General features: G+C 73.5%; 32 protein-coding genes. 6 read left to right on the forward strand and 26 right to left on the reverse strand.

Annotation, left to right across the window (positions count from 1 at the left end):
* The 6 genes from PV342_RS36900 to eccB all read right to left on the reverse strand — a co-directional run.
* A partial coding sequence (locus PV342_RS36900; RefSeq protein WP_500320522.1) for a hypothetical protein occupies positions 1-1098 on the reverse strand: 1098 nt, incomplete at its 3' end.
* Between the two features lie 91 nt (positions 1099-1189).
* Positions 1190-1507 carry a hypothetical protein gene (locus PV342_RS36905; protein WP_400808534.1) on the reverse strand — a complete coding sequence of 106 codons (318 nt, stop codon included), beginning with the start codon at positions 1505-1507 and terminating at the stop codon, positions 1190-1192.
* Positions 1508-1529: 22 nt separating this feature from the next.
* Complete coding sequence (mycP, locus tag PV342_RS36910; protein ID WP_500320523.1) at positions 1530-2795, reverse strand: type VII secretion-associated serine protease mycosin; 1266 nt, start codon at positions 2793-2795, stop codon at positions 1530-1532.
* Between the two features lie 115 nt (positions 2796-2910).
* On the reverse strand, positions 2911-3201 hold the full coding sequence (locus PV342_RS36915) for a WXG100 family type VII secretion target (RefSeq protein WP_018562629.1): 291 nt from the start codon (positions 3199-3201) through the stop codon (positions 2911-2913).
* 74 nt (positions 3202-3275) lie between these two features.
* Positions 3276-3602: a WXG100 family type VII secretion target gene (locus PV342_RS36920; RefSeq protein ID WP_026251651.1), complete on the reverse strand. Its 327-nt coding sequence runs from the start codon at positions 3600-3602 to the stop codon at positions 3276-3278.
* Between the two features lie 229 nt (positions 3603-3831).
* A complete protein-coding gene (gene eccB, locus PV342_RS36925; RefSeq protein ID WP_400808527.1) occupies positions 3832-5364 on the reverse strand; it encodes a type VII secretion protein EccB in 1533 nt (510 codons plus the stop codon).
* Positions 5365-5630: 266 nt separating this feature from the next.
* On the opposite strand from eccB, the gene eccE reads away from it, so the two are divergent.
* The 3 genes from eccE to PV342_RS36940 all read left to right on the forward strand — a co-directional run bounded on the left by eccE (position 5631) and on the right by PV342_RS36940 (position 10651).
* Complete coding sequence (gene eccE / locus PV342_RS36930; protein WP_500320524.1) at positions 5631-6968, forward strand: type VII secretion protein EccE; 1338 nt, start codon at positions 5631-5633, stop codon at positions 6966-6968.
* A complete protein-coding gene (locus PV342_RS36935; protein ID WP_386994718.1) occupies positions 6968-7813 on the forward strand; it encodes a hypothetical protein in 846 nt (281 codons plus the stop codon). Before eccE ends, PV342_RS36935 begins: the two co-directional genes overlap by 1 nt.
* Positions 7814-8131: 318 nt before the next feature.
* Positions 8132-10651 carry an SCO5717 family growth-regulating ATPase gene (locus tag PV342_RS36940; protein ID WP_500320525.1) on the forward strand — a complete coding sequence of 840 codons (2520 nt, stop codon included), beginning with the start codon at positions 8132-8134 and terminating at the stop codon, positions 10649-10651.
* Between the two features lie 74 nt (positions 10652-10725).
* Here the strand turns inward: PV342_RS36940 and PV342_RS36945 are convergent, their stop codons facing one another.
* The 9 genes from PV342_RS36945 to rimP form a co-directional block, all read right to left on the reverse strand.
* Positions 10726-11682 carry a bifunctional riboflavin kinase/FAD synthetase gene (locus PV342_RS36945; RefSeq protein ID WP_037732878.1) on the reverse strand — a complete coding sequence of 319 codons (957 nt, stop codon included), beginning with the start codon at positions 11680-11682 and terminating at the stop codon, positions 10726-10728.
* Between the two features lie 180 nt (positions 11683-11862).
* Positions 11863-15498 (reverse strand): serine protease, encoded by a 3636-nt coding sequence (locus PV342_RS36950; protein WP_500320527.1) that lies wholly within the window; start codon positions 15496-15498, stop codon positions 11863-11865.
* Between the two features lie 942 nt (positions 15499-16440).
* Positions 16441-17322: a tRNA pseudouridine(55) synthase TruB gene (gene truB / locus PV342_RS36955; protein ID WP_500320529.1), complete on the reverse strand. Its 882-nt coding sequence runs from the start codon at positions 17320-17322 to the stop codon at positions 16441-16443.
* Positions 17319-17792, reverse strand: coding sequence for a 30S ribosome-binding factor RbfA (gene rbfA, locus PV342_RS36960; protein ID WP_400808515.1), 474 nt, complete (start codon positions 17790-17792; stop codon positions 17319-17321). Before rbfA ends, truB begins: the two co-directional genes overlap by 4 nt.
* A 42-nt stretch (positions 17793-17834) precedes the next feature.
* Positions 17835-18128, reverse strand: coding sequence for a DUF503 domain-containing protein (locus PV342_RS36965; protein WP_018562639.1), 294 nt, complete (start codon positions 18126-18128; stop codon positions 17835-17837).
* A 144-nt stretch (positions 18129-18272) separates the two neighbouring features.
* A complete protein-coding gene (gene infB / locus PV342_RS36970) occupies positions 18273-21410 on the reverse strand; it encodes a translation initiation factor IF-2 (RefSeq protein ID WP_500320531.1) in 3138 nt (1045 codons plus the stop codon).
* Positions 21411-21564: 154 nt separating this feature from the next.
* A complete protein-coding gene (locus tag PV342_RS36975) occupies positions 21565-21846 on the reverse strand; it encodes a YlxR family protein (protein WP_089228831.1) in 282 nt (93 codons plus the stop codon).
* A 78-nt stretch (positions 21847-21924) separates the two neighbouring features.
* On the reverse strand, positions 21925-22911 hold the full coding sequence (gene nusA / locus PV342_RS36980; RefSeq protein WP_386994703.1) for a transcription termination factor NusA: 987 nt from the start codon (positions 22909-22911) through the stop codon (positions 21925-21927).
* Positions 22912-22913: 2 nt separating this feature from the next.
* A complete protein-coding gene (gene rimP / locus PV342_RS36985) occupies positions 22914-23438 on the reverse strand; it encodes a ribosome maturation factor RimP (protein ID WP_386994701.1) in 525 nt (174 codons plus the stop codon).
* A 148-nt stretch (positions 23439-23586) separates the two neighbouring features.
* Here rimP and PV342_RS36990 point away from each other — a divergent pair, with 148 nt between their 5' ends.
* Genes PV342_RS36990 through PV342_RS37000 form a run of 3 tightly spaced genes read left to right on the forward strand, consistent with a single transcriptional unit; the run spans position 23587 to position 25549 of the window.
* Complete coding sequence (locus tag PV342_RS36990) at positions 23587-24135, forward strand: hypothetical protein (protein ID WP_500320534.1); 549 nt, start codon at positions 23587-23589, stop codon at positions 24133-24135.
* An 8-nt stretch (positions 24136-24143) separates the two neighbouring features.
* The gene (locus tag PV342_RS36995; RefSeq protein ID WP_400808508.1) at positions 24144-24590 is read left to right on the forward strand and encodes a ferritin-like domain-containing protein; all 447 of its coding nucleotides are present in this window, start codon (positions 24144-24146) and stop codon (positions 24588-24590) included.
* A 23-nt stretch (positions 24591-24613) separates the two neighbouring features.
* Positions 24614-25549: an aminoglycoside phosphotransferase family protein gene (locus PV342_RS37000; RefSeq protein WP_386994697.1), complete on the forward strand. Its 936-nt coding sequence runs from the start codon at positions 24614-24616 to the stop codon at positions 25547-25549.
* Positions 25550-26547: 998 nt separating this feature from the next.
* Here PV342_RS37000 and PV342_RS37005 read toward each other — a convergent pair.
* The 11 genes from PV342_RS37005 to PV342_RS37055 all read right to left on the reverse strand — a co-directional run bounded on the left by PV342_RS37005 (position 26548) and on the right by PV342_RS37055 (position 43557).
* Positions 26548-28236 carry a proline--tRNA ligase gene (locus PV342_RS37005; protein WP_500320537.1) on the reverse strand — a complete coding sequence of 563 codons (1689 nt, stop codon included), beginning with the start codon at positions 28234-28236 and terminating at the stop codon, positions 26548-26550.
* 70 nt (positions 28237-28306) lie between these two features.
* Complete coding sequence (locus tag PV342_RS37010; RefSeq protein WP_500320539.1) at positions 28307-28840, reverse strand: GNAT family N-acetyltransferase; 534 nt, start codon at positions 28838-28840, stop codon at positions 28307-28309.
* Positions 28841-28854: 14 nt separating this feature from the next.
* Positions 28855-29700 carry a GNAT family N-acetyltransferase gene (locus PV342_RS37015; protein WP_361014521.1) on the reverse strand — a complete coding sequence of 282 codons (846 nt, stop codon included), beginning with the start codon at positions 29698-29700 and terminating at the stop codon, positions 28855-28857.
* A gap of 132 nt (positions 29701-29832) precedes the next feature.
* Positions 29833-30987 carry a flavodoxin-dependent (E)-4-hydroxy-3-methylbut-2-enyl-diphosphate synthase gene (gene ispG, locus PV342_RS37020; protein WP_396347457.1) on the reverse strand — a complete coding sequence of 385 codons (1155 nt, stop codon included), beginning with the start codon at positions 30985-30987 and terminating at the stop codon, positions 29833-29835.
* 101 nt (positions 30988-31088) lie between these two features.
* Entirely contained in the window at positions 31089-32414 is a 1326-nt protein-coding gene (locus tag PV342_RS37025) for a M50 family metallopeptidase (RefSeq protein WP_329185446.1), read from the reverse strand.
* Positions 32411-33691, reverse strand: a complete 1281-nt coding sequence (gene dxr, locus PV342_RS37030) for a 1-deoxy-D-xylulose-5-phosphate reductoisomerase (protein ID WP_500320542.1) — start codon at positions 33689-33691, stop codon at positions 32411-32413. Before dxr ends, PV342_RS37025 begins: the two co-directional genes overlap by 4 nt.
* Positions 33692-33780: 89 nt before the next feature.
* A complete protein-coding gene (locus tag PV342_RS37035) occupies positions 33781-35718 on the reverse strand; it encodes an acyl-CoA dehydrogenase family protein (RefSeq protein ID WP_500320544.1) in 1938 nt (645 codons plus the stop codon).
* Positions 35719-35839: 121 nt separating this feature from the next.
* Positions 35840-38032, reverse strand: coding sequence for a M48 family metalloprotease (locus PV342_RS37040; protein WP_500320546.1), 2193 nt, complete (start codon positions 38030-38032; stop codon positions 35840-35842).
* Between the two features lie 148 nt (positions 38033-38180).
* A complete protein-coding gene (locus PV342_RS37045; RefSeq protein WP_500320548.1) occupies positions 38181-39626 on the reverse strand; it encodes an aldehyde dehydrogenase family protein in 1446 nt (481 codons plus the stop codon).
* 90 nt (positions 39627-39716) lie between these two features.
* On the reverse strand, positions 39717-41261 hold the full coding sequence (locus tag PV342_RS37050; protein ID WP_400802515.1) for a PucR family transcriptional regulator: 1545 nt from the start codon (positions 41259-41261) through the stop codon (positions 39717-39719).
* Positions 41262-41430: 169 nt separating this feature from the next.
* A complete protein-coding gene (locus tag PV342_RS37055; RefSeq protein WP_500320550.1) occupies positions 41431-43557 on the reverse strand; it encodes an ATP-binding protein in 2127 nt (708 codons plus the stop codon).
* Positions 43558-43565: the final 8 nt, after the last annotated feature.

A 43565-nucleotide genomic window follows, 5' to 3' on the forward strand; every position in this document is an offset into this window, starting at 1 on the left:
GCCCGCACCCGCGCCCGCACCGCCGGCGCCCGGCATCCCGCCGCGCCCCGCCGCACCGGCGCGCGCACCGGCTCCGGCGGATCCACCGCGGGCTCCCGCACCACCCCGAGCTCCGAGACCGGCACCGGCCACTCCGCCGGGGAGTCCGCCGGCCGCCCCACCGGCACCGCCACCGACCGTGCCTCCCGTTCCCACACCCCCGCCACCGGCGCCGGCCGTCCCCCCGCCGGTGCCCGTCGCCGCGCCAGGAGGAGCCACGATCCCGTCGATCGCCGTGCCGACCTGAGGCTTCGTACTGGCGGCCGGCTTCGGGAGGCCGCCGGTGATGCCCGTGTCACGCGGAGACTTCACGTTCGAGGAGGGCTTGGCCGTCCCACCGGTAGTCCCCGTCACGCTGTTGCGGGAGCTCGGCTTCGGGCGTTCGACCGAACGTGACGGAGTGGTGGGAACGACGACAGGGACTGGGGGTTGCCCAACCGGCGTCGGAGGGTAATCCTCCGGATCGTCGATCCGATTGTTCCACTGGCCCATGCTCTTGGACTGCGCAGTGTAGGTGAGGGCCAGCGTCTCCATCCGGGCCGCCATTTTCAACTGGGCTTCCTTGCCCGCCGAGAGACTGCCCTCATGGTTGTCCAGGGCGCTCTGTGCACCCCGGTTGTCGCGGATTTCCCGCTGCCAGTCCTCGTTGCGGTCGAAGCCGTCGGTGAGCTTGTCACCCATGCTCGCGAGCGTGCTCGGCTTCTCCATACTGTCGACCTCCGCCTTGACAGGCCGCAGCACATTGGCGGCGCTCTGCATCGCGGTGGAGGTGTAGTGGGCGTAGGTCGCCGTGTTGTCGATCTGCTTGCTGATCTTCTTCGCCTTGGTCGCGAACCCCTCTGCGGCGGCCCCCTCCCAGTGCTGGAGGATGTGGTCGACGGCCTTGTCGAAGACCGCCTTGACGCTGCCGTCGCCCTTCACCAGCATGTCGTGGACGCGTCCCCAGGCGTGGGCCACGCTCTCCACGGTGTCCGGGTTGGCGTTGGCGAGCATGGCCTTCATCTCGTCCATGTTCTTGCCCGTGGCGAAGGGCGTCTTCACCTCGCCGGCGAAGCACATCTTCTCCGCCTCGCGGTACTCGTAGGACAGCTCGTCACCCATCGTTCACAACCCCCTCGTGGATCACATTCGGTTCGTCGGGACACGCTGCTCAGCCGCCGGACATGCCCGTCTGGGTGTCGTATTCGGCGTTCGAGTAATGGCCGTGCGCCTTCTTGGTGTTCTTGCCGAAATCGTCCATGACCCCGTGCACGACATGGATGATGTCCTCGAGGTAGCGCTTCATCGCGTCGTGGGCGTCGGTCAGCTCCTTCGCCTCGACGAACTCGGCGGAGCCCAGTGCGCCCGGGGGCAGAAACGTCTGGTTCACCGCGCAGGACTTCGCGCTGCCCATGCTGCTGAGCACGCCGTTGAGCTTGGTGATCGTGTCCTCAAGCTCACTCAGATCGACCTTGTACTGGTCACTCATCGTGTCGCTTCCCCGTTCCTACTCATGTGGTGATCCCTCGCTTGCGACGCCAGTCGCCCAGCACCACGCCGCCGCCCACGAGCAGCGCGACACCGCCGGCGGCGCCGCCGACCGTGTAGACGGCGTAGCGCTCGGTGCGTTCCTTGGGGCTCTCGCCGAGGATGACGGTCGCCGCCTCGATCTTCTCGTGGGCCCCGGCGTTGACCACGGGGTCCGGCGTCGGGGCGTCCTTCGGGGTGGTGGCGTCGTCGTTGACGGCGGCCACGGGGTCGATGACGCCCCAGCCGACGAAGTCGTCGCGGCCCGGCTTGCTGCGGTCCGCGGTCTGCTCGATCTGGGTGATGACCTGGCGGTACGTCCAGTCGGGGTGCTTGGCCCGGACGAGGGCGGCGACGCCGGCGACGTACGGCGCGGAGAAGCTGGTGCCCTGGTCGATGCAGTGGCCGCCGTAGGGGACGGTGGAGACCATGTCGACGCCGGGGGCGGCGACGCCCACGAAGGGTCCGGGCTGCGAGAAGTTGGCGCGGGCGTTGTCGCGGTCGGAGGCGCCCACCGCGAGGACGCCGTCGTAGGAGGCGGGGTAGGTCAGCTTGACCTCGCCGCTCGCGCCGTCGTTGCCGGCGGAGGCGACGATCAGGGCGTCGCGGTCCTTGGCGTACTCGACGGCCTGCTCCAGCGCGGAGTCGGGCGGCATCGCCGAGGCGGTGTCCTGCGAGATGTTGATGACCTTGGCGCCCTTGTTCACGGCGTGCCTGATCGCCTCGGCCATGGTCCTGACCGTACCGCCGCCCTGGTTGTCGTTCTGGCGGATGGCGAGGATCGACGCGCGCGGGGCGATGCCGACGAATCCGGTGTCCCTGGCGGGCCGGGCGGCGATGATGCCGGCGACCTTGGTGCCGTGGCCGACCAGGTCCTTGGTGCCGTCGCCCTTGTCGTCGATCAGGTCCTTGCCGGCGCCGAACTTGATGGCGGTGGCGAGTTGCCGGTTGCCCTTGTCGACGCCCGTGTCGATGACGGCGACGACCACCCCGAGGCCCTGGGTGTCCTTCCACAACTGGTCCAGGACGATGCGCTGCAGCGACCAGGGCCTGCCCTTGATCACGTCGGACGGGAACGAGCACTGGGTGTCGTCGATCTGGAACCACTCGTTGTCGCCGTCGTCGGCGAGGACCGTGCGTACGTCACCCACGGCCGGTGCGTGGGGGACACCGGAGGCCGGCAGGCCGAAGGCGGCGAGCGCCGCTGCTGCGGCGATTGCGGCGTGGCGCCCCACGGCGTGCGATCCCACTGGTGTTCCGTCCTCCCGTTGTGTGCGGTTCGTGGTCAAACCGCCGACGAGGGCGAGCACGTACGTCTCCCGTACACGCCCGCCCTCTTCACGTCCTACGCGGCCAGGCGCGCGGTCAGCCCCAGATCTGCCGGTTCTTGTTCTCGGTGGCCTGGTAGTTCTGCGCGGCCGTGTCGAGGGCACGGGCGATGGCCTCCAGCGTCTGGTGCATGGACGCGGCGCGCTGGTCCCACTCGGTCTGCTTGGCGCGGTAGGCCTCCTGCGCGGAGCCCTCCCACGTCGTCGCGATCTTCTTCACGCCGGCCTCGAGGTCGTCCAGCTGGCGCTTGATGTTGTTGGCCGTCGTCCGCACGTCGGTCGCGGCCTGGGAGATGGTCTGGAAGTTGACCAGGATCTGCCCGGACATGTGATGTCTCCTCAGATGTTGGATTCGGACGCGTGATCCGGCCGGCGCGGCGTCAGGTCACCGCGCGGGGACGGTCATCCGAACGGGTTGCCACCCTGCGCCGAGATGCCCTGGATGGACGCGCGCTGCTCCTCTTCCGAGGCGGAGTAGTTCTTGGTGCTCGCGTCCACGGCTTCCTTGATGTCGCCCAGGATCTGGTTGATCTTGTTGGCGTCCTGGTTCACCTGCGACTGCAGGTTGTTGTACGCCGTGGCGGCGGAACCCTTCCACCCGGAGGTGATCGTGTCGATCACGGTCTGGAGGCGGCGGATCTCGCCCTGGATCGAGGAGTTGACCGTGGAGATGCGGTTGCTGAACGCAACCATCTCCTCCTCGGTCATGGTGAACTGCTGTCCAGCCATGTGTCGCGTCCCCCATGAGACGTAGAAGATCGGATTCGACGTACATCGGAAGATGTCGCCGCTCTTCAACTCTAGCCAATAGCAGTGACAAGGCGAACAGATACCCGGTTCCGTATCGGGATCCTGACCTTCATCACCAAACCCTCACGGTGCCACGGGTGTTGATGGCTTGGCCAATGGATTGTCCAATACTCAATCAATACCCGTGAACGTCCGCGGAAATACCTGTTCAGGAGCCCTGAGCCTGCTTCGCCGCGTTCACGTCGAGCGTCGGCCCGCTCGCGAGAAGGTCCGACCAGATCCGCGGTACCGGCACCGGGGAGTTCTTCGCGTAGCCGAGCTTGGTCTGCACGACGCCGACCGCGTCGTCCTGCTTCGCGGCGCCGCCGCTGTCGCTGTCGCCGGTCGTCGGCACCGAGTAGCGCAGGCCGGTGTCGGTGACCAGGAAGATGGACCCGATGCGCTTGTCGGTACCGTCGTACGCCTTGTAGAAGATGCCGCTACCTGGCGAGACGTAGGTGTTCGTACCGCTCTGCGCCACGTCCCGGGGGAACTTCTTCCCTGCCCACATGGTCATCGCCGGCATCTTGGTGAGCTTGTCGTCGACGCCGCTGTACACGCTGCAGGCGACCCTGCGGCCGTCCTTCTCGTCCTGGGTGTTGGCCTGCGTGACCGCCTTCTCGGGCCAGCCGAGCTCGTCCATGAAGGTCTCGCTCGCCCGGGCCGAGGTGACTTCGCCCACGTTGACGGAGACCGGCTCCGGCGACCCGCTGTACAGGGACCTCGCCTGAGTGCTGTTCAGCAGCAGTTTCGCCATGAAGTCGGTGACGCGGACGACCCGGTCCCGCTGCACCACGTACTGGTCGTCGTTGGCCTTCAGCACCAGGCCGACCTTGGCGTGCTCGGGGCTCAGGCCCGGGGCGGTGGACGCCTCGCCCATGCCGTCGACCGTCGGGAAGGTGATGCCGGCGCCCGGCACGTTGTTCAGGGTCGACAGGAAGTCGGCGTCGACCTTCTGCGGCTGGGCGGAGGCGCCGAAGATGACCTGGCGCAGGGTGTTGACCAAGTCCTTCTGCTGCTTCCAGCCGGGGCCGCCGAGCAGGTAGGTGAAGCCCCGGTCCGTCACCAGGTACTGGGCGCCGCCCGGCACCTCGATGTACATGGCCTCGTCGTCGCGGAGCCGGTTCCCGCCCCCGACGAGGGCCGCCTCCTTGGGCTTCTGCTGGTTGACGACGAGCACCGCCCGCTGCGCCGAACGGTCCGTGCCGCCGCCCGGGGTCTCGCACAGCGCCCACGTCTTGGGCTTGCCCGCGTCGGCCTGACCGGGCAGCCGGTCCGGGGCGTAGGGGATGCCGATGGTGGTGCCCAGCGTCATCCCGCTGTTGTCGAGCACCGACTCCTTGACCTTGATGACCTCGAACTTCTCGGGGTCGAGGAGCAGTCGGGCGGAGGCGAGGTTGAGCACGGGGTGCAGCTGGGCCTCGCCGTTGGTCTTCAGCACGACATAACGCGTGGTGGACTCGTCGCCGACGATGACCTTCTGGGCCGGGGTGTCCCAGCCCTTGGGCGCGGCGGGCTTCAATATGCCCCAGAATCCGAAGCCGACGACGACCAGCAGGCCCACGACGAGGCTCGGGGCGACGGTCTTCAGCGGACGCGGGGCGGCCTCCTCCGAACCGTGCGGGGAGGGCTGGAGGAACGCGGCCACCGTGCGCCTGCGCGCGAACGAGTAGGCGTTCAGCTCATCCCGACGTGTCGCCATCCCTGCGTCAACTCCCCGTATGTCGCTGCTTGTCGTGGCGCTCCCCGGGCCCGTCCGTCCGCTGCGGTGACGGCTGTGGCGAAGGGGACCCCTACTATGCCGTGTGACGATCGCACCGTACGGTACGGGGTAGCGCGATCGGCCCGCCAGCGGCGCCCTGAGCGTCCCGCGCCGGCCGGGCGAGCGGACGCGAGCGAGCGCCGGCCGGCGCGGGACGCCGCCCACGCGGCACAGGTACCGGCAGTAGCAGAAGGGTTGTACGGGGGATGACCACCGCGACCAGGTCCCGGCGCAGTCCGGGCGACGAGCCAGCGCAGCAGCACACCGGGCCCCCCGGGGACACCCCGGGCGGCGCCCCCGCGGCACGGGTCGGGGCCGCGGCGCCGGTGATGACCCGCAGGCCCGGGAGCATAGGCCCGGTGCGGGTGCAGCAGCTCGTACTGATCGAGCTGGCACTCGCACTGCTGCTGGGCGGATGGCTGATCCACCAGGTGGTCGGGCCGGTCGTGGCCGCGGTCGTCGCCGTGCCGCTCGTGCTGTTCGGCCTGCTGCGCCGGCGCGGCCGCCCGATGCCGGACTGGATGTCCGCCGCCCGGGCGCTGAAGGCCCGTCAGCGGCGCAACGCCGTCGGCGTCCCGCAGGGGACCGACCCCGGATTCGTGCCGGCCGTGGAGTGCGATCCGGCGCTGCGCACCTACGGGTACACCGACGAGCGCGAGCAGCGCGAGATCGGCATGGTCGGCGACGGCACCTTCCTGACCGCGGTGGTCCAGGTGCAGGCGGTCGACGAGCCGCTGCGTCCGGCACGCGGCGTCCGCTCGCTCCCCCTGGACCTGCTGAACGGCCTGCTGACGGTGGACGACATCCGGCTGGCGTCGGTGCAGGTCGTCCAGCACACCCAGCCCGCCCCCGCTCCGCACCTGCCCCCGCAGGCGGTGGCCGCCCGCTCCTACGCACCGCTGCAGGCGCAGAGCCGGACGCCGGGGCTGCGGCTCACCTGGATCGCGATCAAGCTCGACCCCGAACTGTGCCCGGAGGCGGTCCAGGCGCGCGGCGGCGGCATGGCCGGGGCGCGGCGCGCCCTGCTGCGGGCCGCCGACCACCTGGTGAGCCGGCTGGTGGGCACCGGCCTCGAGGCCCGGGTCCTGTCCGAGCCCGAGATCATCGCCGCGGTGGCGACGTCGAGTTGCGTGAACCCGCTCGCCACGACGGGCGGCGCGGCCCTCGACGGCAGCCGCCAGGCGCGCCGCACCTCGGAGAGCGCGCGGGCGTGGCGGTGCGACGACCGCTGGCACTCCACCTACTGGGTGGGCCGCTGGCCGCAGTTGGGCTCCGGAGCCACCGCGCTGCCCGACCTGGTCGGCCTGCTGACCTCCTCCCCCGCGCTGGCCAGCACCTTCTCGCTGGTCCTGTCACCCGGCGGCAGCCGGGCCACGCTGCTGTCGGGATACGTACGGCTGACCGGTCGCAGTGAGAACGAACTCGTCGAGGCGCGACGCCAGTTGGAGGACAGCGCACACGCCTCCCGACTGAGCCTGGTGCGGCTGGACCGCGAGCAGGTACCCGGCATCCTCGCCACGCTGCCCTTGGGAGGTACCCGCTGATGTCGGCTCCGACCGTTCCCGCCTTCGGCGGACAGCGCCCCGGTGCGGGCTCCGGCTTCCCCGCCGGCGCCGAACCGCGCCCCTCGCACCTGCCGCAGGGCTCCGACCCGCGCGGCTCCTCGCTCGCCGGCGCCGGACGGCGCACGCTGCGTGCCGCGTTCGGGCTGCTCGGACCGCGCCGCGACCGGCACACCCTGTCACCCGGGCAACTCGCCGGGCTGTCCCTGCCGATCGGTGACGACGGTGTCGTCATCGGGATCGACGCCGCCGGCGGGCCCGCCGTGCTGGCGCTGAGCCGCCCGGCGCGGCTCGACGTGGTGCTGGTCGGCAGCATGTGGCTGGCGCAGGTGCTGTCGCTGCGCGCGGCCGCGACCGGCGCACGGGTCGCGGTGGAGACCGCCCGTCCCCAGTCGTGGGCGCCGATGGCGCAGGCGGCGGGCGGCGGCCAGCAGTGCGTGACGGTCCACGAGGTGGGGCGGATCGCCCCGCAGGGACCCTCGGTGCACAGCCCCGTCGTCATCGTCCGCGACTGCGGCGCCCGTCCGCCGCGCAGCCGGGTGGCGGCGCAGTCCTGGCAGTCGGTGATGACGCTGCTGCCGTACCTCGGGCCGTCGGCCCCGCGGTTGCTCGCCGGCGCCGACGTGGTCGGGCTGCAGCGCGTCTCACCCCAGGAGGCCGAGGTCATCGGCCAGATCATGGGGCTCTCGGAGGCCGACGTGACCGCGCTGCCGACGCTCGGCGACAACGTGACGATGTGGTGCACGCGCAAGCACCGGCAGTTCGTCATGACGCAGCCCACCGACGCGGAGTCCGGCCTGCTCGGGCCGGCGCGGCGCGTGGACTGATCCCGGGGCGGCCCGTCGGGACGTTCGGGACGCGCTCGTGCCGCGGCGGTTTCCGGGCCGCGGCACGGGGCATGGGGCACAGGGGTCCCCGGATCCGCAGCGGTCGCGTCAACTCGCGGACGGCGCTGCCCTCGTGCGGGGCAAACAGGGCATGACGACGGCGCGCCTGCCGTGATGCCCGCGGCGCTTGCCCTACCCGCGGGCCGGGTGATTAGGCTCTTCCGGAGTTCCCGCGGCCGTGCCGTGGAAACTCGGAGACGGGGGAATCGCGTCCGTTCCGACGGACCGGGCGCGTACATCAGTTGACCAGGAGGCACAGTGAGCAGCGATCAGGACGACATCCGCACGGGCGGGGCCGTCCCGGACGGGGATCAGTCCGACGCGGACCTCACGGGCGAGTTCCAGATCGACTACGCGCCGCCGTCCTGGTACACGCAGCAGGCGGGAGGAGGCACGCCGCCTCCCCCGGCCCCGGGCCCCGCGGTGAATCCGCCGCCGCCCGTCGGTCCCCCGGTCGCCGCTCCGGTGACCCCGCCCGTCGGTCCCCCGGTGGGACCGCCGGTCGGCCCACCGGTGGCGGTCGCGGCGGCGGCGGCGCAGGAGCCGCCCGCGCCCACGCCCGCACCTGCTCCCGCGCCCGCGGAACCGCAGCCGGCGCCGGCGGTCCCCGACGCCGCCCGCGAGGCCGCCGCGGCGGCGGTCTTCGCCGACCCCGGACCCGCCGGACCTGAGGAACCGCGGCCGGAGGAGGCGCAGCCGGCGGAGGAGCCCGCGCCGGTCGCGTCCGAGGCGGCGCCCGCTCCCGCGGAGCCGGACCCCGCGCCCCGGCCCGAGCGGACGCCCGAGGCGGAGGCCGCGACCACCCCTGAGCGGCAGTCCGAGCCGCAGGCCGGGCCCCAGCCGCCCGTCACCCCGGCCCCGCCCGCCCCGGCGCCGCAGTCCCAGGTGCCGCCCCTGCCGCCGGAGTACCAGCCGGCAACCCCGCAGGAGGCGCCGCAGCAGGGGTACGGCTACCCGCAGCCGCCGCACCAGGGCGCGCCGTGGGGCGACCCCGACACGCCCGCACCGCAGCAGCCGTACGGTTACGGCTACCCCCAGCCGGCCCCGCCGCCGCACGGTTACGGCTACCCGCAGCCGCCGCACCAGGGCGCGCCCTGGGGCGACCCCAACACGCAGCAGCCTCCCCAGCCGCAGCCCCAACCGCCCTACCCGCAGCAGGGATACGGCTACCCACAGCCCGGGCCCGGCCCGCACGCCCAGCCGCAACCCCCGCAGCCTCAGCCGCCCATGCCGCCGTACGGACAGCCGGGCCCGCACCAGCCCCCGGTTCCTCCGCCCGGCCCCGGTCCGTTCCCACAGCAGGGGCAGCAGCCGATGCCGCCCTACGCCGACGGTGCGAACCCCCCGCCGCCGCAGCAGCATTACGGCTACCCACAGCCCGGGCCCGGCCCCTACGCCCAGCCCCAGCCGCCCCAGCCCCAGCCGCCGGTGCAGCCCCAGCCCCAGCCCCACAATCAGCCGCCTGTCCCGCCCCAGCAACAGCAGCAGGCCACCCCGCCCGTGGACCCGCGCACGGCCGCCGGCTGGGGCGGCCCCGGCCCGGAGCAGCAGCAGCGCGTCATGCACGGCGCCCCGCTCGGCTACAACGCGGCCGTGGAGCTGTCCTCGGACCGGCTGCTGCGCCAGCAGCCGAAGGCGCGCAAGAACAACAACCAGCCGTCGCGCTTCAAGATCGGGGCCAAGAAGGAGGAGCAGGAGCGCCAGCGCAATCTGGAACTGATCCGCACCCCGGTGCTCTCCTGCTACCGGATCGCGGTGATCAGCCTCAAGGGCGGCGTCGGCAAGACGACGACCACCACCGCCCTGGGGGCCACGCTCGCGTCCGAGCGCCAGGACAAGATCCTAGCCATCGACGCCAACCCGGACGCCGGCACCCTCGGCCGCCGGGTGCGCAGGGAGACCGGCGCGACCATCCGCGACCTGGTCCAGGCGCTGCCGCAGCTCAACAGCTACATGGACATCCGCCGCTTCACCTCGCAGGCGCCCTCCGGTCTGGAGATCATCGCCAACGACGTGGACCCGGCCGTCTCCACCACCTTCAACGACGAGGACTACCGCCGTGCGGTGGCCCTGCTCGGCCAGCAGTACCCGATCATCCTCACCGACTCCGGCACCGGTCTGCTCTACAGCGCCATGCGCGGCGTGCTCGACCTGGCCGATCAGCTGATCATCGTCTCGACTCCGTCGGTGGACGGTGCCAGCAGCGCCAGTACGACCCTGGACTGGCTCGGTGCGCACGGCTACGCCGACCTCGTGCAGCGCAGCCTCACGGTGATCTCGGGCGTCCGCGAAACCGGCAAGATGATCAAGGTGGACGACATCGTCGCGCACTTCGAGACCCGCTGCCGCGGCGTGCTCGTCGTGCCCTTCGACGAGCACCTCGCCGCGGGCGCCGAGGTCGACCTCGACATGATGCGGCCGAAGACCCGGGAGGCGTACTTCCACCTGGCGTCGCTGGTCGCCGAGGACTTCGTCCGCGCACAGCAGGCGCAGGGCGTCTACCCGCCTCCGCAGCCGATGCCGCAGCAGCAGGGCGGCTACCCGCAACAGCAGGGGCAGCAGCCGTACCCGGCCCAGCAGCCGATGCCCCCGCAGCAGGGCGGCTACCCGCCGCAGCAGCAGCCGTACGGGCAGCCCGCGCCCCCGCCCCCGCCCCCGCAGGGCGGCATGCCGCAGGGCTGGACGCAGCAGCCGCCCCCGCCCCCGCAGGAGGCGCAGCCCGGGCAGCAGCCCCCGGCACCGGGGCAGATCCCGCCCGGCTGGACCCAGCAGCAGTGACGAAAGGGCCCGTCCCGCCATCACGGCGGGACGGGCCCTTTCTCCGGTCGGTCGGCGGCGCTCCGGCCGCGGGCTCAGCCGGTGGCGTCGTCGGCGTCGACCAGCTCCCGGGCGCGCTTGACGTCGTCGGCCATCCGCTCCAGGAGCGCGTCGATCGTGTCGAACTTCTCCATGCCGCGCAGGTAGGCGAGGAAGTCGACGGCGACGTGCAGCCCGTACAGGTCCAGCCCGACGCGGTCGATGGCGTACGCCTCGACGGTGCGGGCGGTCCCGTCGAAGGTGGGGTTGGTGCCGACGGAGATCGCGGCGGGCATGGCCTCGCCCTCCACGTGCAGCCAGCCGGCGTAGACCCCGTCGGCGGGGATCGCGGTGTGCGGCAGCGTCTCGACGTTCGCCGTCGGGTAGCCGAGGTCTCGGCCGCGCTGAGCGCCGCGGACGACCACGCCCTCGACCCGGTGCGGCCGGCCGAGGATCTCGCGCGCGCCCGCCACGTCGCCCTCGGCGACCAGGCGGCGGGTCATGCTGGAGGAGAACGGCAGGCCGCCGCCCGCCTCGCCCGTCAGGTAGAGGTCGACGACGTCCACCTCGTAGTCGTACTTGAGCCCCATCGCGGACAGGAACTCCACGTCACCGGCGGCCTTGTGCCCGAAGCGGAAGTTCGGGCCCTCGACGACCGCCCGCGCGTGGAGCGCGTCCACGAGCACGGTGCGGATGAAGTCCCCCGGCGAGAGCTGCGAGAACTCGGTCGTGAACGGAAGGATCAGCAGGGCGTCCACGCCCAGCTCAGCCATCAGCTCGGCGCGGCGATGGTGGGCCGCCAGCAGCGGCGGGTGGCTGCCGGGGCGGACGACCTCGCTGGGGTGCGGGTCGAAGGTGACGACGACGGACGCGGCGCCCAGCTCGCGGGCGCGCTCGACAGCCCTGCCGATGATCAGCTGGTGCCCACGGTGGACGCCGTCGTACGAGCCGATGGTGACGACGCTGCGTCCCCAGTCCTCGGGGACGTCCTCCAAGCCTCGCCAGCGCTGCACAGTGACCGCTCCTCGACCGCCGATGGTTCTTCGATGTGCAGGTCCAAGCCTGCCATGCCGCGGAGCCCACCGGCGCGGCGCCCCCGGTGACGGGGCCGTTCCGGATCCCGCCCGGCTCCTTCCGGCGGCGTTTCGCCCGCGGCAGCCCACCCGGGACGCCGGGACCCCGGAACCGGACGGTCACAGGACCGCCGCTTCCGCGGGGGCCAGCTGGTCGCACATGCGCCGGGCGCTGGGGCCGATGACCGCGTCCCACGCCCCAGGGCCCGCGACGCCGAGGCCGTCCGCGGCCAGCCACCCGCGCACCTGCCGGCCGAATCCGGGCGACCCGCTCACCAGCTGCACCAGCCGCCGGTCGAAGAGGGCCGCGCCCTCGGGCGTACGGCAGAGCAGGAGGCCGACGCGGTGCACCAGGTCACGGGTCGCCGGGGCCGGCCGCCGGGCGCACCCGTCGGCGGCCGCGGCGAGGAGGGCGTCCAGCACGGCCGGGTCGCGCTCCTGGTCCAGCAGGACGTCCAGCAGCTCCTGGCGCAGCGGGCGCGAGGCAGGGCCGCCCGGAGCGGCCAGCACGGGCGCCAGCACTCTGCGCACCTGCGGCGGATGCTCCCGCAGCAGGCCGGTGACGAGGGGCAGGAGCACCGCGCGGGCGGCCGGGCCGTGCTCCAGGCGGCGGTCGAGGTAGGCCGCCGCGTGCCGGGCGTCCTCCGGGCGGTGACCGAGGTGGTCCCACACCAGGGCGGCGGCGCGGCGGGACAGCGCCGGGGTGGACACCTCGGCCAGCTCGCGCAGGACCTCGGCGACGCCGGGGCCGGGTTCGCGCAGGCGGGAGTGGAAGGCGGCGAGCACCTGCTCCGGATGCGTGGGCAGGGCCGCGGCGAGCGCCGATGCGGGCAGCAGCGGATCGCCCGCCACGAAGCCGTCCAGGGCGGCGCGCAGATGGAGCGAGCGGGTCGCCGGATCCCGCACCAGGAGGCCGAGCGCGGCTCCGTGCAGGGCGCGGTCGGCCGGTCTGGCCAGGATCGCGAGGGCCGCGTAGCGCAGCAGCTCGCGGTCGGCGGCGAGCACGGCGTGCGGGGCGGCCAGCAGGCCGTAGGTGGCCGCGGCGGTGTGCCGTTCCGGCCGGTCGTCGTGGGCCCAGCGGTCGACGGCGCGGCACACTGCGGACGGTTCGTCCTCGGCGAGGGCCGCCAGCAGTTCCCGGGCCCGGGCGTGGTCGGTGGCGGCCAGCGCCTCGGCGAGGTCGTCCACCGCCTGCCGCCGGTGGGTGTGGAGCAGGGCCTGCGCCGCGGTGGCGACCGTCGGCCGGGGGCCGCAGGGCCCGGACTGCAGCAGCCGTTCGTCGGTGAACCAGTCGCACAGCGCGGGCAGCGACGGCCGCGGCGCCCCGGTCAGCACCTCGCCGGCCGCCGTCAGGAACCGCTCCCGCGTGCCGTCCGCGGCGCGCGGCGGCCCGTCGGCGGGTAGCAGCAGCCGCAGCAGCGCCAGGCGCTCCTCCGGCGGGAGCCGCAGCCGCCGCCAGAACCACGGCCCGAACTCCCCCAGACCCGCGCCCTCGTGGAAGCCCCCGGCCTCGATCGAGCGGGCGGTGACGCGTTCCGCCAGCAGCCGCAGCACGTCACGGTACGGCGTCGCGTCCGGCACCCCGAGCAGGGTCTCGCCCAGCAGGTGCGCCGCCCACCACACCGCGTCGGCACGCCGGGCCGCCGCACGCCCCGCGTCGTCGCCCCCGCCGCGCGGCCGGGGCACCCCGTCCAGCAGAACGGGCGCGGCGGCGTCGCGGTCGAGCACGAGGACCAGTTGCCGCAGCCGGCGCGCGAGGGTCTCCGGCCCCGAGCGGCGGGCCGTGAGCAGCAGAGCCTGCACGACGGGGCCGATGCGGTGCCGCGGCACGGGAAGACAGCGCGGCGCGGAGGGCGGGGCGAGCGGCGGTGCGGGCGGCACCGGCGGCACGGCGCGGTGCCGCGGCCGCGCAGCGGCCCGGGCGGGCAGCCGTACGGGGGCGTCGGCGCAGCCGTCCCGGTCAGCGGTCGACCAGCGGTGGACGAGGGCGTACAGCGCCCCGTCCAGGTCGAGTTGGCAGCCCTGCAGCCACTCGCCGAACTCCTCGTGCGCGAAGCGGTACCCGGCGCCGGCCGGCACCACGAGCCCCTCCGTGAGCACCGCGGCCGCCCAGCCGGCGCGCCACGGGAACAGCTCCTCGAAGGACGCCCGGTCCAGTTCCCCCTGCCCGGTGCCCAGGCAGCGCCGGGCCGCCTCGTGCGCCTGCCCGGCGACCCGCGCGGCGAGCCGCCGTACCTCCGTCGGCCGCGCGGGGGCCGTGGCGGCCGCGATGCGGCCCGCGATCCGCAGGCACAGCAGGTCCAGATGGGCCGCGAAGACCTCCGTACGGCCCGGCCGTCCCATGAGACCGCCGCCTGCGTCCCGGACCTCCGCCAGCAGCCGCAGCACCAGCGGGTGCGCCGCGTCCTGCTCGGCGAGGACACCGGCGGGCAGCCCGTGGCGCTCCCGGACGAGCCGCGCGGGCTCCTCCGGCAGGGCGCCGAGGCGCAGGCACGCGGGCAGCGCCCGTGCACCCGGCGGGGTGCCGGCGTCGTGGAGCAGACCGGGCGGGAAGAGCGCGCCGGCCTGCTCCCAGTACTCGGGGCGGCACGCCACGATCAGCCGCGCCCCGGCGGAGCGCAGCCAGCGCGCCGTCTCCGCGCTCCACTCGGGCAGCGCGTGGGCGAGCAGCGGCGGCATCTCCTCGGGAGCGTCCAGCACGACGAGCAGCGGTCGCCCCACGGCGCGCGCCAGGCGGGCGACGGCATCGGGCGACGCGTCGGCCGGTGCGCGCTCCGGCGCCGTCCCGGCGTGCACGATGCGCCCCGCGGCGGCCAGCGCCCGCTCCACGGCCTCCCTCAACCCCGCCTCGTCCGCGCGGAGTTCGGCCCCACGCAGCCACACCGTAGGCGCCGGGTCCGGGCCCGCGGCACGCCGCGCTGCCAGCGCCTCCAGCTCGGTCGTACGGCCGCTGCCGGGGGCGCCCACCAGCCCGAGCACGGGGGCGCACCCCTCCCCCGTGAAACGCGCCAGCTCCGCCTCCGCGTCCGGGCGCACGACGGCCTCGCGCCAGGCCCGCGGCCGGGCCGCGGAAGCGACGGAGGTCCCGGTCAGCTGCAGCGCCCCGGCGATGTTCAGGTGCGGCCCGTACGCGGGCACGGTCGCCGCGTTGCGCGCCAGCGCCTCCCCGAGCGCCCCGCCCGGCGCGGGCGCCCGCAACGGCACCGCGAATCCGCCCGCGCGCCGACCCGCGTGCAGCGCGGTCACGACGACACCGTGCACGGCACCGGTCTCCGCGTCGATCACCGGCTCCCCCGAGGCGACCGCGCGCAGCGGCTCGTCGTCCCCGCGCGCGCCGGCGAGCTCGTACGCCGCGTCGAGCAGGTGGAAGCGGTCCGTCGCGGTGTACGTCACCGGCGCCGTCCCCGCGATCGCGGCCTCCACCCAGCCCGTGCCGCGCAGCCGCACCGCCCGCCCGGGCCCCGTGCTCCGCTCGAACCCGGCCACGGGCAGCGGCGGTACGTCCAGCCCCTCCGTCGCCACGAGCGCGAGCCCCAGCTCCGGCAGCGGCGTGATCGCGTGCGCCTCGACGAGGGTCGTCTGTTCCCCGTGCGCGTGCAGCACGAGCCGCACGAGTCCGTCCACGGCCTCATGGCTCGTCACGAGCGTCCCGCGCCCGTCCCGCGCCTCGACGAGGAACCCCGTCCCCCGCGGCCGTCCGGCCAGGTCACGGACGCGCACCAGCGCCCTGTCAACATCGGCGGGCAGCACCGCCATCTGCGCACCTCCCCGCCACAGCGCCCGTTTCGACCGTAGACGTCCGTTGATCGACAGAACAGATCCCACGTCGAAAGCGCCCCCAAGCGCTCCCTCTCTTCACTCCGAGCGCCTGCCCGTTGGAGTGAATCGATCTTGCGGGGTGGATAGGGACGGGGGGAGGGGGATCGTGCAGCGCGGGCCGCCAGGGGGGAGGGCCCGCGCTTCACGGTTGCCCCCGAAGTCGTCCGGGGCACCCCGTGTCGCCGCGTGCACGCGGTGCGTTCGCACCCGGGGGTGCGCCTCTCGCAGCCCGGTTGTTGTGTGCGGGTCGTTTGCGCCTGCGGCGGGCATCCCCCGCCCTCCCTCCCCGAGCCCTCGGCCGAGGGTGTGCCCCCACCTCCCCCGCCCCCTCCGTATCGTCGGGCGCCTGACGGCCGGAGGGCGGTGAGGAGGCGGTCCGGGTCCCCGCACGCGCCTTACCCGCCCACGGCCATCCCGGCGCGCTCGTGCTGATGCCGGCGGAAGGGTGAGCGGCCCATTGTCGTGTGCGGGTTGTTTGCGCCTGCGGCGGGCATCCCCCGCCCGCCCTCCCGATTGCCCCGGATGGCTGGTGCGGGCCTACGCGCGCGCGGGGTGGGCCGGGGGCGGGGCCTCCCGGGGCTGCACGTCCTGGACTGGGTTATCTACGTGCATGGCGGGCGGTACTTGTTGTGCGGCACCCGGGGCGGCAAGAGCAGGTGCCCGCCATGCACATGAATATGCGGTACAGAATGCCCAGCCCCGGAGGCCCCGACCCCGGCCCACCACGCACGCGCGAGGCCCGCACCAACCGCGCCGGATGGGGGTCCCCCCGGCCGAAGGCTGGGGGAGGGAGGGCGGGCGGGGGAACCGCCCGCCGCAGGCGCAAAACAACCCGCACACGAGCAACGCGCCGCAACCACAACCCACCCGCACCGCCACTCAGCCGAGGTTGGCGAGAATCCTCGCCTGCCCCTCCCGCCCTTCCACCAGCGCCAAGAACTCCCCCTCCGGCCCGAACACCGCCGTGGGCACCGCCCCCAGCGACGGCGGCGCGTCCAGCCGCACCCCGTTGCCCAGCAGTCGCGCCTGGCGGTCGTCCACGTCCCACCGGGGGAACGCCGCCGCCGCGGCCTCCGCGATGGGCAGCACCGCGAACGCGTCCGTGAGCTGCTCCAGCGTGCGGGCGATATCGGCCCCGTAGGGCCCGACACGGGTGCGCCGCAGCGCGGTGAGGTGGCCGCCGACGCCGAGGCCGGCGCCCAGGTCGCGGGCGAGGGCCCGGATGTACGTGCCGGAGGAGCACTCGACGGTGACGTCGACGTCGACCACGTCACCGCCGTCGTGCCGCACGTGCCGGACGCCCCGTACCGCGAACGCCGAGACCGTCACCGGCCGCGCCGGAAGCTCGAAGTCCTCGCCGCCGCGCACGCGGGCGTACGAACGGACCCCGTTGACCTTGATCGCGCTCACCTTCGACGGCACCTGCATGATGTCCCCGGTCAGCGGCACGATGCCCGCGTCGATGGCCTCGCGGGTGACTGCGCCCGCGGGGACCGAGGCCGTGACCTCGCCCTCCGCGTCGTCGGTGATCGTGCTCTGGCCGAGCCGGATGGTCGCCTCGTACTCCTTGCGCGTGAGCGCGAGGTGCCCGAGCAGCCGGGTGGCCTTCTCGACGCCGATGACGAGGACGCCGGTGGCCATGGGGTCGAGCGTGCCGGCGTGCCCCACGCGCCGCGTCCCGGCCAGCCTGCGCAGCCGGGCCACGATGTCGTGCGAGGTCATCCCGCCCGGCTTGTCGACGATGACAAGCCCGTCCTTCATCGGGCGCCGTCCTCCGCCTCGTCGTCGCCGTCGGCGTCGGCGTCCTCGTCCTCCGCCGGCTTGCGGTAGGGGTCGGCTTCGCCAGCGTAGGAGGCGTCCGTGGCGGTCTTGCGGACCTCCTCGTCGGCCTCGCGGGCCTTGGCGAGCAGGTCCTCGATCGTGCGCGCGTTCTCCGGGACCGCGTCGGCCACGAATGTCAGGGTGGGCGTGAAGCGCACGCCGGTCTGCCGCCCGACCTCCGAGCGGAGGACGCCCTTGGCGCTCTCCAGCGCCGCCGCCGAGGCGGCGCGCTCCTCGTCGTCGCCGAAGACCGTGTAGAAGACGGTCGCCTCCCGCAGGTCACCGGTGACCCGGGTGTCCGTGATCGTCACATAGCCCAGCCGCGGGTCCTTGATCCGCCTCTGGAGCGTCTCCGCGACCACGACCCGGATGCGGTCCGCCAGCTTGCGCGCCCGCGCGGTGTCGGTCATGCGTGCTCTTCTCTCTTCTCATCACGCTTCGGTACGTGAGTGTCAGTCGTCGTCCCCGTGCACCCGCTGTCGCGCCGACAGCAGGTCCACCTCGGGACGCGAGGCCATCCAGCGCTCGCAGCGTCCGAGGACGTCCTTGATGTGCCCGGGGTCCCCGGACACGACCGCCACGCCGATCTCGGCTCTGCGGTAGAGGTCGTGGTGGTCGACCTCGGCGACGCTCACCGCGAACTTGCGGTGGAGCTCGGCCACGATCGGCCGGATGACGGACCGCTTCTCCTTCAGCGAGCGGACGTCGCCGAGAAGCAGGTCGAAGGACAGCGTCCCTACATACATGGGTATCAGGTCAAGCCGACCTGTGGGGCCTCGTCGTGAACGGTGCGAACACCGTGAACAGCAATCACCACAGTAAAGGCAACGGCCGGGGCCGATCGACGGAATTTACGCTCCGCCAACCGGCCCCGGTCAGGTGTACCCCGATCAGACGCGAGGCTTCTCGCGCATCTCGTAGGTCGCGATGACATCGTCGATCTTGATGTCGTTGTAGTTGCCGAGGTTGATACCGCCCTCGAAACCTTCACGAATCTCGGTGACGTCGTCCTTGAAGCGCCGCAGACCCTCGATGTTGAGGTTCTCCGCGACGACCTTGCCGTCGCGCAGCAGGCGCGCCTTGGTGTTGCGCTTGACCTCGCCGGAGCGGATGAGCACACCGGCGATGTTGCCGAGCTTGGAGGAGCGGAAGACCTCGCGGATCTCGGCGGTGCCGAGCTCCACCTCCTCGTACTCGGGCTTGAGCATGCCCTTGAGCGCGGCCTCGATCTCGTCGATGACCTGGTAGATCACCGAGTAGTAGCGGACGTCGACGCCCTCACGCTCGGCCAGCGACGTGGCGCGGCCCTCGGCCCGCACGTTGAAGCCGATGATGATCGCGTCGGAGCCCGCCGCCAGGGTGACGTCGGTCTCGGTGACCGCACCGACACCCCGGTGGAGGATACGCAGGTCCACGTCCTCGCCGACGTCGAGCTGGAGCAGCGAGGACTCCAGGGCCTCGACCGAACCGGACGCGTCGCCCTTGATGATGAGGTTGAGCTGCTGGACCTCGCCGGCCTTGAGCACCTTGTCCAGGTCCTCCAGGCTGACCCGGCGGCGGGACTTGGCGAAGGCCGCGTTCCGCTCGCGGGCGGCACGCTTCTCGGCGATCTGCCGGGCCGTACGGTCCTCGTCGACCACCAGGAAGTTGTCGCCGGCACCCGGCACGTTCGTCAGACCGAGCACCAGGACCGGGGTCGAGGGGCCCGCCTCGTCGACGGTGTTGCCGGTGTCGTCGAGCATCGCCCGGACACGGCCGTACGCGTCGCCGACCACCATGGTGTCGCCGACCCGCAGGGTGCCGCGCTGGACCAGGACGGTCGCCACGGCGCCGCGGCCGCGGTCGAGGTGGGCCTCGATCGCGATGCCCTGGGCGTCCTGCTCCGGGTTGGCGCGCAGGTCGAGCGCGGCGTCCGCGGTCAGGACCACGGCCTCCAGGAGGCTGTCGATGTTCAGGCCCTGCTTGGCGGAGATGTCGACGAACATCGTCTCGCCGCCGTACTCCTCGGCCACCAGGCCGAACTCGGTCAGCTGACCGCGCACCTTCGTCGGGTCGGCGCCCTCGACGTCGATCTTGTTGACCGCGACCACGATCGGCACGTCGGCCGCCTTGGCGTGGTTCAGCGCCTCGATCGTCTGGGGCATCACGCCGTCGTTCGCCGCCACCACGAGGATCGCGATGTCGGTGGACTTGGCACCACGGGCACGCATGGCGGTGAACGCCTCGTGACCGGGGGTGTCGATGAAGGTGATGGCCCGGTGCTCGCCGTTGACCTCGGTGGCCACCTGGTAGGCACCGATGTGCTGGGTGATGCCGCCGGCCTCGCCCGCGACCACGTTGGTCTTGCGGATCGCGTCGAGAAGGCGGGTCTTGCCGTGGTCGACGTGACCCATGACGGTCACGACCGGCGGACGCGCGACGAGCGCTTCCTCGCCGCCCTCGTTCTCGCCGAACTCGATGTCGAAGGACTCGAGCAGCTCGCGGTCCTCCTCCTCCGGGCTGACGATCTGGAGGGTGTAGTTCATCTCGTCGGCGAGCAGCTGCAGCGTGTCGTCGGAGACGGACTGGGTCGCGGTGACCATCTCGCCGAGGTTGAGCATCACCTGGACGAGCGACGCCGGGTTGGCGCCGATCTTCTCGGCGAAGTCGGTCAGCGAGGCGCCACGAGAGAGGCGCACGGTGTCGCCGTTGCCGCGGGGCAGCAGCACGCCGCCCACGGACGGGGCCTGCATGGCCTCGTACTCCTGGCGCTTCGCGCGCTTCGACTTGCGACCACGGGCCGGACGGCCACCGGGGCCACGGCCGAAGGCACCCTGTGTTCCACCGCGGCCACCCGGACCACCGGGACGACCGCCGAAGCCGCCACCACCGGGACGACCGGCGAAGCCACCGCCGCCGCCACCGCCGGCGCCGCCACCGGGACGCGGGCCGCCGAAGCCGCCGCCGCCACCGGGACGGCCTGCACCGCCACCGCCGCCGGGACGACCGGCGAAGCCACCGCCGCCGGGACGGCCTGCGCCGCCGCCGGGACGCGCGCCGGGGCCGCCGCCGGGACGACCGGGACCGCCCGGACGACCCGGGGCACCGCCGGCAGCGGGACGCTGCGGCATCATGCCGGGGTTCGGACGGGGGCCGCCGCCCTGCGGACGGGGCATGCCGCCCGGGGTCGGACGCGGACCGCCGGGAGCGCCGCCGCCGGGGCGGGGAGCGCCGCCGGGACGCGGACCGGCCGCGCCCGGAGCGCCACCGGGGCGCGGACCGGACTGACCGGGACCGCCGGCGGGACGCGGCGCCTGCAGGCGCGGCATGCCGGTGGAACCGGAGGTGAAGGGGTTGTTGCCCGGACGGGGACCGGCCGGACGGGCCGCGCGGTCACCACCCGGACGGGGCGCACGCTCGCCGCCGGGGCGCGGGGCACCGGGGCCACCCTGGCCACGGCCGCCGTCGCGCTGGCCGGGACCGGCCGGACGGGCGCCGGGACGCGGGCCCGGGGCGCCGGGACGGCCGGCGGCGGGACGCTCCTGGGCGGGACGCTCGGCCTGGGCCGGACGCTCCTGAGCCGGACGCTCCTGAGCCGGACGCTCCTGGGCCGGGGCGGGGGCCGGCGGGGCGGAGAACTCCGCCTGCGGCACCGGGGTGACCGGCGCGGGCTTGGCCGGGGCCGGCTTGGGACCCGGGGTCGGGCGCGGGCCCGGCGTGGGCGCGCCACCGGCGGGCTTGGCAATGGGGGCAGGTCCCGCGGCCGGCTTCGGGGCCGGGGCAGCGGGACGGGCCGACGCACCCGGAGTGGGGGTGGACGGCTTTGCGGGCGCAGCCTTGCGCGGCGCCGCGGGCCTGGCAGCCGAGGGCTTCGAGGCGGAACCGCCGCCGGAACCCTGCAGTGCGTCAGTCAGCTTGCGAACAACCGGCGCCTCGATCGTCGAGGACGCCGAACGGACGAATTCACCAAGTTCTTGGAGCTTGGCCATGACGACCTTGCTCTCAACTCCGAACTCCTTGGCGAGTTCGTATACCCGGACCTTAGCCACTTCGCTCCTTCATGAGGTCCGGGGTGGTCGTCCGCCGGACCGTCGCTACTTCATGGGCGTACTCATCGCGTGCTCATCGAGTGCTCATCGCAATCTCGACCTACTTCCAACTCGCGGGGTACTGACCGCACGGTCGCCCGTACGGTCTTCCTGCCTACTCACGGTGTGCCTGCTCGACGTAACCGCGAAGATCCGCGGTGTCCAGCGTTTCCCTGGCCCGGAAGGCCCGTGGGAACGCCCGGCGGCGGACCGCCAGGTCGAGACAGACGGTGTCGGGGTGCACATAGGCACCCCGACCGGGCAGCGTACCGCGAAGATCGGGGACACATGACTCCCCGACCACCGCCACACGCAGCAGATCGCGCTTGGCCGCTCGCTCCCTGCACCCGATGCACGTGCGCTCCGGGCGTGCTGGGCCATGCGTCCGGCCAGACATCCTTAGTCTACCTCCCCGCGCCGACCTCACCCCTCCGGGTTATTCGACGCACGGTTGTTCCTCGGTCACCCGCGGGTGCTACTGCTCCACCTGCTCGGTGTCGGGCCGGATGTCGATCCGCCAGCCCGTGAGCCGTGCGGCCAGGCGGGCGTTCTGCCCTTCCTTGCCGATCGCCAGCGACAGCTGGTAGTCCGGCACGGTCACCCGCGCGGAGCGGGCGCCCATGTCGACGATCTCCACCTTGCTCACCCGAGCGGGTGACAGGGCGTTGGCTACCATCTCCGCCGGGTCGTCCGACCAGTCGACGATGTCGATCTTCTCGCCGTTCAGCTCGGCCATCACGGCGCGCACCCGGGCGCCCATCGGGCCGATGCAGGCGCCCTTGGCGTTCAGGCCCGAGCGGCCGGAACGGACGGCGATCTTCGTGCGGTGGCCGGCCTCGCGGGCGATGGCGGAGATCTCGACGGAACCGTCCGCGATCTCCGGGACCTCCAGCGCGAAGAGCTTCTTCACCAGGTTGGGGTGGGTCCGCGAGAGTGTCACCGACGGACCGCGCACACCCTTGGCCACCCGGACGACGTACGAGCGCAGGCGCGTGCCGTGCTTGTAGTCCTCGCCCGGCACCTGCTCCTGCACGGGCAGGATCGCCTCGAGCTTGCCGATGTCCACCAGCACGTTCTTGGGGTCCTTGCCCTGCTGGACCACACCGGTGACGATGTCGCCCTCGCGGCCGGCGTACTCGCCGAAGGTGATCTCCTCCTCCGCGTCCCGCAGCCGCTGCAGGATGACCTGCTTGGCCGTGGTCGCGGCGATCCGCCCGAAGCCGCTGGGCGTGTCGTCGAACTCCCGGGCCTCGGAGCCCTCGGGGGTCTCCGACGGGTCCTCCTTGGCCCACACGGTGACATGACCGTTCGTACGGTCAAGCTGCACACGCGCGTTGCGGCGGCTGCCCGGCTCGCGGTGGTACGCGATGAGGAGCGCCGACTCGATCGCCTCGACCAGCAGGTCGAAGGAGATCTCCTTCTCCCGGACCAGACCCCGCAGGGCACTCATGTCGATGTCCACGGCTACGCCTCCTCAGTGCTCTCGTCGCCGTCAGTATCGGCACCGGCCGGGTCCTTGCGACTGAATTCGATCTCCACCCGTGCCTTGGCGATCTCGCCGAAGGCGACACGGGCGGGCTTGGGCTTGCGTCCCTTGACACCCGGGACCTCCAGGTCGAGCCCTTCCTCGTCGACCGCGAGGATCCGCGCGACCAACTGCTCGCCGCCGGACGTCGTCAGCTTGACCAGCCGGCCCTCGTTGCGCCGGAAGTGGCGCGGCTCGGTGAGCGGGCGGTCCAGACCCGGCGAGGAGACCTCCAGCAGGTACGCCGCCCCGCCCATGGCGTCGGCGTCGTCGAGTACCTGCGAGATCTCCCGGCTCAGCTCGGCGATCGTGTCCAACGGGGCACCCTCGTCGGAGTCCACGATCACCTGGAGCTGCCGGCGGCTGCCCGCGGCCGTCACCTTGACCTCTTCCAGTTCGAGCCCCGTCTTCACGACGAGCGGCTCGAGCAGCGCGCGCAGCCTCTCGCTCTGGGTGGTGCTCATCCGGGTGACTCCTCGGCCGCGTGTGCTGTTGTGATGGAAGGTCGCGTGTCGGGCCAAAGCCTATCGGTTCAGGTCCCGGATCGACGATTCGGCGCCGCGGAGGGCGCCGTCACGGCCGTCGGGCGCCGCGCGGGTACCCTCACGTCAGGTGATCACGGGAAGGGGCACTGTGCCGCTCAGCAACATTCCCCGCCGGCGCGCGGTCCGCGCCGCCCTCGTCCTGCCGGCCGTGGCCGGACTGCTCGGCGGATGCTCCGACGGGACACGGCCGCAGGGGACCTCCGCGAAGGGCTCGCCGTCCGCCGACGCGAACGTGGCGCTGCGCAGGCGGGCCGCCCGGGACAGCGCGGCACTGCTCGCGCGGTACGACGCCACACTCGCGGCGCACCCGGACCTGGGTGCGCGGCTGCGGCCGCTGCGGGCCGAAGTGGCCGGTCACGCCGCGGCGTTCGCCTCGAACGGGCGGGCGGCGTCGCCGTCCGCCGCGCCTTCGCCGTCGCTCTCCCCGTCGCCGTCGGCCCCGCCCTCCGTCCCCGCGCGGGCCGGGGACGCGCTGTCCGCGCTGGCGGCGGCCGAGCGCGCGCTCTGCGACGCCCGGGCCGCCGCGCTCCTGGACGCGCCGCCCGAACTCGCCCGCCTGCTCGCCTCGGTGGCCGCCTGCGGCGCCGGGCACGTCCTGCTGCTCAAGGAGCACTGACCCGACCCATGGCACAGCAAGCGCTGCTCAAGGCCGTCCAGGCCGCACTCTCCGCCGAGCACGCGGCGGTGTACGGCTACGGCATCGTCGGCGCCCGCGTCGGCGGCGAACTGGGCGGGCAGGCCCAGCAGGCGTACGACGCGCACCGCGCCCGCCGCGACACGCTGCGCCGCACCGTCGGCGACCTCGGCGGCGAACCCGTCGCCGCAGAGCCCGCGTACGCCCTGCCGTTCGAGGTGCCGGACGGTCCGGCGGCGGTGCGGCTCGCCGCGGAACTGGAGGACCGGGTCGCCGGGGTGTACGCGGACCTCGTGCGTGCCGCCGACACCGATCTGCGCCGCGAGGCGGCCGACGCGCTGCGCGAGGCGGCGGTCCGCGCCGTGCGCTGGCGCGGGGGGAGCGTAGCCTTCCCGGGGCTGGCCGAACGCGCGCGGACAGCCGCGGAGAAGGTTTAGCACCAGGAGGGACGTACCCACGCATGGTCTCGGCACCACAGCCCCAGCACCTGGAACCGCCCGAGCGGCTGGTCCGCACGGTCAGCGCCTGGGAGGGCGAGGCGGGCCGCGCCTGGCTCGCCGGCCTCCCCCAGCGCGTCGCGGACCTCCTCGCGCGCTGGGAACTGCGGCCCGAGCGGGTGCTCTCCCCCGGCGGCCAGATCAGCATGGTCGTCCTCGTACGGCAGGCCGACGACACCCCCGCGACCCTCAAGGTCGGCCTCGTCACGGACGAGACCCGGCACGAGCACGCCGCGCTCGCCCACTGGGACGGCCGCGGCGCGGTCCGCCTGCTGCGGGCCGAACCCGCCGCGGGGGCGCTCCTGTTGGAGCGCCTCCACAGCGACGTGTCGCTGCGCTCGCTGCCCGAGCAGAAGGCGATGCTGGAGGCGTGCGCCACCCTGCGGCGGCTCTGGGTCCCCCCGGGTGAGGGGCATCCGTTCACGCCGGTCGCCGAGCACACGGCACGCCTGGCGGCGGCACTGCGGGAGCGGCGCGGGCAGCCGTACGTCCCGGAGGAGGCCCGCGCCCTGGTCGACGAGGCCCTCGCGGTCCGCGACGGACTCTGCGCGGCCGCCCCGGGCGAGGCCGTACTGCTGCACGGCGACTACCACCACGGCAACGTGCTCGCCGCGGACCGGGTGCCGTGGCTGGCCATCGACCCCAAGCCGGTCGCGGGCGAGCCCGCGTACGACCTGGCGTGGCTCGTCCGCGACCGCCTCGAGACGCTGGTCGCCACGCCCGGGTCCCAGTCCGCGGCCCGGCGCAGGGTCGCCAAGCTCTCCGACTCCCTCGACGTCGACCGGGACCGGGTCCGCGGGTGGGCGCTGTTCCGTGCGGTCGAGGCGGGCGTGTGGGCGTTGGCGGTCGGAGACCGCGAATCGGGGGAGCTGCACCTGGAGTTCGCGAGCTGGCTGTAGTTCCGACCGGGGTGTCGTCGTGCGGCCCGGTCGTCGTGTGCGGCACCGTCGTGGCTCCGGGCGGCTGCGCCGGGCCGCCCGGTTGTCATGTGCGGGCGCGTTGCCCCTGCGGCCGGTTGCCGTGTGCGGGTTTGTTTGCGCCTGCGGGCGGCTGCGCCGGGCTGCCCGGGCGTCATGTGCGGGTACGTTGCCCCTGCGGTTGGGTTCCCCAGCGGCCGGTTGTCGCGTGCGGGGCTGTTTGCGCGTGCGGGCCGCTGCGCCGGGCTGCCCGGTTGTCGTGTGCGGGTCGCTCGCGCCTGCGGCGGGCATCCCCCGCCCTCCCGCCCTCCCCCAGCCTTCGGCCGGGGGTGCCCCCAACTCCCCCGCCCCCTCCGTATCGTCAGGCGGCTGACGGCCGGAGGGGGGTGAAGAGGCGGTCCGGGTTGCCGCACGCGTCTTGCCGAACCCCACGGCGTCAGGCGTGGTCCGGAGGGGCTTTCTAGGAACTCGGGCCGATGCCAGTGCCGGCTCGGCCGCTCACCGGAGGGCAGGGGTACGCCACTCCCCTGCCCTCCGGTGCGCGCAGCGTTGTTCGGCCTGCGGCCGGAAGACCCCTGCGGGGGGCAGTTCCCTGCGATGCGGGGAGTGGCGGGCCCCATCGCCCCCCACCGGCCGTTGGTCGCCGAACGATACGGAGGGGGCGGGGGAGGTGGGGGCACCCCCGGCCGAAGGCTGGGGGAGGGTGGGCGTTCTGGACGCTGACGTGTATTTGTTGTGCGGCACCCGGGGCACCGAGCGCAGGTGCCCGCCATGCACATAAATATGCGGTACAGAATGCCCAGCCCGGAGGCCCCGCCCCCGGCCCACCACGCACGCGCGCAGGCCCGCACCAACCGCGCCGGATGGGGGTCCCCCCGGCCGAAGGCTGGGGGAGGGCGGGAGGGCGGGGGACAGCCCGCCGCAGGCGCAAAACAACCCGCACACAACAACGCGCCGCAACCACAACCCACCCGCACCCGCTACGCGGAAAGGCGGGAAACCGCGTCCCCCACCGAAAGCTCCTCCCGCTCCCCGGACCGGCGGTCCTTGACCTCGACGACCCCGTCCGCCGCCCCCCGCCCCACGACAAGAATCGTCGGCACCCCGAGCAGCTCCGCGTCGGTGAACTTCACGCCCGGCGAGACGCCCGCGCGGTCGTCGACGATGACCCGGACCCCGGCGGCGTGCAGCTTCTCCGCGACCTCGAGGGCCAGCTCCGTCTGCAGCGCCTTGCCGGCCGCCACCACGTGGACGTCGGCAGGAGCGACCTCGCGCGGCCAGCACAGGCCCTGCCCGTCGGCGGTCTGCTCGGCGAGCGCGGCGACGGCGCGGGAGACGCCGATGCCGTAGGAGCCCATGGTGACCCGGGCCGGCTTGCCGTTCTGGCCGAGGACGTCGAGCCCGAAGGCGTCGGCGTACTTGCGGCCCAGCTGGAAGATGTGGCCGATCTCGATGGCCCGGTCCAGCTTGAGGCCGGCGCCGCAGCGCGGGCAGGGGTCGCCGGGCTCGACGGTGACGACGTCGAGGTACTCGTCGACCTCGAAGTCGCGGCCGCAGACGACGTTGCGGGCGTGCGTGTCGGGCTTGTTGGCGCCGGTGACCCAGGCCGTGCCGCGGGCGACGCGCGGGTCGGCGAGGTAGCGGACGCCGGTGAGGCCCTGCGGGCCGACGTAGCCGCGGACGAGGTCGGGACGGCCGGTGAAGTCCTCGGCGGTGACGAGTTCGACCTCGGCGGGCGCGAGGTGCTCGGCGAGCTTGCCGAGGTCGACCTCGCGGTCGCCGGGGACGCCGACGGCGACGATCTCGCCGTCGACCTTGACGAGCAGGTTCTTCAGCGTGGCCGAGGCCGGCACACCGAGGTGGGCCGCGAGGGTCTCGATGGTGGGGGTGTCGGGGGTGTCGACCTCCTCCAGCGGCGGGTGGTCGGCGCCCTCGACCGGGGGCACCACGGTGGTGACGGCCTCGGTGTTGGCCGCGTAGTCGCACGCGGGGCAGTCCACGAAGGTGTCCTCGCCGGCCCCGGCGGGGGCGAGGAACTCCTCGGAGGCCGAGCCGCCCATCGCGCCGGAGACGGCGGAGACGATGCGGTAGTCGAAGCCGAGCCGCGAGAAGATCTTGATGTAGGCCTGGCGGTGCAGCCGGTAGGCCTCGGCGAGGCCCTCGTCGGTGGTGTCGAAGGAGTACGAGTCCTTCATCTGGAACTCGCGGCCGCGCAGCACTCCGGACCGGGGCCGGGCCTCGTCGCGGTACTTGGTCTGGATCTGGTAGAGGATCACCGGCAGGTCCTTGTAGGACGTGCACTGGTCCTTCACCACCTGGGTGAAGATCTCCTCGTGAGTGGGCCCGAGCACATAGTCCGCGCCCTTGCGGTCGCGGAGCTGGAAGAGCAGGTCGCCGTACTCGCCGGCGCGCCCGGTGACCTCGTAGTTCTCCCTCGGGAGCAACGCGGGCAGCAGGACCTCCTGGCCGCCGATGGCGTCCATCTCCTCGCGGACGACGCGGGCGACGTTCTCCAGCACGCGCTTGCCGAGCGGCAGCCAGGTCCACACCCCCGCCGATGAGCGGCGGACGTATCCGGCCCGGACCAGCAGCTTGTGGCTCGCGGTCTCGGCATCGGCCGGGTCGTCGCGCAGCGTCTTGAGCATCAGCCGGGACATGCGCAGGACCATGGGGCTCTCCAGGGGGTTTCGTACCGTTCCGCCGAGGATATCGAGCCGTGGGGCGCTGCCGGAAACGCGTTTACCGCACGAGCGGGAGCGGGGCGCCCATGACCGCGTAGGGGCTGGCCGCGCTGGGGAAGTGCACGGGGCGGGCCAGGTCGGTGTAGCCGAGGGCGCGGTAGAGCCGCCGGGCCCGGCTCTCGGTGTCGATGGCGGACAGGATGCTGCGGGGCTCCTCCGCGCCGTCGGTGATGGTGGTGATGAGGGTGCGGCCGATGCCGCGGCCCTGGAAGTCGGGGTGGACGTGCAGCTCGGTGATGGTGAAGGAGTCGTCGAGCCACTCGTCGGTTCCGGTGCGCCGCAGGTAGGGCTCGACGACCGTGGACCACCAGTGGGTGCGGCTGTTGGGCATGCCGTACACGAAGCCGGTGAGCCGTCCGTCGGGGGTGAGGGCGCCGAGCGCGCGGACGCCGGGGAAGCAGAGGTGCCGCAGCACGATCTGCCGCCGGATGGCGACCTCCTCCGCGCCCAGGCCGAAGGCGACCGCCTGGACGGCCAGTGCCTCGTCCACCCGTGCCGCCAGGTCGATCGGCTCGATCGCCACGTCCTCCATGGGCGGCGACACTACTAGAACAGGACGCTCATGAAGGCGCCGACCTCGGTGAAGCCGACGCGGTGGTAGGCCGCCCGCGCCGGTGCGTTGAAGTCGTTGACGTAGAGGCTGGCCACGGGGGCCACGTCGCGCAGCGCGTAGTGCAGGACCGCGGCCATGCCGGTCTCGGACAGCCGGCGGCCGCGGTACTCGGGGGCGACCCAGACGCCCTGGATCTGGCAGGCGTGGCGGGTGACGGCGCCGATCTCCGCCTTGAAGACGACCTTGCCGTCCTCGATGCGGGCGAACGAGCGGCCCGCGCCGACGAGTTCGGCGACGCGCGCCTGGTAGATCAGCCCGCCGTCGCCGGCGAGCGGGGAGACGCCGACCTCCTCGGTGAACATGGCGACGCAGGCCGGCATGATCACGTCCATCTCGTCGCGACGGACCCGCCGTACGCGGGGGTCGGGTTCGACCGCGGCGGGCAGCGCGCGGGTGACCATCAGCGGCTGGTGGGCGCGGACCTCGCGGGCCGGGCCCCAGCTCGGTTCGAGCAGCGACCACAGTGCGGAGGTGGCGGCGGAGGGGCCGACGATGGAGGAGCAGCGGCGCCCGGCGCGCAGTGCCCGCTCGGCGAAGGCGCGGACGGCCTCGGGACCGGCGCAGATCGGGACGAGGTTGGCTCCGGCGTAGCAGAGTGCCTCGAGGCGGCCTCCGGAGTACCAGCCCCACATCTCGCCGCCGAGGCGCCAGGGGTCGAGTCCGGCCACGGCGACCCGGGACGCCACGAACGCGTTGGCCACCGGGTCGCGGTCGAGCACCGCGAGGGCGGCGTCGAGTTCGCCGGGCTCCATGACCTTGGTCGTCGTGGTCGTCAACACGTGGGGCGCCTCACCGTACGGGCCGCAGCGGTCGGGGGAAGTCCCCGAACCTTACCTCGCGAACGCGTGTTCCGCCCGGGCCCGCCCGTATCCCGGACCGCGGGGGTCCGGGATGCGGGGAGGGCGTGCGGGTCAGCTCACGGAGACGGAGGGCTCGCCGGAGGTGACGCCGTCGGCCTCCATCTGCTCGGCGAGCTTCATGGCCTCCTCGATGAGGGTCTCCACGATCTTCGACTCCGGCACCGTCTTGATGACCTCGCCCTTGACGAAGATCTGCCCCTTGCCGTTGCCCGAGGCCACCCCCAGGTCCGCCTCGCGCGCCTCACCCGGACCGTTGACGACACAGCCCATCACCGCGACCCGCAGCGGAACCTCCATGCCCTCCAGGCCCGCCGTCACCTGGTCCGCCAGCTTGTACACATCCACCTGCGCCCGCCCGCACGACGGGCACGACACGATCTCCAGCCGGCGCTGCCGCAGGTTCAGCGACTCCAGGATCTGGATGCCGACCTTGACCTCCTCGGCAGGAGGCGCCGACAGCGACACCCGGATCGTGTCACCGATCCCCTCGCTCAGCAGCGCACCGAACGCCACCGCCGACTTGATCGTCCCCTGGAACGCCGGACCCGCCTCCGTCACACCCAGGTGCAGCGGGTAGTCGCACTGCGCCGCCAGCAGCCGGTACGCGTTGACCATCACCACCGGGTCGTTGTGCTTCACCGAGATCTTGATGTCCCGGAAGCCGTGCTCCTCGAACAGCGAGCACTCCCACAGCGCCGACTCCACCAGCGCCTCGGGCGTGGCCTTGCCGTACTTCTCCAGCAGCCGCTTGTCCAGCGACCCGGCGTTCACCCCGATCCGGATCGGGGTGCCGGCGTCGGAGGCCGCCTTGGCGATCTCCTTCACCTTGTCGTCGAACTGCCGGATGTTGCCCGGGTTCACCCGCACCGCCGCACAACCCGCGTCGATCGCCGCGAACACGTACTTCGGCTGGAAGTGGATGTCCGCGATCACCGGAATCTGCGACTTCCTGGCGATGGTGGCGAGGGCGTCGGCGTCGTCCTGCGAGGGGCAGGCGACGCGGACGATCTGGCAGCCGGACGCGGTGAGCTCGGCGATCTGCTGCAGCGTCGCACCGATGTCGGCCGTGACGGTGGTGGTCATCGACTGGACCGAGACGGGGGCGTCGCCGCCGACCGCGACCGACCCGACCTGGATCTGGCGGCTCTTGCGGCGGTCTGCGAGCTTGATCGGCACGGACGGCATCCCGAGCGAAATCGCGGTCATGTGCGTGGCATCCCCAAAGTACGCGGATCGAGGTCCCGGCGGCGTGGGCGGGCTCCGTTGAACGAGACTACGTCACCCCACCCACGCCTCCGACATCGCGCCTAGGTCAAACGCACCGGATTGATGAGATCCGCGGCCATCACCAGCGCCGTGAAGCAGATGAAGATGCCCGCGACGACGTAGGCGACCGGCATCAGCTTCGCCACGTCGAAGGGACCGGGGTCGGGCCGCCGGAAGATCCGGGCGACGGTCCGGCGGACGGACTCCCACAGCGCGCCCGCGATGTGACCGCCGTCGAGCGGCAGCAGCGGGAGCATGTTGAAGAGGAAGAGCGAGAGGTTGATGCCGGCCAGCAGGTTGAGGAAGAACGCCACCCGCCAGGTGGCGGGGATGTCCATGGCGAAAACCTCGCCGCCGATGCGGGCGGCGCCGATCATGCCGACCGGGGAGTCCTGCTTGCGCTCCGCGCCGTTGAAGACGGCGTTCCACAGGTCGGGGACCTTGGAGGGCAGGGCCGCCAGGGACTCGACGCCGCTCTGGGCCATCTCGCCCATGCGGTCGATGGACTGGCCGAAGTCCAGCCGGATCACGCCGCTGGCCGGGGTGAAGCCGAGGAAGCCGGCGGTGACGTACTGGCCCTCGGTGTAGCCGCCGTTGCCGTCGGTCTTGGTGACCTTGTTCTCGATCAGGTCGGCGCGCAGGTCGATGGTCCTGCCGTCGCGGAGCACGGTGACGGTGGCGGGGCCGGTGGTCTTGCGGATCTCCTGCTGGAGGACGGACCACTGGCTGTCGTCGACCCGGACGCCGTTGAAGGCGACGATCCGGTCGCCCGCCCTGAGGCCGGCCTTCTTGGCCGGGGTCTCGGGGTACTTCTTGCTGGCGCAGGGGTCCTTGGCCTTGAGCGCGGCCGTGTCGGACTGGGAGATGACGCAGTCCGAGACCTCGCCGACCGTGGTGGTCTGCATCTGCAGGCCGAAGCCCATGAGGACCGTCAGGAAGAGCACGAACGCCAGGATCAGGTTCATGAACGGGCCGGCGAACATGACGATCACGCGCTTCCAGGGCTTGCGCGTGTAGAACATCCGGGTCTCGTCGCCGGGCTTCAGCTCCTCGTACGCCGCGGAGCGGGCGTCCTCGATCATGCCGCGGAAGGGCGAGGTGGACCGGGCGGCGACCCGGCCGTCGTCGCCGGGCGGGAACATCCCGATCATGCGGATGTAGCCGCCCAGCGGGATCGCCTTGATGCCGTACTCGGTCTCACCCTTGTGGCGGGACCAGATGGTCGCCCCGAAGCCGACCATGTACTGCGGCACCCGGATCTTGAACAGCTTGGCCGTGGAGAGATGGCCGAGCTCGTGCCAGGCGATGGAGAAGAGGAGACCGACCAGGAAGACGGCGATTCCCAGTCCCCACATGAGTCCCGTCATACGTGTGCCGCCTCCGTCGTCGCCTGTTCCGCAGCCAGTTCCCGGGCACGGGACCGCGCCCAGTTCTCCGCCTCGAGGACGTCCTCCACGGTGAGGGAGGTTCCCTCGGCGGGAGTTCCGTGCTCCTCGACCACCCGTGCGACGGTGTCCACGATGCCCGTGAAGGGCAGCGTGCCCGCGAGGAACGCGGCCACGCACTCCTCGTTGGCCGCGTTGAACACCGCGGGGGCGGTACCCCCGAGGCTACCGACGCGGCGCGCGAGCGCCACCGCCGGGAACGCCTCGTCGTCGAGCGGGAGGAAGGTCCACGTGGCCGCCTTGGTCCAGTCGCACCCGGGCGCGGCGTCGGGCACCCGCTCGGGCCAGCCGAGGCCCAGCGAGATCGGCATCCGCATGTCGGGCGGGCTGACCTGGGCCAGCGTGGAGCCATCCGTGAATTCCACCATCGAGTGGATATACGACTGAGGGTGGACGACGACCTCAATGCGGTCGAAGGGGATGTCGAAGAGCAGGTGGGCCTCGATGACCTCCAGGCCCTTGTTCACCAGGGTGGCCGAGTTGATCGTCACCACCGGGCCCATGTCCCAGGTGGGGTGGGCCAGCGCCTGCTCGGGGGTGACCCCGGCCAGCTCCTCCTTGCCGCGGCCGCGGAAGGGGCCGCCTGAGGCGGTCACGACGAGCTTGCGGACCTCGGCGCGGGAGCCGCCCATGAGGGCCTGGAAGAGCGCGGAGTGCTCGGAGTCGACGGGCACGATCTGGCCCGGCTTGGCCACGGCCTTCACCAGGGGGCCGCCGACGATCAGCGACTCCTTGTTGGCGAGGATCAGGACCCGCCCCGCCTCCAGGGCGGCCAGCGTCGGGCGCAGCCCGATCGAGCCGGTGATGCCGTTGAGGACGGAGTGGCACGGACGGCCGGCCAGCTCGGTCGCGGCGTCCGGTCCGACGAGGATCTCGGGCAGGGGCTCGGTGCCGTAGCGCTCGGCCAGCGCCTCCCGCAGCGGTCCCTCCGCGTTCTCGTCCGCGACGGCGACCGCCCGGACGCCGAGCTGCAGCGCCTGGTCGGCGAGGAGCCCGACCCGGCCGCCCGCGGCGGACAGGGCCACCACCCGGAAGCGGTCGGGGTTGCGCAGGACGACGTCGATGGCCTGGGTGCCGATTGATCCGGTCGAGCCCAGCACGACGATGTCGCGGGGGCCGTCATGGGGGCCGTCGTGGGCGCCGCCGGCCGCGTCCGGTCCGGGCAGCCGCAGGTGGGGGTCGGCGAGAGAGTCCGTCATCCCCCCATTGTGTCCGGTCGCCGGCACGGCGGGGGCACCGCCTCCGCGAAGGCGGTGCCCCGCGCGCCGGGGGCGCGTTCCCCGTCCGGTCAGCGGATCGGCCGGTGGACGTTCTCCTTGCCGGAGGCGCCCGGGGTGGTGTCGGCGATCCACGGACCGTCACTGGAGGGGTCGACGATGCCGGACTCGAGCCAGGTGTAGGCGCCGCCCAGGACCCCGTCGACGACCTTGCGGTCGATGGCGTCGGTGTTGGTCCACAGACGGCCGAACAGCTCCTCGACACGGATCCGCGACTGGCGGCAGAAGGCGTCGGCGAGCTGGTAGGCCTCGCGTCCGTTCTCGCCCCTGGTGCGGAGCATCTCGGCGCGGACGCAGCTGGCGCTCATGGCGAACAGTTCGGCGCCGATGTCGACGACGCGGCCCAGGAAGCCCTGCTTGGTCTCCATCCGGCCCTGCCAGCGCGACATGGCGTAGAAGGTGGAGCGGGCGAGCTTGCGGGCGTTGCGCTCGACGTAGCGCAGGTGGGCGGCGAGGTCGGGGTGGCCCGCCGGGTGGAAGGAGGAGTAGGCACCGGGGATGTGGCCGGGGCCGGCCACCAGCTTCGGCAGCCAGCGGGCGTAGAAGCCGCCCGCCTTCATGCCGGCCCTGGCCTTGTCGCCGAGCGCCTTGTCGGGGTCGATGAGGTCCCCGGCGACCGACAGGTGGGCGTCGACGGCCTCCCGGGCGATCAGCAGGTGCATGATCTCCGTGGAGCCTTCGAAGATCCGGTTGATCCGCAGGTCGCGCAGCAACTGCTCGGCCGGGACGCCCCGTTCGCCGCGGGCGGCGAGTGAGTCGGCGGTCTCGAAGCCGCGGCCGCCGCGGATCTGGACCAGTTCGTCGGCCATCATCCAGCCCATCTCGGACGCGATGAGCTTGGCCAGCGCGCCCTCGATGCGGATGTCGTTGCGGTCCTCGTCGGCCATCTGGCTGGACAGCTCCATGACGGCTTCGAGCGCGAAGGTGGTCGCCGCGATGAAGGAGATCTTCGCGCCGACGGCCTCGTGGCGGGCGACGGGCCTGCCCCACTGCTCCCGGGCGGCCGACCACTCGCGGGCGATCTTCAGGCACCACTTGCCGGCCGCCACGCAGGACGCGGGCAGTGACAGGCGGCCGGTGTTGAGGGTGGTGAGGGCGATCTTCAGCCCGGAGCCCTCGGGGCCGATGCGGTTCTCGGCGGGGACCCGCACCTGGTGAAAGCGGGTGACGCCGTTCTCGATGCCGCGCAGCCCCATGAAGGAGTTGCGGTTCTCGACGGTGATGCCCTCGGAGCCCGCCTCGACGACGAAGGCGGTGATGCCGCCCTTGTGGCCCTCGCTCTTCGGCACCCGCGCCATGACGACCAGCAGGTCGGCGACGACGCCGTTGGTGGTCCACAGCTTCACGCCGTCCAGGACGTAGGAGTCCCCGTCGGGGACGGCCGTGGTCGCCAGGCGCGCGGGGTCGGACCCCACGTCGGGCTCGGTGAGCAGGAAGGCCGAGATGTCGGTGCGGGCGCAGCGCGGCAGGAACCGCTCCTTCTGCTCCGGGGTGCCGAACATCTTCAGCGGCTGGGGCACGCCGATCGACTGGTGCGCGGAGAGCAGCACGCCGATGGCGGGGCTGGCGGAGCCGACGAGCGCCAGCGCCTTGTTGTAATACACCTGGGTGAGGCCGAGGCCGCCGTACTTGGGGTCGATCTTCATGCCGAGGGCGCCGAGCTCCTTCAGCCCGGTGATGACCTCGTCGGGGATCCTCGCCTCACGCTCGATCAGGCCCCCGTCCACCTTCGTCTCGACGAAGTCGCGGAGCTTGGCGAGGAACTCCTCGCCGCGCTGGACCTGCTCGGTCGACGGTGTGGGGTGGGGATGGATCAGGTCGAGCCGGAAGCGGCCCAGGAACAGTTCCTTGGCGAAGCTCGGCTTTCGCCATTCCTGTTCGCGGGCGGCCTCTGCGACCTGGCGCGCTTCGCGTTCGGAAACGGTGGGGCGGGCGGATGCTGCGGACATGGGGGCGTCACCTCGCGTCGGTTACCGACCGGTGCTACTTGTTCGTTAGTACCCCGGTTCCGGCATGGTCACCAGCCCTCGCGCACGGGGCGCGGAGGGCCGACGACCTTCCGACGGCGTTTCAGGCCGACGCGAGCAGCTTGCGCAGCGGCGTGGGGTCCGGGGCGGAGCCGCCCTCGGCGACGGGGTCGGCGAGGGCGTCGACCGCGAGGCCGAACTCCGCCTCGTCGGTGCCGTCGGCGAGCACCAGCCGCACTCCCTGATCCCATGTCAGTTCCCAGTGCGCGGCGCCGGATTCGGCGAGGGCGAGACCGGCGAGGGCGGCGGTGCCCGCGTGCAGCGCGCCCTCGGGCAGTCCCTGCGCCACCGCCGGGAGGCGGCCCTCGTCGGCGGCGTCGAGCAGGGCGGTCACCGTCGGCTCGGCGCCCGCGGCCGACAGCGCGGAACGCAGCGGCGCGGCGTTCTCGGCGAGCAGCAGACGCACCGCAGGATCCGCCAGGGCGCTCCACTCCACTCGGGTGAACGCCTGGCTCTCGGGGCTGAGGGTGACTCCCTCCAGGGCGATCAGCACCTGGTCCCGGTCGTGCAGCAGCTCCAGGGCAGGCCGGTCCTGCCCGGCGGGCACGGTGCCCGGCTCGTCGGCGGGCGCCGCCTCGACGAGGCGGACGCGCTCGGCGATCGGGGGGTGGGAGTCGTACGGGGAGCGCTGCTCGCGCGGCAGACGGGAGCGCAGCCGGTCCAGCTCCGCGCGGCGCTCGGGGTCGGACAGGAAACGGGGCAGGCCGCCGTAGACCTGCCCGGCGGGCGGCAGCAGCCGGGCCGGGGCCCCGAAGGCGGCGTACTGCCGCATGTAGTGGTCGAAGGCGGCGTCCAGGACCGGGATCTCGCGCAGCGCGGAGGCGGTGGCGTCCCGCCCGGCGAGCCGTACGGCGGCCTGGTCGGCGGCGAGCTCCTGGGCGCGGCCGACGCTGTGCGAGGCGCGGAGGTAGAACGTGGCGTAGGCGGTGTAGATGGCCGCCATGGCGCGGTAGGTGATGCCGGCGCCCGAGGCGTCGACCTCCTTGGCCTTGCGACCCTTGGCCAGTGCCTTCGCGGCCCGCTCCTCCTGGCGTGCCTGCTCGCGGCCCTGGGTCCGGGCGGCGCGCTCCTCGAAGTGGGCGATGGTGCGCAGCATCCGCTCCTGGCCGCGCAGGGTGATCGCGGACAGCCGTGTGTCGCTGTTGCCGTAGTGGCCCAGCTCGTGGGTGAGGACGGCGTGCAGCTGGCGCTCGGTCAGCCCGGCGAGCAGCGGCACGCCGATGTACATGCGGCGGCGGCCGCCGACCAGGCCGAGGAGGTGGGACTTCTCGGAGACGGCGGCGTTGACCTCGCCGACGAGGACGATCTCGTCCGGCGCGCGGGTGCCGTAGCGCGCGGCCAGGTCGCGGACGGCCGCCCACAGCTCGGGCTGCTGCGCCTCCGTGACGGGGACGCCGGAGGGGCCGTCGTCCTGCGGGCGGCGCAGCATGAACATGCCGCGGACGATGGGGATGGCGAGGACGGCGGTGACGATGACGACCTTGCCGGTGAGTCCGCCCACGCCCCAGGAGGCGACCAGGACGTCGATCCCGGCCAGCACCGCGAGCAGCACCACGCCCAGCAGGTAGAAGCCCGCGAGCAGCACCAGGGCGCGCACGGCACGGAACGTGGAGCCGCCGGCGGGGGCGGACCCGCTTCCGGAAGGCGGCGCGGCCTCGACGCGCACCGCGCCCTGCGGCACCCCGTCGTCGGCCACGCCGTCAGGGGAGGTGAGGGAGGAGGCGCCGACCGTCGCGGCCGGGACGCCGAGGGCCGCGCACACCCGGCGCAGCAGTTCGTCCGTGCCCGGCTTGGCCTCGCCGGGGCGCGGGTCGTTGCGGACCTCCGCGAGGGCGGCGCCCGCCTCGGGGCGCCCGAACCACTGCGCGCAGCGTGCGGCCAGGGCGTCCCACTGGGCGCGGTGCTCCGCGTACTCCTGCGGATCGGTGGGCGGCTCCCAGTCCGCTGCCCACACCATGCTCTGGCTGCCCTCGCCGTCCGGGCGCACGAACACCGCGTACGCGACCTGCGGGGTCGCCACCAGCACCAGGGCCGGCGCGTCCAGCCGGCGGGCCAGCTCGCGGCCGGCCGGCACCACGTCAGCGATGCCGATGCCCTCACCCTCGGTCACCGGCGCGTCGAAGAGCACTCCGGTACCGCCGTCGCCTCCGGCGACCCATCCGCCGACCGGTCCCCCGGCCACGGCCTCCGCGGTCGCCCCGGCTTCCGCCGTGCAGACCACCGCATACGTTGCCACCTTGCGTTTCCCCTCCCTGGCGCCTCCCCGGCGCCGTGCGTGAGAGCGACACTTTACGTGCGCATGCCGACAGCGCGCACAGCGCGGCCGGGACGCACCGCACATGCGCCCCGGCCGCCGGAAGGGGTGGCTCCTCCTGCCGTGGTGGCTACAGGGCGAGACCGGTCAGGACCATGACCCGCTCGTAGGTGTAGTCCTCCATGGCGTACTTGACTCCCTCGCGGCCCACTCCGGAGTCCTTGACGCCGCCGTAGGGCATCTGGTCGGCGCGGTAGGAGGGCGCGTCGCCGATGACGACGCCGCCGACCTCCAGCTCCCGGTGGGCACGGAAGGCGGTCTGCAGGTCGTGGGTGAACACACCGCACTGCAGGCCGAACCGGGAGTCGTTGACGACCGCGAAGGCCTCGTCGGCGCCGTCGACCTTGTGCAGGGACAGGACGGGGCCGAAGACCTCCTCGGTGGCGATGATCGCGTCCGCCGGAAGGTCGGCGAGCACGGTCGGCTCGTAGGCGGCGCCGTCGCGCCGGCCGCCGGTGAGCAGCTTGGCGCCCTTGCCCAGCGCGTCCTCGACCCACGACTCCACGCGCTCGGCGGCCTTCTCGTCGACGAGCGGGCCGACGTCGGTGGCGTCGTCCGAGGGGTCGCCGGTGACCTGGGCGCGGACCTTGGCGACGACCTTCTCCACCAGCCGGTCGTACACGGACGCGTCGGCGACGACCCGCTGGACGGAGATGCAGGACTGGCCGCCCTGGTAGTTGGAGAAGGTGGCGATACGGTTCGCCGCCCACTCCAGGTCCTCCTCGGAGGACCAGTCGGCCAGGACGACGGCGGCGGCGTTGCCGCCCAGCTCCAGGGTGATGTGCTTGCGCGGCACCGAGTCCATGATCTGGTACCCGACCCGGTCGGAGCCGGTGAAGGAGATGACCGGCAGCCGCTCGTCCCGGACCAGGGCGGGCATGCGGTCGTTCGGGACGGTGAGCACGCTCCACGAACCGGCCGGCAGATCGGTCTCGGCCAGGATCTCGGCGAGGAGCAGCGCGGACAGCGGGGTCGCCGGGGCCGGCTTGAGGATGATCGGGGTGCCGACCGCGATCGCCGGGGCCACCTTGTGGGCCACCAGGTTCAGCGGGAAGTTGAACGGCGCGATGCCGAGCACGGTGCCGCGCGGGAAGCGCCGGGTCAGCGCGAGACGGCCCGTGCCGCCCGCGTCGGTGTCCAGGCGCTGGGCCTCGCCGCTGTTGAAGCGGCGCGCCTCCTCCGCCGCCCAGCGGAAGACGGACACGGCACGGCCGACCTCCCCGCGCGCCCACTTGACCGGCTTGCCGTTCTCCGCGGTGATCAGCCGGGCGATCTCCTCCGTGCGCTCGGCCAGCCGCTTCGACACGTGGTCCAGGGCCGCGGCCCGCACGTGGGCGGGGGTCGCGGCGAACTCCGCCTCGACGGACTTCGCCGCGGCGACCGCCTCCTCCACCTGGGCGGGGGTCGGCACGCCGACGGAGGCCACGACGCTGCCGTCGTACGGGTTCACGACATCGAAGGTGTCCTCGCCGGTGGCGGGGCGGCCGGCGAGCCAGAAGGCGGTGGGGGTGCTCATGCGGACCACGGTAGGGCGGGCGACAGCCGGCCGGTCTTGTCCAGCGCGTCGAAAGCGCCTCACCCGATGCGACGTTTTGGCAGGCCTGTCTCAGCCGCCGGATTTCAGGGCCAGCCACAGCTCCATGCGGACGTCCGGGTCGTCCAGCGAGCGCCCCAGGATCTCCTCCACGCGCCGCATCCGGTAGCGCAGTGTGTGCCGGTGGACCCCCAGGTCCGCCGCGGCGGCGTCCCACTGCCCGTGCCGGGACAGCCACGCCCGCAGCGACGCGACCAGGTCACCCCGGGCAGTGGCGTCGTGCTCGCGCAGCGGCCGCAACAGGCCGTCGGAGAACGCCCGTACGGCGTCGTCGCCCAGCAGCGGCAGCACCGAGCCGGAACCGACCTCGTCGTGCTCGACCAGACTGCGGCCACGCCGCCGGGCGACCGCCAGCGCGCGCTCGGCCTGCTCGTGCGCGCCCGGGACCCCCGCGGCACCCACCGCGGCGGACAGCCCCGCCACCAGGTCGTCGCTCCCGTCCACAGCCGCCACACAGGCCGGCATCACCTCGCCGTCGGCGGCCGCGAGCACCGTCAGACGGTCCTCCTCCCGGACCGCCAGCACGGGCTCCGCGGACCGCATCCCGGCCGTCTCCACCCGTTCGGCCAGCAGCCCCAGCGCGTCCCCCGCGGCCTCGGCCGCCTCCGCGCGTTCCGCGACCAGGACGCGCACGGGGGCGTCGAACAGCCCGCCGTACAGCCGGCCGGCCACGGTGCGGGCGTGCTCGGGCTCCCCGGCCAGCAGCATCCGCAGCAGTGCGGCGCCCAGGCGCTGCTGCGTGTCCTGCAGCGCGCGGGACTGCTCCAGCGACAGCGTCAGCAGCGCGACGGCGGCGTGCACGAGGTACCGGGCGGAGGTGTCGGGCCGCTCCTCCGTGCCGACCGCGAGGAACCCGCGGGGGCGCCGGCCGGTGCCCAGCGACTGCAGTTCGACGCGGTCCTCCGTGCCGGCCGGGCCCGCGACCGCCGCGCTGGCCGGGGCGGGCCTGCCGCGCAGCCGCTCGACCTCACCGGCGAGCCGCGCGGCCCGCCGCCCTGCCCACTCCGGCGCCGCGGCCACCACGGCGCCCGACGCGTCGTACAGCGCCGCCCAGCCCTTCAGGTGCGCCGCGAGCCGCGACAGCAGCGCCGTCGTCCCGTCCGGCGCGAGCGCCGCCCGGGTCAGCTCCCGCTGCGCCTCGAACCCCGCGGTCACCGCCTTGTACCGCTCTGCGGCGATCTCGGCGGAGACGGCCTTGCTGATCGCGATGAACGGGGTCCTGTGCGGCACTTCCAGCAACGGCAGCCGGTGCGCGGCCGCGGCGTCCACGAGCGCCTGCGGCACGGCGTCGTGGCTCACCCCCACGCCGAACCCCAGGCCCACGACACCGGCGCCGGCCAGGCGCGCCACGTACTGGCCGAGTGCCTCGGGCGAGCCCACGTCCAGCTTGAGGCCCGTCGTGAGCAGCAGTTCGCCACCCTCCAGGTACGGCGCGGGGTCGTCCAGCTCGCTCGTGTGCACCCAGCGGACGGCGGCCTCCTCCAGGCGGTCGCCTCCGGCGAGGACGGCCAGCTTCAGGGCGGGGTTCCGCAGCAGCGAGGCGAGCGTGGGCGGCACGGGCTTTTTCTCCATCTCGGAGTGCGTTCACATCCGATTCTGCCTCACCGTATACCTGCGGTGCCGGGCCGTCTTCGTGTGCGGGTGCGTCGTGGTTGCGGTTGGGGTTTGTCCCCCGCCCGCCGCAGGCGCAAACAACCCGCACACGACAACCGGCCGCACACAAGGATTACGCGCGCAAATCCACAAGCACCGGCGCCGCATGCTCCCCGTCCACCGCCGTGAGGGAGACGACGGCGTGCCCCGCAGGGACCGCGTGCGCGAGGTCGGACGCGGACCACCGCTCGCGCTCGACCCGGCGCACCGTCACCGACTCCGCCGTGACCGCCTTGCCCGTCACCAGGCGCCGCACCGTGTGCAGCACCCGCGTGAGCGGCTCGTCCGCGATGATCTGACGGTTCGTGACGTCCTGGACGTCCACCCACTCCTTGCCCCACACCTCCGCGAACCGGGCGCCGTCCCAGGCGGTGACCCCGGCGAGGGCCGCCCGGCAGCCGACGGCGCCCAGCAGGGCACCCCGGAGCGCCTCGGGGACGTCGTCCAGCGTGCGCAGCGTGAGCACCGCGCCGGCGTTGGCGGAGCGCATGCGCTGCAGGCCGCGTACGGATTCGGCGGTCACCGTGTGGGAGGCGTCGTCGAGGACGAGACAGGCGAACAGGGAGCGGTCCCGGCGGGCCGCGGCGCACTCCGCGAACTGGGCGAGGACGAGCCGCGCCAGCATCCGGGAGACCTCGGCGTGGCCCCGTTCCGGGAGGTCGATGCGGACCCGCAGCGGGTGTTCCAGCCCCCGCAGCGAGAACGGGTGGCTGCCGCCGGTGGTGTCGAAGAACCCGGCGAACGCGGGCCGGTCGAGCAGCGCGATGCGGTCGGCGAGCAGGGGGCCCGCGTCACCGGGCCGGGCGGACTGCCGTTCCCGCGCGTCGAGTTCGCGCAGCTGTCCCTGGGCGGCCGCGCCGCGGGCCTGCAGGGCGGAGCGGAGCGCGGCCAGTGCGGAGGGGGTGCCGTCGAGGAGTTCGCGCAGTTCGGGGACGGAGGGGAAGCGGCCGTGGGCGGCGTGGAAGGGCCCGAGGAGCTGGGCGAGGGCGGTGGCGGCGCGCCGGCTGTCGCCGCCGGGCAGCGCCGCGGTGAGGTCGCCCACGAGGGCCTCGGCGAGGAAGCCCGCGGCCTCGTCGGGGTCGGTGGTACCGCCGTAGAGGTCGAGGTCGTACGCGGAGTCGGGCTGGCCGATCTTGACGACGACGTCGAAGGACTCGTCCGGCGCGAGCCGTGCCCCGTCGGTGCCGACCACGACGACGGCCGCCCGCCCGGCGAGTGCCTGAAGGCACATGAGTTCCAGCGCGGGCCGCACGAAGCGCACGGTCTTGCCGGAGCCGGGCGGCCCGACCGCCAGCAGGGACGTGCCGAGGACGGACGGGTCGAGGGCGTAGCCGGCGCCGCGGTGGGTGCGGGGGTTGCGTTCGTCGTCGGGGGCGGCGCCGATCCGCACCTGTCCGGCGAGCAGGTCGTGCCGGGCGGTGCGGGCGGGCAGGTCGCGGGCGCCGGACGGGTGGGCGCAGGCGGCGGCCCCGTACCGCAGGACGGTGTCGGTGAAGGCGGTCAGCCGGCCGGGTTCGGAGCGTACGGACTGCCAGGCGCGGGAGAGGCGGGTGAAGTCGACGTCGTTCATCAGCCCGGCGCGGGCGTCCTCGGCGAGCCGGTCCGCGGCGTCGGCGGCGCCGCCCAGGCGGACCGCGGGGAAGGCGGCCGGATCCTGGGCGGGGTCGGCGGGTTCGCGGCCCGCGGCCGTCCGCTCCTCCTCGCGGGCGCGCCGGAGCGGCGCGGTGATCCAGCGGCGCCACAGCTCGGCCCAGCGGCCGACGCGGGCGAAGAAGACCAGCAGGGCGCCGCCGATGAGCGCGTAGTAGAGGTACGAGGCCCACAGGTAGGCGGTCTGGTTGCCGCCGGCCTGCCGCCACGATTCGGGTGTCAGGGCGAGCAGTGGCCAGAGCCAGTAGCTGCCGAGGTAGCCGTTCCACAGCAGGGACCACAGCAGCCAGCCGCCGAGGAAGGAGATCAGGGCGCCGGCGACGAGCTGGCGGCCCGGCACGGCGTCCGGGTCGGCGGCGGGGCGGGGGCGGTGGCCGAGGCGCCACACGCCGGGGGCGGCGGCGGGGCGCGGGGCGCGGAGCCAGGCGAGGAGGCCGGAGCCGTCGGGCGCCCCGTGCGAGCGCAGCTTCCCGATGCCGCGGCACTGGGCGGCGGGGCTAACGCACGTCCGCCGGGCGACGTAGAGCGTGCCCTCGTCCAGGAGCGACAGGTTGTGCT

Origin of the sequence: Streptomyces sp. PA03-3a (assembly GCF_033792735.1) — a bacterium.
Classification (GTDB): domain Bacteria; phylum Actinomycetota; class Actinomycetes; order Streptomycetales; family Streptomycetaceae; genus Actinacidiphila.

What these genes read in the sequence shown, in the direction of transcription:
- truB (WP_500320529.1), bottom strand. Translation starts at nt 17,322, where the DNA reads ATGAAGGACGGGCTTGTCATCGTCGACAAGCCGGGCGGGATGACCTCG.
- ispG (WP_396347457.1), bottom strand. Translation starts at nt 30,987, where the DNA reads ATGACCGCGATTTCGCTCGGGATGCCGTCCGTGCCGATCAAGCTCGCA.
- PV342_RS36965 (WP_018562639.1), bottom strand. Translation starts at nt 18,128, where the DNA reads ATGTATGTAGGGACGCTGTCCTTCGACCTGCTTCTCGGCGACGTCCGC.
- PV342_RS36950 (WP_500320527.1), bottom strand. Translation starts at nt 15,498, where the DNA reads ATGGCGGTGCTGCCCGCCGATGTTGACAGGGCGCTGGTGCGCGTCCGT.
- PV342_RS36920 (WP_026251651.1), bottom strand. Translation starts at nt 3,602, where the DNA reads ATGGCTGGACAGCAGTTCACCATGACCGAGGAGGAGATGGTTGCGTTC.
- PV342_RS37035 (WP_500320544.1), bottom strand. Translation starts at nt 35,718, where the DNA reads ATGTCCGCAGCATCCGCCCGCCCCACCGTTTCCGAACGCGAAGCGCGC.
- PV342_RS37000 (WP_386994697.1), top strand. Translation starts at nt 24,614, where the DNA reads ATGGTCTCGGCACCACAGCCCCAGCACCTGGAACCGCCCGAGCGGCTG.
- PV342_RS37005 (WP_500320537.1), bottom strand. Translation starts at nt 28,236, where the DNA reads ATGGTCCTGCGCATGTCCCGGCTGATGCTCAAGACGCTGCGCGACGAC.
- PV342_RS37010 (WP_500320539.1), bottom strand. Translation starts at nt 28,840, where the DNA reads ATGGAGGACGTGGCGATCGAGCCGATCGACCTGGCGGCACGGGTGGAC.
- PV342_RS36935 (WP_386994718.1), top strand. Translation starts at nt 6,968, where the DNA reads ATGTCGGCTCCGACCGTTCCCGCCTTCGGCGGACAGCGCCCCGGTGCG.
- eccB (WP_400808527.1), bottom strand. Translation starts at nt 5,364, where the DNA reads ATGGCGACACGTCGGGATGAGCTGAACGCCTACTCGTTCGCGCGCAGG.
- rimP (WP_386994701.1), bottom strand. Translation starts at nt 23,438, where the DNA reads ATGAGCACCACCCAGAGCGAGAGGCTGCGCGCGCTGCTCGAGCCGCTC.
- eccE (WP_500320524.1), top strand. Translation starts at nt 5,631, where the DNA reads ATGACCACCGCGACCAGGTCCCGGCGCAGTCCGGGCGACGAGCCAGCG.
- PV342_RS37025 (WP_329185446.1), bottom strand. Translation starts at nt 32,414, where the DNA reads ATGACGGGACTCATGTGGGGACTGGGAATCGCCGTCTTCCTGGTCGGT.
- rbfA (WP_400808515.1), bottom strand. Translation starts at nt 17,792, where the DNA reads ATGACCGACACCGCGCGGGCGCGCAAGCTGGCGGACCGCATCCGGGTC.
- PV342_RS36905 (WP_400808534.1), bottom strand. Translation starts at nt 1,507, where the DNA reads ATGAGTGACCAGTACAAGGTCGATCTGAGTGAGCTTGAGGACACGATC.
- PV342_RS36995 (WP_400808508.1), top strand. Translation starts at nt 24,144, where the DNA reads ATGGCACAGCAAGCGCTGCTCAAGGCCGTCCAGGCCGCACTCTCCGCC.
- PV342_RS36975 (WP_089228831.1), bottom strand. Translation starts at nt 21,846, where the DNA reads ATGTCTGGCCGGACGCATGGCCCAGCACGCCCGGAGCGCACGTGCATC.
- PV342_RS36915 (WP_018562629.1), bottom strand. Translation starts at nt 3,201, where the DNA reads ATGTCCGGGCAGATCCTGGTCAACTTCCAGACCATCTCCCAGGCCGCG.
- dxr (WP_500320542.1), bottom strand. Translation starts at nt 33,691, where the DNA reads ATGACGGACTCTCTCGCCGACCCCCACCTGCGGCTGCCCGGACCGGAC.
- PV342_RS37045 (WP_500320548.1), bottom strand. Translation starts at nt 39,626, where the DNA reads ATGAGCACCCCCACCGCCTTCTGGCTCGCCGGCCGCCCCGCCACCGGC.